This is a genomic window from Nocardia transvalensis (assembly GCF_015477765.1).
GTDB lineage: Bacteria > Actinomycetota > Actinomycetes > Mycobacteriales > Mycobacteriaceae > Nocardia > Nocardia transvalensis_A.
This window is the reverse complement of the sequence record NZ_JADLQQ010000007.1, coordinates 115,344-173,014: the sequence shown is the minus strand read 5'-3', so window position 1 is coordinate 173,014 and position 57,671 is coordinate 115,344. Positions and strand designations below refer to the sequence as shown.

33 protein-coding genes (2 of these 33 cut by a window edge) are annotated in these 57,671 nt (G+C 65.7%); 11 read left to right on the top strand and 22 right to left on the bottom strand.

Annotated features, from left to right (window positions below):
- From IU452_RS21575 to IU452_RS21560, 4 genes are all read left to right on the top strand, one after another.
- On the top strand, nt 1-3,508 hold the final stretch of the coding sequence (locus IU452_RS21575; RefSeq protein WP_195110935.1) for an amino acid adenylation domain-containing protein. 5,381 nt of this gene lie to the left of the window's left edge; the window shows 3,508 of its 8,889 coding nt (coding positions 5,382-8,889); its start codon lies beyond the left edge, outside the window; its stop codon occupies nt 3,506-3,508.
- Complete coding sequence (locus IU452_RS21570) at nt 3,505-6,051, top strand: FAD-dependent monooxygenase (RefSeq protein WP_195110934.1); 2,547 nt, start codon at nt 3,505-3,507, stop codon at nt 6,049-6,051. Before IU452_RS21575 ends, IU452_RS21570 begins: the two co-directional genes overlap by 4 nt.
- Before the next feature lie 31 nt (nt 6,052-6,082).
- Nucleotides 6,083-7,666: an FAD-dependent monooxygenase gene (locus tag IU452_RS21565; RefSeq protein WP_195110933.1), complete on the top strand. Its 1,584-nt coding sequence runs from the start codon at nt 6,083-6,085 to the stop codon at nt 7,664-7,666.
- A gap of 134 nt (nt 7,667-7,800) precedes the next feature.
- The gene (locus IU452_RS21560) at nt 7,801-8,694 is read left to right on the top strand and encodes a hypothetical protein (RefSeq protein ID WP_195110932.1); all 894 of its coding nucleotides are present in this window, start codon (nt 7,801-7,803) and stop codon (nt 8,692-8,694) included.
- On the opposite strand, the gene IU452_RS21555 is transcribed toward IU452_RS21560, so the two are convergent.
- Together IU452_RS21555 and IU452_RS21550 are read right to left on the bottom strand one after the other, a co-directional pair.
- Nucleotides 8,655-9,017 carry a phthiocerol/phthiodiolone dimycocerosyl transferase family protein gene (locus IU452_RS21555; protein ID WP_195110931.1) on the bottom strand — a complete coding sequence of 121 codons (363 nt, stop codon included), beginning with the start codon at nt 9,015-9,017 and terminating at the stop codon, nt 8,655-8,657. The genes IU452_RS21560 and IU452_RS21555 overlap by 40 nt on opposite strands.
- Before the next feature lie 103 nt (nt 9,018-9,120).
- Nucleotides 9,121-10,509, bottom strand: a complete 1,389-nt coding sequence (locus IU452_RS21550; protein ID WP_228818506.1) for a lipase family protein — start codon at nt 10,507-10,509, stop codon at nt 9,121-9,123.
- A 216-nt stretch (nt 10,510-10,725) separates the two neighbouring features.
- On the opposite strand from IU452_RS21550, the gene IU452_RS21545 reads away from it, so the two are divergent.
- Nucleotides 10,726-11,565, top strand: coding sequence for a DUF4344 domain-containing metallopeptidase (locus IU452_RS21545; protein ID WP_195110930.1), 840 nt, complete (start codon nt 10,726-10,728; stop codon nt 11,563-11,565).
- Nucleotides 11,566-11,787: 222 nt separating this feature from the next.
- On the opposite strand, the gene IU452_RS21540 is transcribed toward IU452_RS21545, so the two are convergent.
- Together IU452_RS21540 and IU452_RS21535 are read right to left on the bottom strand one after the other, a co-directional pair.
- On the bottom strand, nt 11,788-13,839 hold the full coding sequence (locus tag IU452_RS21540) for a CocE/NonD family hydrolase (RefSeq protein ID WP_195110929.1): 2,052 nt from the start codon (nt 13,837-13,839) through the stop codon (nt 11,788-11,790).
- Nucleotides 13,840-14,386: 547 nt separating this feature from the next.
- Nucleotides 14,387-14,782, bottom strand: coding sequence for a lipase family protein (locus IU452_RS21535; protein ID WP_228818504.1), 396 nt, complete (start codon nt 14,780-14,782; stop codon nt 14,387-14,389).
- A gap of 554 nt (nt 14,783-15,336) precedes the next feature.
- On the opposite strand from IU452_RS21535, the gene IU452_RS39225 reads away from it, so the two are divergent.
- Together IU452_RS39225 and IU452_RS21525 are read left to right on the top strand one after the other, a co-directional pair.
- Nucleotides 15,337-16,569 (top strand): phthiocerol/phthiodiolone dimycocerosyl transferase family protein, encoded by a 1,233-nt coding sequence (locus IU452_RS39225; RefSeq protein ID WP_195110927.1) that lies wholly within the window; start codon nt 15,337-15,339, stop codon nt 16,567-16,569.
- 1,410 nt (nt 16,570-17,979) lie between these two features.
- A complete protein-coding gene (locus tag IU452_RS21525; RefSeq protein WP_195110926.1) occupies nt 17,980-18,627 on the top strand; it encodes a TetR/AcrR family transcriptional regulator in 648 nt (215 codons plus the stop codon).
- 135 nt (nt 18,628-18,762) lie between these two features.
- Here IU452_RS21525 and IU452_RS39220 read toward each other — a convergent pair whose 3' ends face one another.
- From IU452_RS39220 to IU452_RS21485, 8 genes are all read right to left on the bottom strand, one after another.
- Nucleotides 18,763-20,013, bottom strand: a complete 1,251-nt coding sequence (locus tag IU452_RS39220; protein ID WP_195110925.1) for a phthiocerol/phthiodiolone dimycocerosyl transferase family protein — start codon at nt 20,011-20,013, stop codon at nt 18,763-18,765.
- A 237-nt stretch (nt 20,014-20,250) separates the two neighbouring features.
- A complete protein-coding gene (locus IU452_RS21515) occupies nt 20,251-20,778 on the bottom strand; it encodes a tautomerase family protein (protein WP_195110924.1) in 528 nt (175 codons plus the stop codon).
- Entirely contained in the window at nt 20,751-21,200 is a 450-nt protein-coding gene (locus IU452_RS21510; protein WP_195110923.1) for a tautomerase family protein, read from the bottom strand. Before IU452_RS21510 ends, IU452_RS21515 begins: the two co-directional genes overlap by 28 nt.
- A 10-nt stretch (nt 21,201-21,210) precedes the next feature.
- Complete coding sequence (locus IU452_RS21505) at nt 21,211-22,113, bottom strand: aldo/keto reductase (protein WP_324192781.1); 903 nt, start codon at nt 22,111-22,113, stop codon at nt 21,211-21,213.
- Nucleotides 22,114-22,441: 328 nt separating this feature from the next.
- Nucleotides 22,442-24,517, bottom strand: a complete 2,076-nt coding sequence (locus IU452_RS21500) for a CocE/NonD family hydrolase (protein ID WP_195110921.1) — start codon at nt 24,515-24,517, stop codon at nt 22,442-22,444.
- Nucleotides 24,518-24,636: 119 nt separating this feature from the next.
- Entirely contained in the window at nt 24,637-25,098 is a 462-nt protein-coding gene (locus tag IU452_RS21495) for a tautomerase family protein (RefSeq protein WP_195110920.1), read from the bottom strand.
- Between the two features lie 532 nt (nt 25,099-25,630).
- Nucleotides 25,631-26,524 carry an aldo/keto reductase gene (locus tag IU452_RS21490; RefSeq protein WP_195110919.1) on the bottom strand — a complete coding sequence of 298 codons (894 nt, stop codon included), beginning with the start codon at nt 26,522-26,524 and terminating at the stop codon, nt 25,631-25,633.
- A gap of 832 nt (nt 26,525-27,356) precedes the next feature.
- Entirely contained in the window at nt 27,357-27,704 is a 348-nt protein-coding gene (locus IU452_RS21485) for a dihydrofolate reductase family protein (protein ID WP_324192739.1), read from the bottom strand.
- Between the two features lie 519 nt (nt 27,705-28,223).
- Between IU452_RS21485 and IU452_RS21480 the strand changes: the two genes are divergently transcribed.
- The 4 genes from IU452_RS21480 (at nt 28,224) to IU452_RS21465 (ending at nt 32,516) form a co-directional block, all read left to right on the top strand.
- Nucleotides 28,224-28,976, top strand: coding sequence for an SDR family NAD(P)-dependent oxidoreductase (locus tag IU452_RS21480; RefSeq protein WP_195110918.1), 753 nt, complete (start codon nt 28,224-28,226; stop codon nt 28,974-28,976).
- A 42-nt stretch (nt 28,977-29,018) separates the two neighbouring features.
- Nucleotides 29,019-29,366 carry a nitroreductase/quinone reductase family protein gene (locus IU452_RS39575; protein ID WP_416382347.1) on the top strand — a complete coding sequence of 116 codons (348 nt, stop codon included), beginning with the start codon at nt 29,019-29,021 and terminating at the stop codon, nt 29,364-29,366.
- A gap of 318 nt (nt 29,367-29,684) precedes the next feature.
- On the top strand, nt 29,685-30,890 hold the full coding sequence (locus tag IU452_RS21470; RefSeq protein WP_195110916.1) for a sensor domain-containing diguanylate cyclase: 1,206 nt from the start codon (nt 29,685-29,687) through the stop codon (nt 30,888-30,890).
- A 495-nt stretch (nt 30,891-31,385) separates the two neighbouring features.
- Nucleotides 31,386-32,516 (top strand): phthiocerol/phthiodiolone dimycocerosyl transferase family protein, encoded by a 1,131-nt coding sequence (locus IU452_RS21465; protein WP_195110915.1) that lies wholly within the window; start codon nt 31,386-31,388, stop codon nt 32,514-32,516.
- Nucleotides 32,517-32,638: 122 nt separating this feature from the next.
- On the opposite strand, the gene IU452_RS21460 is transcribed toward IU452_RS21465, so the two are convergent.
- From IU452_RS21460 to IU452_RS21415, 10 genes are all read right to left on the bottom strand, one after another.
- Nucleotides 32,639-34,471, bottom strand: a complete 1,833-nt coding sequence (locus tag IU452_RS21460; protein WP_195110914.1) for an ABC transporter ATP-binding protein — start codon at nt 34,469-34,471, stop codon at nt 32,639-32,641.
- A gap of 21 nt (nt 34,472-34,492) precedes the next feature.
- Nucleotides 34,493-35,398, bottom strand: a complete 906-nt coding sequence (locus tag IU452_RS21455) for a hypothetical protein (RefSeq protein ID WP_195110913.1) — start codon at nt 35,396-35,398, stop codon at nt 34,493-34,495.
- Entirely contained in the window at nt 35,395-35,631 is a 237-nt protein-coding gene (gene adfB, locus IU452_RS39570; RefSeq protein WP_416382355.1) for an actinodefensin-associated protein B, read from the bottom strand. Before adfB ends, IU452_RS21455 begins: the two co-directional genes overlap by 4 nt.
- Before the next feature lie 59 nt (nt 35,632-35,690).
- Nucleotides 35,691-37,121 carry a hypothetical protein gene (locus IU452_RS21445; RefSeq protein ID WP_195110911.1) on the bottom strand — a complete coding sequence of 477 codons (1,431 nt, stop codon included), beginning with the start codon at nt 37,119-37,121 and terminating at the stop codon, nt 35,691-35,693.
- A gap of 759 nt (nt 37,122-37,880) precedes the next feature.
- Nucleotides 37,881-38,318, bottom strand: coding sequence for a hypothetical protein (locus tag IU452_RS21440; RefSeq protein ID WP_195110910.1), 438 nt, complete (start codon nt 38,316-38,318; stop codon nt 37,881-37,883).
- On the bottom strand, nt 38,282-40,564 hold the full coding sequence (locus IU452_RS21435) for an alpha/beta hydrolase family protein (protein WP_195110909.1): 2,283 nt from the start codon (nt 40,562-40,564) through the stop codon (nt 38,282-38,284). Before IU452_RS21435 ends, IU452_RS21440 begins: the two co-directional genes overlap by 37 nt.
- Before the next feature lie 296 nt (nt 40,565-40,860).
- Entirely contained in the window at nt 40,861-41,913 is a 1,053-nt protein-coding gene (locus IU452_RS21430; protein ID WP_195110908.1) for a methyltransferase, read from the bottom strand.
- Nucleotides 41,910-49,688, bottom strand: coding sequence for an amino acid adenylation domain-containing protein (locus IU452_RS21425; protein WP_195110907.1), 7,779 nt, complete (start codon nt 49,686-49,688; stop codon nt 41,910-41,912). Before IU452_RS21425 ends, IU452_RS21430 begins: the two co-directional genes overlap by 4 nt.
- Before the next feature lie 2 nt (nt 49,689-49,690).
- Complete coding sequence (locus tag IU452_RS21420; RefSeq protein WP_195110906.1) at nt 49,691-54,226, bottom strand: non-ribosomal peptide synthetase; 4,536 nt, start codon at nt 54,224-54,226, stop codon at nt 49,691-49,693.
- Nucleotides 54,223-57,671, bottom strand: the end of a protein-coding gene (locus IU452_RS21415; protein WP_195110905.1) for a non-ribosomal peptide synthase/polyketide synthase. 13,891 nt of this gene lie beyond the right edge of the window; 3,449 of the gene's 17,340 nt are visible here — the last part of the coding sequence; its start codon lies beyond the right edge, outside the window; its stop codon occupies nt 54,223-54,225. The genes IU452_RS21420 and IU452_RS21415 overlap by 4 nt, the downstream gene beginning before the upstream one ends.

The window sequence follows — 57,671 nt, the reverse complement described above, 5'->3', positions numbered from 1 at the left end:
CGGCGACCCGCCCACATACGCCGAGTTCGTCCGCGCGGAGCGGCAGGCGCTGGCCGCACCGCAGATGCGCAGGTTCTGGCAGGACACACTGCGCGGCACGGAGCCGACCGCGATCGGCGCAAGCGGGTCGGCGGGCAGCGGATCCGCCGACCGCATCACTCGCAGCATGAGGATTCCGTCCGCCGTTGCCGATGCCGCCCGGGTGTTGGCCACACAGCAACGAGTGCCCGCCAAGACGATTCTGTTTGCCGCGTATACGCTGACATTGCGGTTGTTCTCCGGATCGCCACATGTGACCACCGGCATGGTTACACACAACCGGCCGGCCCGATTCGGCGCCGAAAACGTCGCAGGACTGTTCCTCAACACCATTCCGGTCCCCGTCGACCTGTCCGTCCCGGGCCGGACCTGGCGCGAGGTCATCGACGCGGTCCGCGCGACTGAACTCGAACTCGACCCCTACCGCGCGTATCCGCTGAGCGCCATCCAACACGATCAGGGCGGCGCCGATGTCATCGTGACCGCGTTCAACTACGCGAACTTCCATATCACGGCATCATTGTCGGCCAACCCCCACGTCGAGGTCCTTGCTTTTGAAGTCGAGGAGCAGACCAACTTCGCCCTGTTGCTCAACGCGATCGACAATCCCCTGGACAACTCGCTGGATGTACGGATCGACGCCGACGGAGTCCACGTCGACGACGCACTCGCCCAGGCGTTCGGCGACGCCTACCTCGCCATTCTCGGCACTCTCACTACCAACCCGGACCGGGCCGTCGACTTCACCGCCTCGGCCCCTGCCGAACCGCTCACTCGCCCACAGGAATTGTCGACTCCGCACGTGCTCGACGCCATCGCCACTCACGTCGATCGCGTTCCCGACGCAGTGGCCGTCGTCCACGACGAGCGGACGCTCACCTATCGGGAGCTGTGGCAACAGGCTCAGCGGATCGCCGGCGCCCTGTGGGGCCGTGGCGTCCGTCCCGGTGGTCGAGTCGGCGTGGCGTTGGCTCAGGGGCCGGGACGCATTGCCGCGGTCGTCGGTGTCGCGGCCATCGGCGCGGCGGTTGTCCCGCTCGATACGGGGCAACCGGCCGCACGATTGCGCGGCATGATCTCCGATGCCGCACCGCGATTGGTGTTGATCGATGGGGATATCGTCGACGGAATCGCGAGTTCGCTCGCCGTCGATGTCGCCGACCTGCTCGACGCACCGACCTCGCTTCCGGCACCAGTGTTACCGCATCACCTCGAGCAGACCGCATACGTGTTGTTCACCTCCGGCTCGACCGGTCGACCGAAAGCGGTCACGATGCCCCATCGCGCGCTGGCCAATCTCGTTGCCTGGCAGTTGTCGGTGCACTCCGGACGCATCGGAGATCGCGCACCACACACCCTGCAACTGGCGCCGTTGACGTTCGATGTGGCGTTCCAAGAGATTTTCTCGACCCTGTGCGGCGGCGGTACCCTGCACCTGGCCGATGAGGAACTGCGAACCGACGCCAAGGCGCTCGTGCGGATTCTCGACTTCGCGTCGATCGAGCGGGTGTTCCTGCCCTACGTCGCATTACAACAACTGGCGCAGGTCGCGACCGCGACGAACAATTATCCGAATCACCTGTCCCGGGTGGTTTCCTCGGGCGAACAGCTACGGATCACCCCACAGATCAAGGCATTTCTCGCCGCGCTTCCCGGTCGGCCGGTGGTGGAGAACCAGTACGGGCCTACGGAAACGCACGTGGCAGCCGCGCACACCCTCACCGGCGATCCCCGAGATTTCCCACTCCTCCCACCGATCGGCGCACCGATCGCGGGAGCCGAAATCCACATACTGGACCCGCACCTGCGCCCGGTTCCGGTCGGCGCGCTCGGCGAGATCTACCTCGGCGGAGCAGTTCTGGCCGACGGATACGAACGCCGCCCGGATCTAACCGCGCAACGCTACGTCGCGCATCCGGGCGGCGAGCCCGCCGCCCGGCTCTACCGCACCGGGGATCTGGGCCGTCGCCATCCCGGCGGATACATCACATACGAAGGCAGGCTCGACACTCAGGTCAAGATTCGCGGGTTCCGTGTCGATACCGCCGAGGTGGAGGTCGCGATCATGGCAGCCGCCCCAGCGGTGCGGGAAGTCGCCGTCGTCGCCCGTACCCTCGACGGCGCTCCATCCGAATCCAGCGCGGACACCATCCTCGCCGCCTATCTCGTCGGTGACCGTACCACGGCCGATATCGACGACATCCGCCGACGAGTTGCCGCGGCACTGCCCAGCTACGAGGTTCCCGCCCATTTCGAGTGGGTGGATGCCATCGCGCGTACGCCCTCGGGCAAACGAGCCGATGCCATGCTGCGCCGACTGCCGCTGACCCCCTCCACGCCGCCCCGCACCACGGCCGGGCCACGCGACGGGCTCGAACGCGAACTCGTCGATCTGGTCGCCGATGTCACCGCCACCGATACCGTCGGCATCGACGACGGGTTCTTCGACATCGGAGGAACGTCGATCACCGCGACCCGGCTGATTCTGGCTCTGGAACGTCGGTATGGCATCGAGGTTCCGATGTCGTCGTTCGTAGCGGCACCGACCGTCGCCGCCCTGGCAGAGCTGGTGCGAGGGCGATCGGCGGCGCCGGCGCCGGACCCGCTGGTGGCCATCAAACCCTCCGGCGACAACCCCCCGCTGTTCCTCGTCCATCCCGTCGGCGGAACGGTTTCCAGCTATACCGCGCTGGCCCGGCACCTTCCGGCGGATCAACCGCTATACGCTCTGCAGGCGTTGGGAATCGATGCGGGGACGACCCCGCTGGAGACGATTCCAGACATGGCCGCCGCCTACGTGCGCGCCATCCGGCGGGTGCAACCAGAAGGCCCCTACCACATCGGTGGGTGGTCACTGGGAGGACTCATCGCCTTCGAAATGCTGCACCAGCTCGAGGCGGCGGGTCACGAGGTTGCCACCTTCGCCCTACTCGACTCGATGATGGGGCGCGCGAACGTTCCCGCCGACGCGATGGCGATGGCGACCCATCAGCTGTTCATGTGGGAGTTGTTGCGAGGAGACCGAGCATCGCAGGCACCGGTACCCGAGATCCCCGTCGAACTGCGCACCGAGGACGACAAGCTGGAATTCATACTGGACCGGGCGGTCGCCGAAGGTGTTGTCCCCGAGGGTTCCTCACGTCGGTTGATCCGGAGGTTGTTCGCCGTCTTCGCGACCACCTGGAAGGCCGCGGTCCACTATCGGCCGCAGCCCACCGACCACGATCTGACGCTCTTCCACGCCGGCGAACCGCTGCCCGAGATCTTGAAACCGGCGCACGAGGCGGTCGGCAGCCTGTATCGCAATGCCACCAACGGCTGGGACACGATGACGACCGGCAAGGTCGCCGTGATCGATGTGCCCGGCAATCACTTGACGATGATGGACGAGCCGTTCGTCGCAATCCTCGCCGAAACGTTGGCGAAGGTGATCCATCACAACAACTGCGAGGAAAGGATCCTGCGATGAGGCCACTCAAAGCTGTCGTCGTCGGCGCCGGAATCGGCGGACTCGCCACAGCCGCGGCCCTACGGGCGGCGGGAGCAGAGGTCGAAGTCTACGAGCACGGTACGGAGTTGCGCTCCGACGGCGCTGGATTGGCCATCTACAGCAACGGGATGACCGCGTTGCGGACCCTCGGATTAGGTATCGACGAGGACATCGAACGCCGAGCAGGCCGCTTTCACGGGTTCGTGTACCGGCAGCCGGATGGCCGCGTGATGCGACGGCTTCCTATGGCAGATCTGCATCAACGCCTCGGTGCGAATAGCTTCTTCACCCATCGCGGTGATCTCATGCAGGCACTGCACACCGGCACCGGTAACATCCCGATCCGCTTCGGAGCCACCGCAGTCGGATTCGTCGACGACGGCACCGGAGTCACGGTGAGCTTCGATGACGGTTCTGAGGCGCGCGGAGACGTCCTCATCGGCGCCGACGGCATCAATTCGGCCGTGCGGGCCCATCTGCATCCGCCGAGCCCGCCGCGACCCGGGGGATACGTCTGCTGGCTCGCGTGCGTTCCCTACGATCCCTCCACCCACACCCATGTACCCCACGACGGTTACGGCCACTTGTATTGGGGCAGGGGAATGCGGTTCGGGATCCACGACATCGGGCATGACCGAGTGTACTGGTGGGGCACGCGGACCGTCCCGGCCGCGGAAGCCGCCAGCTGGCGGGGCACCACCGACGATCTCATCGAGATCTTCCGAGATTGGGCTCCCGAGACCCATGAACTGATCGCCTCGACCGTCCTGTCGGACATCGTCACCGTCCCCGCTCAGGATCGTGTACCGCTTGCCTCATGGGGAACGGGACGAGTGACCCTGCTCGGCGACGCGGCACATCCGATGCTGACCGCCTTGGGCCAGGGAGCAAATTCCGCGATCGAAGACGCCGTGCTGCTCGCTCATGCGCTTGCCACCGTGCCCGACGCCGCCGCGGCCCTGCGAACCTACGAAAAACGTCGATTCGCCCGCACCAAATCGATGGTCGAGGACTCTCGAATGCTCGGAACCGTCGAACAGACGACGAACCGGTTGCTGATCGCCGGGCGCGATAACTACATTCGCGTCGCACCGCACTCGACACTCATCCGGACGCTCGCGAAGCCGATGACCTTCCCCGGCGTGTCCACCCGCTCCACCCATCTTCCTCGACCGTTGACCAATACCGAACGCTGGCATTGGATAGCCGATCAACTGTCGCCGTTGAACATCGTGTCCCGGGTCCGCATCGACGGCCCGCTGTCCGAAGGCGACGTCGCTGCCGCGCTGTCCGCACTGCAGCGACGTCACCCGCTGTTGTGCGCAGCCGTCGAAGCCGACGATGCCGGGCGTGATCCTCGCTGGGTTCCGGTCGCCGACCGGCCGATCGCGCTGCGACGGGTCAGCTCCGACGACCCCGACGCCTGGTTGTCGGAGATCAATTCCCGCGAGCTGATCGAGCCTCTCGATCCCCGCGGTCCGATGGTTCGAGCCGTGCTGATCACCGCCGGTCCGCAACGGCACAACTTGATCATGACGTCCACGTACGCCATAGCAGACCCCCCGGCGATGCTGTCGCTGCTGCAGCAGACCGTCGCTTTGGCCGACCGTCATCGCCGCAGCGGATCCATCGAGGACGGACCGACCATGGGACATCCGGCGATCGCGGGACCTGAGGACCTGCTTCCGCGTTCGCATCGAGGCCTTCGCGGTCTGGGACACGGCGCGGCCTCGATCCTGCGAGACCAGCGCAACGGATTGCTGCGCCGCCCGGCCCGGGTGACGGCGACTACAGCTGTCGAGCCCCGTCAGCGAACAACCCAGGTGATCCATCGGACGTTGAGCCGAGCCCACACTCGCGCGTTGACCATGGAATCTCGGCGACGTGGTCTGAGCCTCCGCGCGGTCCTGGCTGCGGCGCTGCTCACCGCGGCAGGCCGCGAAGCCGAAATCGCCGACGGCACCGCGCACGCCATCGGGCTCGGCGTCGACTACCGTGACCTGCTCGACGGCACGCCGTCGACCTGGGACCTCGGCGCCTTTCAGGCGATGACCGAGACCGTGGGAACCTACTCCCGCACGGGCTCTCGCTGGGAATTGGCCGGCGAGATAGATCGCGATCTGGCTCGTCGGATCGCGCGCGGCGACCATCTGGCGACAGTGAACATTATGTCCGTGCTGGCGCCGACCTCGGTCGCCACCAGCACGGCAGCGGTGCGGGCCATGCAGAACAACGGATCCGGCCAGCTATGCCTGATGCCCATCGTTGATACGTCGTTTCCCCGGCAGCTGGGCGAATGGCGACTCGGTGATGTGCAGGTCGTCTCGGGAATCTCGGTGAGTGGGCTGGTCATGGTCACCACGACGGTTGACGCCGACGAGTTGTCACTCAACCTCTCGTATGTGCCGGAGATGATCCCGATGCGCCGGGCAGAATTCCTGGCCGACAACACGATTCGCGTCCTGGCCGAAACCGTCGAAACGGCGCCGAACCCGCGACACGTGCGCGAAATGGTTGGCTGACCCCGGAAAACCGGACGGAGATGTGTTCACAATGGTCGAAACTCGCACCGATGTCGTCATTTCCGGCGCTGGTCCGACCGGGCTCATGCTCGCTTGTGAGCTCGCACTCGGCGGGGTCGCACCGATCGTCCTCGAGGCGTTGTCCGAACCGAGCGCCGAGCCGAAGGCCAACGGCCTCGGCGGTCAGGTTGTTCGGCTGATGGATATGCGCTCGCTTTACCCGGGCGAGCAGCCGCAGCCTATCCCGTTCTGGGTGTTCAGCGGGATGTTCGTCGAATTCTCCACCGTGCCGGAAAACCCGATGTACGCCTGGCCAATTCCACAGCACGACCTCACCTGCCTGCTGGCCGAGCGGGCCCGCGAGCTCGGTGTCGAGATTCGCTGGAGCCATGCCCTGACCGATTTCACACAGGACGACGATGGCGTCGCCGCCACCGTGACGGCGCCCACGGGGCTGTACCGGCTCAACAGCCGGTTCCTCGTCGGCGCCGACGGTGGAAAGAGCCTGGTACGCAAACGATCCGGCATCGCCTTTCCGGGTGTCACGAGCGCTGAGCCCATCATCCGCATGGGCTCCGTCGTCATTCCCGATAACCTGCGGACCCCCGACGGTCGACTGCAGCCGCCCGGCTTCGACCCGGTCGAGGTCGAGTGGAACCGCCTCGAGAGCGGCACGATCATGGTCGCCGAGTTGCAGCCGGGCCGAACCCGGGTCGCCACCATCGAATACGGCGCCGACCCGGTCGCAGAGGATGCACCGATGGCGTTCGACGAGTTGCGGGATAGCATCAGCCGGGTAGTGGGTGCCGAGTTGCCGGTGCGGCCGCCGACCGGGCCCGGCCCGCACGGGATGCGGCGCATCATCGGCCAGAGTACCCGAATCGCCGAGTGCTACCGCACCGGCGGCGTCCTGCTGGTCGGCGATGCCGCGCACGTGCATTCATCGATGGCGGGCCCAGGGCTGAATCTCGGCCTGCAGGACGCCGCGAATCTGGGCTGGAAGCTGGCCGCCCATGTGCAGGGGTGGGCGCCACACGACCTGCTCGACACCTATGACAGCGAGCGGCGTCCGGTCGCTGAGCGGGTCATGATGCACACACTGGCCCAGAGCGGATTGCTGGCCCCCGGTCCGGAGGTGACCGCGCTCCGGCAGCTTTTCGGCGAGTTGCTCCGGATTCCCGCCGCCGCCGACCACCTCGCACACCTGCTGGCCGGTGCGGATGTCCGGTACGACACCTGCTCTGATCACCCACTCGCCGGTCGGTTCGTCCCGGACTTCACGGTCGAAACCGGCGGTGGCACCGCACGGATCGCCGAGCTCCTCCGTTCGGCCCGTCCGCTACTGCTGGACCTCACCGGCTCGGTGGGCGATGCCGCCCTCGAATGGTCCGACCGCCTCGACACCGTCATCGCCACCGCCACCGATGCTCCGGCGGATACCCTGCTGATCCGCCCCGACGGTTATGTCGCCTGGGCCGCAGCCGGATCCGACAGGCATGGTCTCCGCCGGGCACTGACCGGTTGGTTCGGACGGGAGCGCGCAGCATCCCGGCGATCACGGGTACGCCGTGAAGATTCGACACCGGCGCTCCTCGACGACGGTGGGCAATCATGAAGCCGACCCGCATATTGCGCCTGCTCGCTTGGGTGGCTGCGGTGGTACTGGCTGCGGGCTCCCCTACCTCGGTGGTCCATGCCGTAACGACCGATGGGGGCGTCCGCTATGTCGCATTCGGAGACAGTACCGCGATGGCGGTGATGCTACACGGATTCCCGCCGACCGACCCGCAGCTCAGAGCGATAACCGATGTGAACGACACCGACATGTGCGGCCGCACCCCGTTCGGGTGGCCGCAGCGGTTGGCCGATGCGTGGGAGCTGGGGGATCCGCGGAACGCACCGTACCTGAATATCCCGCCGGAGAGCGGCGGTCAGTCAACCTACGTTCCCGGGGATTGGGCCTACTACGCCTGCTCAGCAGCGGATATGGCCGATCCCACCCCGAACAATATCGGCACTCAAGTCGACCAGGCCATCGCCGACGGGGCGTTGGGATCTGCCACCACGCTGGTCACCATCCAGGCCGGTGCGAACGACCACTGGGGCCCGGGCATCAATTATTTGGACACTATTCCGATCTGTCTGGCCGATATCGTTCGTGGCTGCGACAGCCGGGTCGACCCGAACTATGTCGATGTCACCCAGGTCAGCGCCGGAAATCTGGTGGCCAAGCTGACCAATGGCCCGAACGGGGACGTTCTGCGGCGACTACGGGCGGCGGCGCCGAACGCCACAATCGCCCTCGTCGGCTCTATGAACCCGCTGCCGCCGCCCACGGCGAACCATGTGTGCACCAGTTTCCTCGGCGTCCGGTTCCACTGGCCACAAAGCGATTTCGCTTACGCACAGCAATTGCAAGCCGCGTTGGAGCGAGCCTACCGGGGTGCGGCCGACCGATTGCATATCGCTTTCTGGTCGCTGGCCGAGCTCGGTGAAGGGCACGACGTCTGCGCCCCGGTGACCTACTGGACCGGCGTGCTCGATCCGGGCCAGTCGTGGTATCCGCTCCTACCCAATATGCTCGGCCACCTGGTAGAAGCCGATTACATCAACCGACTGCGGACTGCTGCCGGAATCGAGTAATCAATCGGCCGCCGCTCGGTTGTGACTGGTAGGTCGGCGATCAGCACGTCGAGATTCCTCCTGACGATCCTGCAGATTTCGCTGATCTGAGTCGGCTGGTTGTATCGGGCGGCAATCTCCACCTCGATGTTCAGCCGACCCTGAAAGGTGTATACGAAGAAGTCCACGGCTAGTGCCGGATTGTCCTGGTCGGTGGTGAACGCGCGGAAATCTACGAAGTCGACTCCGCTCGGGATATCCAGTGCCGGAACAATGCCCGTGTTAGTGATGAAACTTCGAACGAATTCCACCGGCTCGCCGCGGGCAACCTCCAACTTGGCCAACTCACACGTGTGGGATGGACAGCAACAACGCCGCGAGCAAGCCACGCGGAGATCGGACCGTCGACGAATTCCAGCGCAGCTCGACGGCAGAAGCCGCTGAAAGTTATCGAACCTGACTCCCGATCGCTTGCCCGAGCAATCCCGCCAGCACAGCTCCGAGAGAATCGCGAAGTGTGTCCATCGCGCCGGGATCCTGCAGCATCGTGGTCTTGGTGTCGGTAGTGCAGCCGGATTGGGCGGGTACGCCATCGAGTCGATCGCGCAGCCAGATCAGCGCACTCGCGGCTCCCGTGGCGGTGAGAGTGACGTGCTCGCTGGCTATGTCGCGTTCGTAGTGCACCGACGCCTGCGGATCGCGGCAGTAGCCGGCGACGAGGCTGTCCACCTTCCACGGTGCGGTGGCCTCGTCGTTGACCGATTCGTACAGGAACTGCGGCATCTTGGGCACCGCCTTGCCCAGGCTCGTGTCTTCGAATACTTGGTTCAGGACAGGGTCGAGGAAGGGATCCTGTTTGAATGTTCCGAGGTAGTCCATGAAAGGCAGCACGGCCGATGTCCAGTTCGTGCACAGCGGCTTCTTGAGGGCCATCGTGGCCTGGCCGACGGGGTCGAGGTCCCGGTTCAGTGCGGCGGCAAGCTCGGGGTATTCGCGGCTGACGCCGATGATGGCCGCGTAGATCAGACCGGCGAACAGGCCCTTATTGTTCACCTTCACCAGTTCGCGGGTGTCGCTGGGGATACCCCCGGAGGCGACACCCTTGATCTGCAGTTCAGGGGCGTAGCTTTCGTGCAGTTCCGCCGCCCAGGAGGTGGCGATGGCACCGCCCGAATAGCCCCAGAGCGCCACGGGTGTATCCGTACCGGACACCTGGGCAGGCTCGAAACTTTCCACCGCGCGAATGCCGTCCAACGTTGTCTGTCCGGCGAGCCGACCGGCAGCGTAGGCGGAATTGGGACCCTCGTGATCGGGAACGGATACGGTCCAGCCCTGACCGACTCCGATCATCGCCATCAACTGCTCGAGCTGGGTGACCAGGGTTAGATTCGGCGGCAGCGAGCCTGCCTGCCACGCGTAGGACGGCGCGCAATAGTGCGCCAAACTGTCTTCGGCCGCCTGATAGGACAGGAGCTTGCGTCCACCTGCCGGTGCCGGCCCGCGCGGCTTCAATACCGTGGTGACACCCGAGATCGCCCTGCCGTGCGAATCGTTGGTGCGATAGAGCAGCTGCCACGCGTCCACATTGGTCGGCAGCACGCTGAAATTGGCCAGGTTCACCTGCCGGGCGCGCACGATCTGGCCCGGCTCCGCCTGCGCCACCAGTTCGGGTGACGGGTTGTAGAAATCGTCGAACTCCGGCGGTATCGGCCAGAAAACAGGCGGCTCCACCGGCGGCTGCGGTGCCGCCTGCACGGGCGCGGCGCTCGAGAAAGGCGCGCCCACAACGGCCACCGTCGCCACCATCGAGACCCACATACACCGTTGTCTGCGCATCGCACCCTCCTCGGGTTACGAATCTGGTAATTTATCTGACCATACTTCTGCCACAGCACCGAACGGAATGTGACATAGACCACTATGCGGCTCGGGCTAAATCTGGTCAGAAATCTTTTCAATTGCCCGTGGCACGTGTACCGTCCCCCTGGCCAAGTTGATTGCTGGAAGATAGCTAGCGCGTCGTTCCGGCCGACGAGAACACCGAGGAGCGTTATGAAGTACCGCATTTCGGCCGCGGTGGCTACCGTTGCTGCCATCGTTGCCACAACCGTACTCACGGCCTGTGACAGCGATTCGTCATCGACGACGACAACCTCCCACGAAGGCCGCTTCCTTCCCCGGTACGAGACCGCCGGACCCGGCATGGAACAGACCCAACAGTTCCTGCAGGACAACAAGTTCCTGGAGCTGATGGCCCAGGATGTCAACGACTCCCTGAAAGTGCCCGACGACGTGCCCGTAATCGCCACATCGTGCGGTACGGCAAATGCGCACTGGGACCCCGAAGACAAGCAGATCGTGGTCTGTTACGAGCTGACCGACCTTGTCCGAGGAGTATTCGCCGACAGCCCCGACCCGGACATGCCGATCGACCAGCGCGTGCTGGGCGGATTGACCGCGATCTTCTATCACGAACTCGGCCACGCCCTCATCTCGCTGTTGCACCTGCCCGTGACCGGGAAAGAGGAGGACGCCGCCGATCAGCTGGCTACCGTCGCCCTCGTCGCCGGCGACACCGGACAGCAGCTCATGGCGTTGAGCTTCGCCGACTTCTGGGGTCTGCTGGCGCAGAAACAGACGGAGTTCACCAGAGAAGCCTTCGCCGACGAACACTCCCTGAGCGCCCAGCGAGAGATCAACATCGTGTGCTGGGTGTTCGGTTCCGACCCGACCAAATTCATCACCCTCGCCACACGGGGCTACCTCCCCGAAGACCGCGCCCGCCGCTGCGGCAAGGAATACGAAACGATCCTGCACGCCTGGACATCTCTCCTGGCCCCGTACGCCAAAACACCCACGTCCGCACCGCCGGCTCCGACGACCACCCGCTGACACCGCGAGTACAGGGCGATCCGGGAGCTGCGCTGACCGGTGAGCGAATTCCTGCGCCAGCGAGTCGACCGCGCCGACCAAGCCGAGCCCCGCGAGGAGAGTGCATCGAGCCTGCGAATGGAAGCATTTGCGGTAGAAGACAATTGCTCAATCAATGCCGCCACGTAACGGCGGTTGCCGAACAATGCTAGTGCTACCTCGGGGCGGCGGCATTGCGAGCAATTATCGGGAGGGCAGGTTGATCCAGCTGGGTGCCTGGGGATCGAGTAGCAGGTGTTGCGGTTTGAATTGGCTTTCCCACATCAAGGTGGGGGCGAGCATGCCCTTGGGGAAGTTGTTGGCGTAGATGTCCACGCGCAGCCGGTGACCGGGCTGCAGGACGGCGTCGGTGGCGGTGAGCCCGAGGTCGAGGACGGTGGGCTGTCCCGGGACAACGGGTTGGCGGGTGGGCAGGGTGAGAGGGTAGTGGGGATCGGTGTAGTCGCCGTTGGGGGATTTTCCACTGGTGGCGTCGTCGATGGCGCGCAGCGAGGCGGTGAGTTGGCCGGTGGTGAGGACGGTGGAGGTGCCGTCGGGCGCGACGTCGTTGAGCGTAGCGTTCCAGTATCCGTCGGTGGCGTCCAGAACGGTGTTCAGATGAATGTTCACCGGTCCGGAGATGAGGGTCGGACGGTCGACGACCGGGCCGGTGAAGGTCAACGCCGCGACCTCGGCAATACGCGAGTCCTTGGCGCAGGCGTCCAGCGGCGAGGTGATTGCGATGGTGATCTGAGCCGTGTCACGGGAGCACATCGTGGCCAGGCCGGGCGCGACAGTGAGGGTGGCCGGTGCTGCAGGTGGCGTATCGGTGAGAGTGCCGTCGTGGGCGACGATGCCGGTGGTTGTTCCGCTGTGGTCGGCGGATAGGTAGTGACGGCGGTATTCCATTCCTGCTCGCGGGAATTGGTCGGTGGTCGTCCACTGGCCGCCCTGCTGCCACAAGGTGACGGGTCCATAGGAGTCGATGCCGTTATCTATTCCTTTGAGCCACTTGTCGAACCAGGCGCGCTGGAGGGCGTCCAACCGGGGTGGTGCGCCGGGGGTTCCGAGTCCGGACCCGATGATCAGGTGATACCAGTCACCCATCAGCAGTTGTTTGTGGCCGGGCGGGAGCGGGATGGCGTTGTAGATGCGGGTTTGAGAATCAGCGAACAGGTCGTGCCAGCCACCGACGACGAAAGTGGGGATGGTGATGTTTTCGGGGTGTCCGAGGAGGGAGGTGCGGAAGTAGCCTTGCGGGTCGAGGTATTTCTTCAAATGCTCGGGGATCGAGTCCACTGAGGTCACGAACAGAGCCTGGACCAACAGGTCGATGAACGTGATGGGGCTTTGAACTCGGTCGAGTAGCCACTTCCAATCGAATTGGCCGGTCAGGATCGAGGCGGCGTCGGGGACGAGTTTGAGGCCATTGACCAGGGCGAGCCACAACGGTATGAAGCCGACACCGACACCGCCTCCCGGGGCGACAGTGTCGCGGATCAGGTCGCTGGAGGGTATGACGGGGAAGATCGCTCGCAGCGCAGGGGGATTGGCTTGGGCGGCCATGATCTGATTGATCCCAGAATAGGAGACCCCGGCCATGCCGATCTTGCCGTCGGACCAGGGCTGGTGAGAGGCCCAGTCGATAACTTCGAGGGTGTCTTGTTGTTCGCGGTGGCCGAAAGCTTCCCAGACGCCTTCGGAGAAACCGGTGCCGCGCACGTCGACCATGACCATCGTGTAGCCACTTCGGATCAGGCGGCGGTCCGCGGTGAACGATCGGAAGAACCCACCCGAGGCCGTCCTGATGATGTCGCCGATGCCGGAGGCGGGCGTGCCCTGCAGATCGAAAAGGTCGAACCGGTTGACCATGGCCTCGAACACGTCGGTCAGAATCGGCACGGATAGCGCCGAATCCAGCACCATCGACGCCAGTTTCGTATAGGGGGTGAGGTTGACGATCGTGGGCAGCGGAGTGTCGACGATGCGTCCGGAGGCGTCCATGGGCCGGTACACATTGGATTTCAGAATTGTCCCGTCGCTCATCCGGATCGGCACATCCCAGTCGATGTGCACCCCGGGATACTGCGGCGGCGCGTCCTGAGCGGCCGTCCACGCGGGCCCGGCGGGAAAGCCATCCGGACCGTTGGCGGGTGCCACGGGCGCGAGTAGTCCCGTCACCACGATCGCAGCGACCGCCGTCGCCAGAACTGTGGTCAGCGAACCGGTCCAGCTCCGGCGCCATCGACGGACCATGGTGTCCTCCGTATCGTCAGGTATTCGAGGAATCGGTCGTAGCGTTCGTGCCTGGCCCGTCATTGGCGGCTTACGCCAGGCATGAACCGGACTGGCCCCCGCGATTACGAAGGGATCGCCGGCCCGGCCGCCGGGCGACGTTCCACCTGGAACGACCAACCTTCCGGGCCTTATTGTGTTGGGCTACCGATAATTTGGGGGTTGGGCCAGCTCTGCGGATCGGCCGCAGCAGTGACGAGTAGGGGTACTGCCATCCCGAAGCCGAGCGCCACGGCAGCCGGTTCGAACCGGCGCAGAACACAATGACGCATCGCGGGCCTCCTCTCCCGCACTATCCGGTAATCGAAATTACCGTATAGCGCACTAGTGTTCCACGTCACTGTGTGATCGGTCACATATCGGGGCCCGTGGCGGGCAAGGCTCTCCAGGGGCAACGACCCGAAAACGCAGCTCGATCAAGGGTTGCGGACGACGGTTGCGCAACCGGTCACGGGCCCAAGGCTGCTCGGCGCACTAGGCGCGCCAAACTCATTGCGCCGCAACGAAATCATGCAGCGGATCGTGGTCGAACGCCCTGAGATAATCCATGCCAGGGAGGATCGCCGAGGTCCAGTTCGTGCGCAGCGGCTTCTTGACCGCAATCAGAACCCGCCCCGACAGGATTGATGTTCTGCTCCAGTCTGTGCCTGTTCAGATAACTCACGACCGTCCCGAAGATGGCGGCAAAGATCAACCCTGCGAACAGGTCCTCGATTATTGGCCATGACAAACACCCGGTGGCCGCCGAAATGCCCCTGGAGGCAAGACCTTTCGCATTGAGTTCGGGCGCATGACAGGGCTGGAGTTCTGCCGCCCACGAGGTGGCGATCACGCCACCGGAGTACCCCCACAGCGCCACGGGCCGTCCTCGCCGGAAGCTCCCGCTGGCTTGCTTATCGATCATCACCTGCAGCGTTCCACCTAAGCCACCAACGTGAGGTTCGGCGTAACGACCCAGCCTGCCATGCATACGACGGCACAATGGTGGCCAGACTGTCCTCAGCCGCTTGATAGGACAACAACTTCCGTCCGCCAACAGGTGACGGACCGCGCGGTTTCAGAACATTCGCCACACCTGAAACCGGCTGGACGCGTGAGTCATTGGCGCGATGCCTGTAGCACGAGCCTAGGAGCCGCGACCACCGCAGCAAGCGCGAAGGCAATCACCTGAACCAGCGCAGACGGCAACGGCGCATCATCCGAGCCTCCTCACTACTTCACCCTCGCGCATTCCTCGAGTCCAGGAGTCGCAAGTCACCCTCCATGGTGGCGCAAGATATCCTTCCAACTTAGGTGAGCACACTCATAATAGAGTATGGTCATATTTTGAGATGATGGGAAGAGCACATCGACGTCGACCACGAGGAGGGAACCGTGCCATCCGCGCCCATTCGAATCCTGGACCCCAGCGAGCGAGCGTTCGTCGCATCTGGTCTATATGTCGGAGGTTCGGTGTCGGTGACCGGCAAACTCGACAGCGCCGCTCTGGCGGGCGCCCTGACAGGCATACGGCAGGCGCACCCACTCCTCGGGGCTCGCCTCGAACGAGACGATCTCGGCAACTACTGGTTCGTCGAATCCACAACATCATGGCCAGCACCGACCTGGCGTTATGGCGATCCGGACACCCCTCTGCTGGGTGCCGAGATGGATCAGCACCAGATCCTCAGCGGGTTACACATCGTTCACCGCGGTGACAACGCCAGCGTGACGATTCTGCTCCACCACAGCGTGGCCGACGCCCGTTACATACTCACCGCGCTTGATCATTTTTGGTCCGCCTACACCGACATCGTGGAGAGGGGAGCGTCAGGAAGCGCTACTGTCGCAGCGGTGCGACGCAAGGTTCCGGAATCCGTCGAGCACATTCTGCTGTCACGCGGATACCGCAAACCCTCCCAAGATGCGCCCGGCACGTCTGCGACCGCCGGCACGGACGCACCCGTCGACGGCAGCCTTCACCCGCTGCATGCGGCGACCATCACCGACAAGGGGGCGGCGATCATGCCGCCCGGCGCCAGAATCAGGCTGACAGCGCGAGAAACCGCAGAGTTGGTCACTGTGGGACGAACCCGAGATCTGCGGCTCAATGCTCTGGTGTCCGCGGCGATACTGCTGGCCGAAGCCCAACACCAGGGGAGCTCCTCGCGCCCGATTCCCTATCGGTACGCCGTGGACATCCGATCACGCATCGCACCACCGGTGGCGCCCACGGGCGGAACCAACGTGTTGGGATCTGCAATCTATCGCGCCGTAGTACAACCCGGCACGACCGCCATCGAGCTCGCCCGCGACCTCACCGCCCACCTAGACCACGACCTTGCCGAGGACATCGTCCAAACCCGCTCGCTGGGTCTGTCCGCCGACGGACGTAACCCCTTCCCGTTGGGCCCCGACACTGTCTTCTCCACCAACTGGGGAAAGATACCCGAGCTGAGGGCACCAAACGGGCTGGCACTGCACGATTTCCGCACCGCCATGGTCCTCAGCGGCGCCGATGCGGTGACGCTACCTCCAACCGAATACCCGATCGGAGCCGGTCACATCTACACCATCACCACTTTCCGCGATCGTCTCGGCGTCGAGCTCTCCCCCACCGTGATATCGAGATCCCGAGCCGAGCAATTGGTCGACTCGATCGGCTCCGAACTGCGTTCGGTCACCCGACTCGCCGCTCATCACCCTCGATGACTTGCGTGACGCGGGCCATGCGGTGACCTTCCGGCCATAGCGGAGCGAATCCTTGAACATCTCATTGCCACCGATTCTGCGTTCAACACACCCAGCGGCCTGCCGGCTGCAGCCAGCGGGCACCAGCGTGACAGAAAATCAGAAGCGGTTGCGACGTGCCCACCTCGTCGCGCCACGGCTCTCGCCCAGGCCAGATCAGAAGTCAGGATTCGAGTCTGAGCCGACGCAGCGGGATTCGAGTCGAACGGCACAGGTTCGAGATCGAGCGTGATCTCGTCGAGCGTATCCGGTCGCGGTCAATGTCGCTGTATTCCCGCTTCCCGGCAAGCACCGCGATCTGTCTCCGGTCGGATCCGCGAGACTTCCCGTTCCTGCTGCTATCGGCACGTCGATCGGGGGCGTCGAAGTCCCCGTCCTGGGTTCGTGCATGCGCCCCGTGGCCGTTGGGCGCCCTCGGCGAGATCTACGTGGGAGGGTCTGCCCGGGCGACGGCCTGGCAGCGAGGACGGTTCGCCGATGGAAGTCGCCGGTCGCCCTTCGCTCGAAGTTCCGAGCGGGGCACGCATGCGGGCCTGATCTTTCGGCCTATGTGGTTGGCCTGGCTCAGTTCACGACAGGAACGTCGCGTTGGTGATTGTGGCGCTTACCGTGGTTGCCCCGGAGCCCAGACATGCCCCCGCATTCGCCGGCGCTCGATTACCGGATTGTCAACACGGTCGGGCATGGTGGTCCTGCCCGCAGCCGTCGATGACCGCCTGGTTGCGTCGTGCTGAAGATCTCGCCAGCGCGCGTGCGAAAAGTGGGGCCATCAAAGGTGGAAAGTGGTAGCGATGGTCAAGTTCGTTGCACGGCAAATGCTTTCGGGTTGTCGCTGATGAGTTCTGTCACGGCCAATTGCCGGATAGCTCGGCGAGTTCCAATCGTGTCCTGTAGGCGACGAGTGCCCGATTCGACGTCTTCGGTACAGACTCTAATAAGCCGTCGACCAGGAATTACACCTTCCAACTTCGAGGTTCCGACAGCGCACCGTCGTGCTGGTCTCGATAGGCCAATGCCGAGTCCGATGGAGTGCAGGCCGCCGTCGGCAAGACGGCATGCCGCGGTAAGCCCGGCCGCGGACAGTACGGCACGCAGGCTGAGGTCGCGTCGCCGATATCAACCGGTGCCGTCGGTGACGCCGCTGGTTCAGCATGCCGTCGCCGATGCCCGCCGTTTACTCTCCTTGGTTCGAGAATGTGGTGGTCTATCTACAGGGCATTCGAATGGGCGTCATACCTGCGTGCACCGAACTTATCCCGGCGGATCCACGGCGCGCGGCGCATGCCGCGAGACTCGCGCACCTCTTGCCTGCGCCGACGCAGTCATCAAGTACACTCTCCTTTGAGCACACTCTACAAAAGGTAGGTCGAGATGGCTGGCGTCACCACCCCGGGCAGAAGGGAACGAAACAAGCAGGAGAAGCTGTCGCGCATCACCGCCGCTGCCCGCCACCTCTTCCGAGAAAAAGGTTTCCCTGCAGTGACAACTCGGGAAATCGCGGACGTCGCCGATATCGGCGAGGGGACTTTGTTCAACTATGTCCAGGACAAGGCCGATCTGCTGGTCCTGGTCTACGGCGACATGATCGAAAGCGCCGTGGAACGCGCGTTCAAGGAATGCGCCGCCATGGGCACCCTGTTCGAGCAGATGGAGCATGCTTATCGAGAACTGCTCCGATTATACGCCGCTGATCTGGATAATTATCGTCATCTGGTGAAATACACGATGTTCGACGCGAGCCCCACACCCTACGGTGAGCGGGCGATAGCAATCTGGGACAGGGCACAGTTGTTGACGCGTGAACTGATAGAGGCGGCGCAGCGCCGAGGTGAAATCGTTCAAAATGTCGATGCCACCACCCTGGCCCGTAATCTCTACGCCTCCTTCCTTCTGTCGTTACTCCAAATGCTGACCCCGGCGCCGGGCTGCGGTCCGCAATCCAGTTCTGCCGAGACTGATCTAGCGGCGGCATTCACACTTCAGCTCGAACCGCTGACAGAATCGAGTTCTGACCTCTGATCCCGGCGCAGCCGACATCGTGCCATTGCTCGTGAGCAGGTCGGCCTTGGACGAGTGCGATCGCCGGGCAGCGGCCAGCCTCTTCGCACGACAACGCGGCGGAGTGCGAGTGTAATAGGTTCCGCGCAAGGAGGATCAATTCGGCGCACCGACCATTGTGAGCAGACGGGACCGGAGGATGTCGATTCTGTTCTGGGCGGACTCGACATCGAGGGGGTGAGCGACCGTGAGCTGGACGCTCAGCCGTCCGGAGAAGGTGGTGATCCAGTAGAGCGGCGGTTGTGGTTTCGCGGCGTCAGGCGATCGCAGCTCGTTGTAAATGACGGCATAGAGGTCGTCGATCTCGAGATTGGCTGGCAGACGCAACGGAGGAATACGGCCCCAGTTCGTCACGGTCACGTTTCGGGGCGGGATACGGACATCCTCGGCATCCGACATGTTCCCGGGACCGGTCTGGATGGCGGCACGTAGGAGCATGCCGTCGGCGATGCTGGCTCGCAGCGAGGTGCTGATTGCGCGGGCCAGTTCAAGCAGTCCCGCATCTGGGTTCGATGATGAGGTAAACGACGCCCATCCCAAAACATCGGTGCCCAGCGTCGCTTCGACGGGTGGAGTCAGTCTGTCGCGCAGATCTACCAGGTAGCCCAGAGCGATCTCGGTAATCGGTACGGCCAGAACGTCGGCCTCCCCCTGCAGTAACGCGGCGCTCACCAGGCCGTTGACAGTCACGTGATGTTGATGTCCGAACTCGATCAGTGATTCTGTGACCGCCACGTCCGCACGCCACCGCACCGTCGGAGTCACCGTGGTCTCCAGCTGGGTGCCGTACCCCGGAGCCACGTCATCGACAGGCAGCCATGACGGTGGCTCCTGATCGGGGCCGTAGCTGTAGATGTCGCGGTCGGCGAGCAGCTTCTCCATGGATTCCGGGTATCGCTGCCGCACCGTATCGAAGGCGATCCCCTGCACGATGTCGGTATACGTGGACCACAACCGGTACAACAACGCCAGCAGGTGACGGGCGTCAGCGATCGCGTGATGGACCAGCAGTTCCACGCGGGTCCGTTGACCGTCACGCATGACATGCACTCGCGACAAGGATCGACTCGAGTCCAATGACGCACCCGACAACGATGATCCGGAATTATCGTCGTATATATTGATAGCCGCGGGGGCAGCGGTTTCTACGAGCAGATGACCGCCGTCGCCCGGCTCCAGCCGGGCGGCAAGCACGGGGTGCGTCTGTCGCAATACCTCGAACGCTGCGGTCAGCGCCGGCAGGTTCAGATCTCCCCGAACAGTGACGGCTACCGCGGCGTAGACACCCGAACGGACGAACCACTCTTCACTGGGAGCCAACCTTCGAACAACGCCAACATCGAACACTGCGCGCGCTCCTTCGAATCCGCGAAACGACCAATTGCCCCGAGAAACGATGCCCACGACGGACGGATACAGCGCGGGCCGCCCACACCCCGGCCCAATCCTGCTGAACAGACAGAGAATGCACCACTGCATCGCCGGTTCACCCGACACGGGACCGGTCCCTCGAACCCATCCCCTAGGCACCCCCGTTAGTGGTGGGGCGCGGGCCTACGTGCGTGCCGACAGCTGCGGTACGGGTCAGGCCGAGAGTCCGCGCAGGTGGTCAGCCGCGGACTGGCGCACCCCAGCATGCTCGACAGGGTGACCCGATACGCCCCAGTGTCCCTCCGGCACGCAATGCAGCAGCACCCAAACCGCTTCGGCGGCATGGTCGTCCAGGCCCGCAGCCTCGGGTACGGCGTCGGTGGCGTCCTTCACCAATTCCCGCCGGTGGCGCTCAGAGATGATTATGTTGTGCACGGTGATGTCGACGCGAAAAGTTGACCGATCGGTGAATCGGCCTGTGGTGTAGAGCTGGTTCCTGGGTATTTCGACCGCTTGGACGCTGCTGAAGTCGCGGAAGGGCCCGACGTTCGGGATTCCTTCCGCTTGCAGCGAGGCCGCGATCAACCGGTCGGCGAGATGTTCGAAATTCTGGGTAGGTAACGCGCCTTCGGGGTAGGCGACAGTGATAACCGGCATGACGGCTCCTTGTTGAGTGGAGAATTTGTTCGTGTCGGATCCGAGCTGGATGCAGTTCAACGGCTGTCGCCGGTGGTTGACCATGCGTCGGTGATTACTCTGCGGATGTCTTCGTCGGTGCCCGTTTGCCCGCCCACACCCCAATGGTGTGGAGGCACATCGTGGATCAGCACCCACACCGAGTCCGCCGCCTCGTCCCCGTGGCCGGCTGCGGTCAGGACAGCCCGGGTGGTCTTCTTGATGAGATCCTTCTCGCGTTGTGTGGTGAGAAGAAAAGCGTGACAGGTGATATCGACGCGAAAGACCGGACGCCGGGCAAACACGCCGGTGGTGTAGAGGGAATCCGCAGTGGGCTCGTGCGCATACACGGCGCTGATGGAGCGAAAGTCCACGGTATTGGGTGCGCCTTCTGCCTCCACCGCGACTGTCAGCAGTTCATCGGCAAGCGTTTCGAATACCGACGCCGACAACGCTTCTCGGGGATAAGTGATATCGATCAGAGGCACGGCCGAATCCTCACCTGATGACGAAGTTCGCTTGGCTTGTTTCCGGGACAACGGAGGTTCGGGCGGCACGGTCCAATTGTTCGTACTGCTCAGCGGAAAGCTCGATCGCCCCGGCGGCGACGTTTTCCTCCAGATGCCGGATCGATTTGGTTCCTGGGATCGGAAGCATCACCGGCGAGCGGTGCAGCAGCCATGACAGAGCGAGCTGGGCAGGGGTCGCGTCGATCGATCGCCCCAGCTGCTCGAGGACGCCACCGGGACGCGCCAGTTGGCCGGTGGTTATCGGAGCCCACGGAAGAAAGGCAATTCCCTGCTGCTCGCAATAGTCGAGCACAGCCTCGTGGCGGCGGTCGACGAGGTTGTACAGATTCTGCACGCTGACGATGTCGGCTACCCGGCGAGCTCTTTCGATTTCCGCCACAGTGACTTCCGACAGCCCGATGGCGCCGATCTTTCCTTCGTTCTGCAGTTCGACCAGCGCACCGAGGGACTCTTCCAGTGGCACTACCGGGTCGATCCGGTGCAGCTGGTAGAGCTCGATTCGCTCCAAGCTCAACCTGCGCAGGCTGAGCTCCACTTGTTGGCGGAGGTAGTCCGGACGGCCGATTACCCCCGCTTCCATGCGACTTGGGCGAATGAGGCCGCCCTTGGTCGCGATGACCACCCCGTCGCTGTAAGGATGCAACGCCGTCCTGATCAGTTCCTCACTGATATGCGGGCCATATGAGTCGGCGGTGTCTATGAAGTTGACACCGAGCTCCACCGCCCGGCGCAGCACCCGCACCGCATCCTCACGACTGGGTGGCTCACCGAAGCCGTAGGCACCGACGATCTGCAGGGCACCGAAACCGAGTCGGTTAACCGTTACGCCGCCCAGGGTGATCACACCGCTGACGGTAGCAGTAGCAGACACAGTGGATCCTTTCACTCGAAAACATTGACATGCAGCGCAAATTCAGCCCGTCTCGGCAGAACCCAACGAGATGTAGTGAGTGCGCTCAAACTTGAGCGTACTCCATTACGTATCGCCGGGGGAGTGTGATGCCAACCACGACCGATGGGTGCTACCCCGAGTTGATTGTTCTGACTTTCCCGTCGAGTGACCGTCGACCGATCGGGAAGGTCATGCCGAGCAGATCATGGGCATACGGGGCGCCCGGGAGGCCATCACTTCAGACATCAGCTGCTACTCCTTGTTTGGAGTTACACCATTGTTCTTACGGTCCCGTTATTGACGGCAGCTAGCGAGCGAACGACGTGGTGCTGGCCAACGGAAGGACGATCTTCGATTTGTAGGTGCTGTTGTGCAGGATCTGCTGGGTGCTGCCGATCAGGGCTGGGTAGTCCTCGGGCGGGAGGATATAGATCGGAAAGTCCCCGGTGCCGATGGTCAGGCGCAGCCGGTGCCCAGCGGGGAAGATATGTTGCGCGGGGCGTACCTTGATGTCGTATTCGGTCGGGACACCGATCGGCACCGCTCGTAGGGATTCTCGGGTGTTGGTATGTGCGGGCACTTGCAATGATCCATCTCCGGTACGCCAGCAACGATCCTCGTCGAGGGTGCGGTGGGTACCCAGCAACTGACCTTCGGTGACGGCTTGAACGGAACCGTCCGGTGCCACGTCAGTCACCTCGACACTGAACGCGGCGTTGGGGCGGTCCGACGTCGCCATCAGGCTCAGGCCGATCGGACCACTCAGCACCGAATCGCTGTCGAACGGCTGGGTCTCGTATGTGGGATGGTCACCAGGGAAGGTAGGCCCGGTCGTGCAGGGTGATGGCAGGTTGAGCAGCCTGGCTGTGATGGCGGTGAACCCGATGAATTCCTGTTCCATGCTCCGGCTGCACAACGCGGCCTCGGCGGGATGGAACTGGAGACGGTCGGCGCCGTCGGGGTCGGTCGGCGCGGTGGTGCTGAGACGGCCTTGGGAGTTGAGGTAGTAGGTGGCCGCCGGCGCCTCTTGGACCGGATAGGTTGCGCTGTGCAGCAGTTTGCCGTCATCGGTGATGGCATGCAGCGGAGTGGAGGTGTTGTCGATTCCGTTGGGGATGTCCTTGAGCCACCGGTCGAACCAGGCGAGCTCGATTTGGTGCAGGTCGATGTCGGGAAGGCCGCCGCCCAACCCCAAACCGGGCACCAGGTGTGGCCACGGTCCGATCAGAGTCTGGTATTTTCCGCTGGCCGTCTGACCGGGCGCCATCGCCTCATGCTGTGGGCGGCCGGCCAACAGGTTCTGCATCCCGCTGTAGTTCAGCGGCGTCCCGTTCTGCAACAGGTCGTAGCTGCCGCTGACCTGGTACACCGCGATCCCGTTCTCCACGACCTTCGCCAGGGCGCCATCGATTGCCCGTTCCTGGTTCGCCTGTTCGTTGTAGCGTTTGTCGCCGTTGAGGATCAGGTTGATCGCCATCTGCAGATAACTGTTCGGATCCAGCTGCGTGAGCACATGGTCCCATACCACTTTGAGCAACTTCTCCGGCTGGTCATGGAGGCCGAGTAGCGGATCTATCACCAAAGGCAACCAGCCCTGCGGTACCGGGCCGACGGACAAGCCGAACAGAAGAACGTAGTAACCGTCGTGGCTGATGAGGTCCTCGTACAAGGAATTCCCCGGCATCATCGGGAACATTGCCTTGACCGGAGAATCCTTGTCCAGAGCCTTGGCGGCCAGCAGCTGGGTCATGCCGAGATACGACAGACCGGACATGCCGACCTTGCCGTTCGAGCCGGATAGGTGAGCGGCCCAGTCGATTACCGCGCGGGTGTCGTCCTGTTCCTGTGGCTGCAGCACACCCCATTGCCCCTCGGAGGTACCGGTGCCGCGAACATCGGCGATTACCTGGATGTAGCCGCGTTTCACCAGGTAGTCATTCCAGCCCGCCGCATCTGCCAAGTACTTCAGGACATCCATGCCGCCGGGTAGCAGTTTGCTGAGCGGACTGTTCTCCACGATCGGGCCGATTCCGTTGTAGGACAACGCATCCATCAACGACTCGGAGTCCTTGCCGTACGGAGTCATGGTCACGATCACCGGAAACCGTCCGGCAGCTTGCTGACCCGTCGCGTCAGTAGGGAACCGGACGTCGGCCCGCAGGACTGTCCCATCCGATGCCTTGATCTCCATGTTCTTGCGGAGTCCCACCCCGTAGAGCTCAGGGCCAGGGATCCAACCGGCAGGGAGCAATCCCGCGGTGCTCGCCGACGGGAGTTCTGCGGCCGACTCGGCGACTGCGTTCTCGGCTCGCACGATCACAGCGGTTGCGCCGAGGGTCAGAGCCAAAGCGATGACGGCGGCGCGAGCGCTGAACCGTTTCATGTGTGTCCTCACTCCAGCTGACGAGTGAGTACACTATAGAATCTGGTAAGCCGAATTACCAGTGTTTGCTAGCGGATTCGTATCTCAGTCGAACTCGATGTACAACGCGATTGGCCGCACTAAGCGTCTTCGCCGGCCGCGGCGGACAGTTCCCGATGCTTGTCCGCTGCGGCCTGTCGGGCAGCGTCGTGCCCGACAGCCTGCCCAGCCACGCCCCAGTGTCCTTCCGGCACGCAGTGCAACAAGACCCACACCGAGTCGGCTTCTTGTTCTCCCAGACCAGCTGCGTTGAGCACGGCGTGGGTGACTTCCTTGATCAGAGCTTGCTCGTGTCCGGGTGACGCCAAGATGTCATGGCAGGTGATATCGATGCGGAAGGTGGGGCGCTGCGCGAATCGGCCCGTGGTGAACAGTTTGGCCTTGGGCAGCTCGACGGCTGTGACGCTGCCGAAGTCGCGGAAAGGCTCGGCGTCGGGTGCCCCCTCCGCGCGCAGGGCGGCCCCGATCAGGTGATCGGCCAGCTGTGGGAAGTCGGCTGCCGGCAGCGCGCCCTCGGGGTAGGTAACGGTGATCAGAGGCATGTCGTTTCCTCTCTCGTCGGTGTCGTTGGATCGGTGGCGTTTCGAGCAATGGTCCGCAATGGGCTCGTTGTCTATGGTCGAGATCGTCCGGGCAAGGCCTTCCAAGGCTCGGAGATCGCTTGGCGCACAACTTCGTCAGTTCCGGTCAGTACCGCGACGCCGCAGTCGTGCGTGGGTACGCCATGGACCAAGACCCACACCGAATCCGCGGCCTCGACACCGAGGTTGGCCGCGTCGAGTACGGCGCGGGTCGCCCAATGGATCAGTATCTCCTTGTACTCGGGTGTGACGAGAAAGTCATGGCGAACTATGTCGAGCCGGAACGCGCGAAACACCCTGTGGTATGGAGCTTGTCGTCAGCTATCTCGTGGGCGTATATCCGCGCCGACCGAGCGGAAGCCGTCCGCGTCGGGCGAGTCTTCCGCCTCCAGGGCGCCGGTCAGTAGTTGGGCTGCGAGCGCCTCCAGCTCCGAGTCTGGTACTGCGCCACGTGGGTAGGTCAAATCGGTCAGAGGAATGGCAGGTTATGTCCTTAGTCTCTTCCTTGGCCTGTTCCGGCATCCACGGCACGGTCCAGTCGCTCGAATTGCTCTCCGGATAGCTCGATGGCTGCGGCAGCGACGTTCTCTTCCAGATGTTCGATCGAGCGGGTCCCCGGGATGGGCAGTATCGTCGGGGAGCGATGCAGCAGCCAGGACAATGCGAGCTGCGCTGGCGTTGCTTCGTAAGCTCGTGCGAGCTGGTCGAGGATGCCGCCGGGACGTGCGAGTTCGCCGGTGGCGATCGGAGTCCACGGCAGAAAGGCGATCCCTTCCCGCTCGCAATATTCGAGGACGGCCTCGTGTCGGCGATCAACGAGGTTGTACACGTTCTGCACACTGGCGATGTCGGCCACTGTGCGCGCCACCTCAATATCATCGACGGATACTTCCGACAGGCCGATACTGCCGATCTTGCCTTCGCTCTGCATCTCTGCCAGTGCCTGAACGGATTCCTCCACAGGCACCGTAGGGTCGATTCGGTGCAGTTGGTAGAGCTCGATACGTTCCAATCCAAGCCTGCGCAAACTGAGCTCCACCTGCTGGCGCAAGTAGTCCGGCCGGCCGATGACTCCGGCAGCCAGAGGGCCGGGGCGAATCATGCCGCCCTTCGTTGCGATGACCAGTCCGTCGGGGTAGGGGTGCAAGGCGATCCGGATCAACTCCTCACTGATGTGCGGACCGTAGGAGTCGGCCGTGTCGATGAGGTTGACGCCGAGCTCGACGGCCCGGCGAAGGACACGGACGGCCTCCTCGCGACTCGGCGGCTCGCCCCACGCATAGGGGCCAACGAGCTGCATTGCACCGAAACCCAGTCGGTGCACAGTGGAATCTCCCAGAGAGATCACACCGCTCGCGGCTGCGGAAGCAGCGACTGGAGTCACCATTGCTCCTTTCGTTCGAAGTTGGTGCGTCGAACCGGATATTGCACAGACGGTCGTGCCTGGCTTTGTTACCCGGCCCCTGGGTACCGATGGCTAGGGTGCGGCTCTGCACCAGCATCAGAAATTCGTGAGCGTGCTCAATCTTGAGTATACTCGCGATCTCTTGCCGGGCAAGTGTGGCGGTTGGCACAACACTGGAACGGGCGGGTTGCGCCTTCTGGAACCTCTCCTGATAGAGCACCCACTGGCCGCGACGAGGACAGCTTCTCCGGCACACGTTCGACATCGGTCTGCCCGGAAAGTGCTGGTACAGAGTGTGTTTGGAGACAGGCGCGGCGTCGCCAGTTGTTCAGCGTTCTTCCAGGATTGCTTGCCAGTGAAGATCTTCTGACATCCCGCCTCGGTCAGCGCGTGGACCGGGCGGTCGAGCAGCTGCCCTTGGTGGACACCCGCGCGTAGCCGATGAGCGCTCCCCCACCGCCGACGGGTCGAGCGCATCACCGTCAGAAATGAGCGGATCGGCGAAGTCGAGGTCGCGGGACAAGGCAGGCATGCGGCGAGTGTGAGAGAAAGGGCCGACACTTAACCGGAGTACGTTCCCCGCCCCGGTACGTTCGGCCGAACGCAGGACCCGCCGGTGCGAACAGTGCCGTTCAGCAGCAAATGCGCATGCTCACTAGGCAGGCCAGATCGGTCGCAGGGGCCCAGCGGCATTACGGGGCGTCGGGTGCTTGGGTTCAGCTTCGCTTCGGTCCAGCCACCGCCGATGCCCGGTGTGCAAAGCCGAGCCGGATGCCAGGGCCTGGCGGCGGTCCAGACCGGCGGACGGGCGACCTCATGCAGGGGCGCCGAGCGGCGGGTGCTCGAGCACGCGGGGCTTGTACTCGACCAGCAGGATGCGGCCGTCTAAGGTGCGGTGCTCGATCATCTCGAGGGCAACGTCGGGATAGCCGTCGTAGATGCGTTCTGCGCCCGTGGCACCGGTGATCACCGGGAACATCACGACCCGAAATCGGTCGACGAGTCCGGCTCGTAGCAGGGACCGGCACAGGCTCAGGCTGCCGATCGTGGTGAGCAGCCCCGAGCCGCTCGACTTCATGGCGCGGACCACCTCGACGGCGTCGTCGCGGACGAGCGTGGAGTTGGCCCACGTCAGTGGCTCCTCGAGGGAGGAGGAGAACACCACCTTGGCCGCTCGCGTGAGCCCGTCGACCGACGCCTCTTCTTCGGGCCTGAACTCGTCTTGACCGTCCGGGGCCTCGCCGGCGGCGAAGCAGGTGGGTGGTCTCGGGTTGCTCGCCGAGCCATGCGAGGTACGCCGGGCCTTCGAGGCTCCAGAACCCAGGCCACCCCTGTCCTTTCCTAGGGTGTCACGAGCTTTGACCGGCCGGGAGCCACAAACTCATCGGCCGCGCGGTGGGGTAACGAGGAAACCCGTGATGCTGCAGCCGACCGTCTCGTCCGAGGAGTGGGAGCCAGCGTGGCCAGCGCACACGCCCTGGCCCTGTGGCGTATGACACTCTCGCGCCTGAGGCGAGCAAATTCAAGTTCGAGTATGCTCAGTTTTGAACCGAAGAAACAAGGCCATGGGCGTCGACCATAAGGAAATGAACCGTGACATCAGTCGACCTTCGCTCGATCAATCCACTAGCCACTCGCAGTCGATCCGCGACGACTCGGGCGACACGGAAGAAGTGAGACGATGACAGACCAACAGGTTGTGGCGGTCGTGGGCGCAGGACCTGGCGTCGGCTTCGAGGTGGCGAGGGCTTTTGGCCGCCGCGGTTACAAGGTCGGCTTAGTGGCACGCACCGCGAACAAGTTGGCAGACATGGTCGACTCGCTGAGAGCCGCGGGAATAGACGCCGACGGCTTCCGGGGAGACGCCGACGACGAGACGTCCCTGACGACCGCGTTGGAGTTGCTGTCCGAGACGCTCGGGCCGGTCGACGTTTTGCAGTACGGGGTGCCCGGGCCGCTGGCGCGAGGGTTCCTACCAGCCGCGGACATTTCCCCGGCTCTCATGAGGGAATTCATCGACGTTCGCCTTCTCGGCGCCGTCGCGGCGACGCGGGCCGTGCTCGGGTCGATGCGGGCCCGCGGCAGTGGGGCCCTCTTGTTTACCAGCGGAACCTCAGGCGAGACCCCGCATCCGAACACGGCTGCCATGGGCGCCCCAAACGCGGCACTGCGGATGTACGCACAGCACCTGCATACCGAGTTGAAACAAGACGGGATATTCGTGGCCTACGTGCCTATTGCGTTGCCGCCCATCATTTCCGATCCGGCTATCGAAGCTGCCCGAGGCGACATACCCGACCAGGTCAAAGCTACGGTGGCAGAGAATCCGATCAAGATCACCGCCATTCAGGTCGGCGAAATCCTCTATCGACTCGCCACCACCGGAAAAAAGTTCGAAACTACCATACCGGACCCAGTGCTTCCGATGGCATAGCACCTCGAGTTCACCTGATCAGTGGTTCGAGCTGAACTTTGAATGCTGCCTCTAGATCGTTCTCGGCAGATCTGGATTGCGGACTGCAATTGGTGCAGCCGTCAGCATTTGGAGCAATATCAGGAGGAAGGAGGCGTAGAGATTGCGGGTCAGCATGACGGCATCGCCATATTGGGCGAATCTCACCTCGGAGCTGCACTGGTCCTGCTGCACACCGTTGGACGCAGGAGCGGTAAGCTACGCAAGGTGGCGTTGCCGTTCTGGCGCGATGCCGACGGACACAGGATCGTGGGCGCCTCGTTCGCGGGAGCGTCGAAGCATCCGGCCTGGTCCGTCACCTCACCGATCGCGGCGCCAATCCGCTCCTGTTGGTGCGCTCGCGTGAGGTGACCTACTGGTCCGCACCGGCAGTGCTCGACAGCGCCGAATACGAGCACATGGCCCACCTTGGCCATGGATCGACCATTCTATTGAGACTACCAAGCCCTGGCGGAACGTCGAATTCCGGTGCGCGGCTTCCGGAAAGCAAAGTCGTGCCGCGTCACAGGCGGTCTCACTCACGATGATTGCTGACAGTAGCTCGAGCTCCGGTCCGGACCGCAGGCGTCGAAGCGGTTCCTCACCGCCTATGCGAACAGTTGGAGGGTGACACCTGATCTGATAATCTCCCTTACAGGATAGAGGTCGGATTCGATACGGCAGGGTCGAATGGAAGGCCAGAGCTATGCGCAAAATGATTCGCGATTTCGCAACAACCCGCATGGCGACAGGGCGTACGCCAAAATGTCTGCGCCGATCGATGTAGGCGCCTCCGGCCTGGGTGTCGACCTGCGGCTTCTTCGATCGTGGTGGCAAGGCAGGGTCAATTATCGCTGGCTGGTAACCACGCTCGCGTTGAACTCGGCCCTGGGGTGGGTGAGAGCCGTTATGGCATGCGGCGGTGCCACGGTGTCCGCCGTGGCGCTCGCTACCGTGCAGTCACCCGAATTGCACGGGACTGTCGAGCGGGTAGTAGCGGGTGGTGTCGCGGTCGCGGCAGCGCTGTGGGGACTCCGGTGGCTATTGCTTCCGTGGCCGCGAGCGACAGAATCGATCGGACTCATTGCGGCTGCTGATGTGGCGATCACCAGTGCCTGGTGTGCGGACGAGGATGCAATCAGCCGCTCGATCGGCATCGTGGTATTGATGACCCTGGGGCTGTACGTCGCGTTCTTCCATAGCCCGAAAGTCCTTGCTGCGCACGGAGTTTGGTCATCGTCGTCAATCGCCGCGTTCGCAGTCCCACTTTTTGCGCACGGCTATATCTACGGGGCGGTCGCACTGATCCTGGTGGCGAACACAGTCGTTCTCGTCGTGCTTCCTGGGCTGCAGTTCTGCTATTGGGTGCTGCGAACCGAAATGCTGTCGGACCCCTTGACCAAGCTGTTGAGTCGCCGTGGGCTCGAATACCACTCGTCCACGTCGTTCCGCGGCGCCGAGAGGGAGTCGATCTGCGCCATGGTCATCGACTTGGATCACTTCAAATCAGTCAATGACACGTTCGGCCACCCTGCTGGCGACAGGGTCCTGGTGACCACCGCCGCCCGACTTCGCGCCGCTGCCTCACCCCGTGCCGTCGTTGCCCGCATCGGAGGGGAGGAGTTTGCCATCCTGGACAGGCTGTCGACGGCTACTGCGGGCACGGTTGCCGAGCGGCTACGCTGCGCAATTGCCGAACCCGCCGAGCCGGTTGCGATCACGGCCAGCATCGGTGTCGTGATCGCCGACGACAGCGGCGCAGAAGAGCGCGAGGCGTATCGGACGGTGGGCGATCTCATCGAACGCGCTGACGTCGCCATGTACCGGGCGAAACGACTGGGCGGCAACACCATCGTGATGGCGAAAGCTTCAACGCAAAAGATAAGCGCAGGGTGAGGTGCCGCCGCGCGGTCCGCGCCAGCCACTCGGCGATTGTGAGGGAAGTTATATTCAAGGTCAACGTTTACGAGTATGCTCAAATTCGCGCACATTCACGCTTAGTTGGGGTGGAAAGGAAGGTCTGTGATCGAAGCAACGGAGATGAACGATGCACTCCTTCCGACCAGCGTTTCAGTAGCCTTCTTCGCAACCCCGTGACCACCGCATCCTCCCAGATTAAAGCGATTCCCACACTCGTCCTGGTTGCCGGAGGCGAGCCGGTGAAACGAATAAACGGCGCAAAGAGTAAGGCTGCACTATTGCGCAAGCTGGACGCCCCCGCGAAGCCACCTGACACGCCAAGGAGGGTTATTGATGCTATTCCGGTTAGGTGCCATCGATCGCAGTTTCGTGATGGCCAAAATTTCGGCGTGTTGCACAACAATCTGCACCGGAGAGGTCGATGTCTCGTTGTTGCAGCGAGCATTCGAAATGCTGTGTAAGAAGTATCCGATGCTCAGCGGACGCGCCGAGTATGACGCCGATGAATGGTATGTGCGCATTCCCGACTCGGGCAGTCGCGTGGCGGCAGTTGAACTCGTCGACAGCCCCATTTCGGCATGGCTGGCTCGAGGCTCCGCGGCTCTCGATCCCACCCGTGCGCTGGCCAAGCTCGAGGTCGTACGCGACGGTGAGGTCACAGCCGTCGCATTACACATCTGTCATGCGTTGGGCGACGGCGCGATGATCTTCGCGGTGTTGCGGGACTTCTGGCAGATTGCCGCAGCACTCGACGGGAAGACGCCGCTGCCGGACCTCACGCCATGCTACCCACGCGGCATCGAGGACCTGTATGCCGAGCGCGGAGTGGTCCTCCCCCGCCTGGATGTGCGGGATCCCGGTCCTGTTTCCGGTCTCCCCACGAGCGTGTCGCCTGAAGGAACGGGTTTTCGGCTCGCTCCTGGGGAGCGGATCACCTTGTCCGACCGCGAGACCGACGCGCTGCTCCGATATGCCCACGCGGAGGAGACGACAGTGCATGCGCTGCTGAGTGCGGCGATCATTCGGGCCGAACGCGCGATGACCCCCGAGCCCGCCAACGTCGGTGCCACCGGGACGCCGCAACTGCCGATGCTCATGTTCCATCCGGTCGACCTGCGCCCGCATTTGCGCCCGCCTGCCCGGCCCACCGATGCCGCCAACGCACTCGGATACGCTCCCACCATCACCGCGTGCGACCCCGAGTCGGACCTGCTCGCCCTCAGCAAAGAGGTGAGACACCAGATCCGCTCCAGTGTGGACAGCGGAGCTGCACTGGCTGTTCTGCTGAATTTCGTCTCGGCACCTGTCGCGTCCGACGAGCCGGTGGAATTCGTTCGAAGTTTCATCACCAACACGGGCGTTGTTCCGGCACTGGACATCCCGAGCGGAGTCGACTTCGTCGATTTCCGCTTGTTCACCACCACCGACCAGAACAGCCCGGTGCCGACCGTGGGCTTCTTCGTGTACACCTTCCAGGGCCGACTGAACATCGAAGTGGAATTTTCCGCGCAATACAATCAGCCCACCCAGATCAACGAACTACGCAGGATCGTGAGCGAAAATCTCGAACTACTGATCGCCGTCCCGCCCAGCCGGAGCTGAACGGGTTGGTTTGGCTATTCGATCCCAGCGGTGATCCGCAATTCGATGATGTAGTCGGCTTCCACTCGATGGCCGAGCATATTGGGTAGGAGTGGATACCACGACTGGCCCGGATCGAGCCCTCATGGGTCGAGGTAGGCGGCGGCTTGGGTGAGGAACAAGTCCGTGTAGGTGCCGTCTCGTGCCATCAGTTCGGCGTGGGTGCCGTGCTCGATGATTCGGCCGTGGTCCATGACGTAGATGTGATCGGCGTCGCGGATACTGGCGAATCGGTGGGTGATCAGCAGCATCGTGCGGCCGCGGTAGAGCCGGCGAATGTGCGCGAACAGATCGGCCTCGGCCTTGGGGTCGAGTGCGGCGGTGGGTTCGTCGAGCACGATGAAGGGGGCGTCTCGAAAATACGCGCGGGCCAAGGCCAGTCGCTGCCATTGGCCCGTCGACAGGTCGACGCCGTCGCTGAATTCGGTGGATAGAACCGTGTCGTAGCCGCGCGGCAGTGCGGCCAGGAAGCCGTGTGCGCCCGCTGTTTTCGCGGCTCGTTCGATGCCGCTGTGGTCGCAGAGATGGTCGGGGCGGCCGAGGCCGATGTTGTCGGCAGCGGTGAGCTTGTAACGGGCGAAGTCCTGGAACAACACGGTGGCCACTGCCCGGAGGCGCGCCGGGTCCGCGAGCAATTCACCGTTCCACCGCAGTGTTCCGGCGTCGGGCCGGTACAGCCCGGTCAGGATCTTGGCCAGCGTAGTTTTGCCGGAGCCGTTGGCGCCCACGAGGGCCACCACCTGCCCGGCCCGCAACTCGACGGTGACGTCATTCAGGGCCGGAGCAGTTGAGGCAGGGTAGCTGAAGTCGACGTGTTCAGCGGCGAGTGTCGTGAACGGCTCGACCTGATCCGGTACAGCGGGACGGGTCGGAGTATCGCCGAGAAAGCGTTGCATCGTCTCGACGAACAGTATCGGGCTGCCGAGCATTCCGCTCAGACCTGCCAGCGCGGTGAGCTGACCGGACAGCAGGTACGCGCCGCCGAGCGCGGCGATCGCGGTGGCCACGGTGATCTGACCGGCCTGTACGAGAACCAGCACTGCCGCGACCACGCCCGCCACGATGAGCGCTCCCACCGCTCGGGCGCGGATCTCCCGCCACAGAAACGCATAGGAGAATCGACGCTCGGCCTCGATCGCGGTGGCGTACTCCATCGCCAGCCGGCTTCGGAGCGTGCCGGACAGGTCGAACGCACGAATCTCTTTGGCAGTGTCTCGACCGGTGAGCAAGTGCAGGAGATAGTCCCGCAGCCGCCGGTTCTCCAGCAGGCTCGTGCGCAATGCGAAGTCGCCCCGCTGCCGCTGCAGCGCCACCCGGATCATCGGCACCGTGGCGACCACCAAAACCGGCAACAACCACCACGTCATGATCACCACTGCACCGATCACGCCGAGCAACCGCAATGCGGTGGTCACCATCATCATCGTCATTGCGACCAGGTGACTGGTGAAATCCCTTGCAGCCCACACCGCTTGTTCCACCCGGTCGTGGAAGGATGTCACCTCGAAGGTGCGCAATTCGACCTCGGCAACCGCCTCTGTGACCCGATCGCAGGCCAGCGCGTTGGTTTTCAATGCGAGCACCTGTTGCTGCATGGTCGAGACCAGTTCGGCGCCAGCGGACACCAAACCGACCACCGCCATCACCAGCAATCCACCAGCCATTGCGGACAGTCGGACGCCGCTGATGTTGCCGGACAGGCCGCCACCGAGCGCAGCACGCAGGGCCAACAACCCCGCACCGAGACCGAAGGACTGCGTCATCCCCAGCACCGCGACGATCGTCAGTCGGCGTCGATCGGCCTGCCAGGCCAGGCCCCAGGCGAACGCGACCACGGCGACCACGGTGCGTGGCCGCAGCCGATGCGCGGCGCCCTGGTGCAGCGCCTTTGTCAGTTTGACCTGCTCGCTGGGCATGGGCCGGACTGCGGTTCCCTGCTAGGGTGCGTATCCGGCGGTGCGGCCTGCCGTCATCAGGTCCGGTGATGACTCCGCGAGCCGATGGCGTGTCTGCAGGAACAGTTCCACCAGCCGGTGGATCTGCAGACCGGCACCGTAGGCTCCGGTGACGGGGCGGCCGGCGGAGTCGACGGGGACGGCGGTCGGCACCAGACCTTGGGTCATGTCTTGATAAGTGGACAGCTGCCGGGCCCATCCCTCCTGTTCATCCTCGAGGCGGGTGGGACTTCCCGCCTCGTGCGAGCCGGGAAGTTCCACCCAGCGCATCAGGTGCTCGTCGATCATTCCGTGCAGCAGGACTCGCAGAGCGGCGCAGTGTGGACATTCGGGCTTGGTGACGACCACGACGCCGACCGCCCGTGCGATCGACTCCGGTTCCCACAGCCTGGCATCCTCGGCCCGTCGCCGAGCGTCGGCTCGTGCGTCGAGGATTCGCATCGTGGTCACGACCGCTGCGGTGAGCGCTACCAGGACCGCGGTGCGCGCCCCGACGGACAGTCCCCAGCCGGTGGCCGCGACCGTGCAGCCCACAGCGATCCCACATCCGAGCACGGTTCCGGCGATGTGGCCGGGGCCGACCACGGACGAGCGGGATCCGAAACATCCACACGTGCGGCCGCGCAGCCGCATCGCGGCAATGGAGAGCAGTCCGTAGGCAACCGCCAACACCACGGCCGTCGGCAGCGCGGCCAGTAGGAGCACCGAGGCGGCGGCCACGGCCTCGATTGCGATGACGGCGCCCGCGGGAATCCGGATGCCCGCGAGCGTGGGGTCCGGCCACACCAGTCTGTGCCGACCGGCGTCGATGGCCTTGGCCGCCGCGGCGGCGAGCAGGACAGCTGCCAGGACCACCAGCAGCAGCGACACGATGATGCTCAGGTTCATTCTCGCTCCGGGGTATGGGGGGCGTCGGTGATACTCGGCTCGAGTCGGATCCAGTTCGCGGCGATGCAGTGCGCCACGAATTGTCGTTCCTCGTCTGTCGCGTCGGTCGGCAGCCTGCCGACCGTCAGGAGATCTGCGGCGGCATCGACGATTTCATGACAGGACGCATCGGAGAGATCCACCAGAACGCACCCGCCGAACGGAAGCCGGTGCAGGCGGACGTGATCGGCCATTCGCCATCGAGCCGACCGATCCGTGGCTGCTGACCAGTGCGCGGCAGGGGGCTGATTCATCATCGTCCTCCCAACCACGAGTCCACGACGGTCAACCGGTGCAAAGTCAGGGCGTGATTGGTCCTGATGAACGAGTTCTCGATCGCATTACGAATCATCGTGCCGTCCACCATCTTCGCGTCGACCAGGTACCCCTTGGTGAGCCGGTCCAGGGCCACGGCACCGGCCGGACTCGCCGCCCAGGCGGCCGCCGTGGTCCGGCACCGTTGCTCGCCACCGACCGCGCGTTCCCGGCTCTCGGGCGAGCCCAGCAACGGACCGTTGCGGATCAGACCGTGCTCTACCGTGGCCCGCAGCGACAAAGGCAGGTCCCATACGGCCGCCAGAATGTCTGGCCGCCACGCAGGGATCGTCACCTGGACTCCGAGTCTTCGTGCGGTTTCCATCGTCCAGGCCAGACCGGGGTCGGCCCACACCGCGAGTAGGTCTCTGCATGCCTGACCGGCGTGGGCCGCCCAGCGAAACCATGCGATATCGCTGGCTTCACGGAGCGCACCGACCTGATCGGCACCTTCGGGTGTCAACCACCCCCACGGCCCCGGCTCGGTGAGCGGTGGCCCGGCCCCATCGCCGACGGCATGGCGGTACGCCGGGTGTCGGCGGCGGCCGGAGAAGGTGGGTTCTCCGGACCACCGGCCGGGTTTCATCATGGCCAACTCGGCGGGCGACGCCGACAGCAATCGGCGCAGGTCATGTCCGGTGATGACGACACCGACGCCTGCGTGCGCTGCGGCCACCACCGACAGTGCGGCGGGTAAATGGCGGCGCCACAGCAGAGGCCACAGCTTCGGTAACTCTGCGGCGAGCTCCTCGACCGGCCAGCGACCTCGTCCAGGCACGACGACCTCACCCGACCATCCGGTCACAGTGATCGGTCCGCCTTCCGCGGCGGGCGGTCGATGCTTCAGCAGCAGAGCCGAACCCGCACCGCCACCGTGGGCCACCATCGCCCCGCCTGGGGCATGCCAGTCGGGCAGTCCACGGATGAGGTCGGCCAAATGTGCCGCCACCGCCGCGGTTTCCGTTAAACGGTCTGTCGATACATGCATCGGTCGGCTCGCCAGGTTATCCACATGGCTCGTATCGGCACGGATCACCACCCCCTCGGAGGAGAACCAGCCGGTGGCCGCGGGCGGTATCCGACCGACATCGCGCACATGGGTTCGCCACGGCGGGCATCGAACACCCAATGCCATGGCCACCAAGAGCGCCACATCGGCTGCGCCGGCGTACCAAGCCCGATCCGGCTCGGCGGGGTCGAACGCAGCCAAATCGTCGGCGACGTCCAGAAGGCCCTCGGTGCGACGCCAATACGCGACGGCGCTCCTGTCCGTCCGGCCGGTCTGCGCGTCGTCGTGGACGGGCCGGCCGGGCGGACCGACAGCGACCGTTATCGAGTTGTCGAGACCAACACTGTCGAATGATGTCATGGACAGGCTGCCATTCGTCTTCCTCCATCCAAAATGTCACAATGCGATCAGCCGATTCTCGTTCCGGCGAGCATTCGATCGCAGCCGTCGCGATCGGCAGTGGGAGGTGATTGATACTGTCGAATCCGAATTGTGATCGACTGGGCGCCCAGGAACTACTGAACGCCCAGTTTTATCGAATATTACTTTCGTGCCGGGCAGCTCGCTCAAACACTCCTACCGAGCGGTCACCCTGGAACCGGGCAGCACGTGCACTCGACGGGGCACGAGGCCGCAACCGGGACGCAGCCGACACGGCCCGGCAGGTCTGTGCATACGCCGTTCTGAATGTTGATCGCCACACAGTGCCCCCGGCATACCTGCTCACGAGGCGGTGGGACGTAACCCAGGACGGTCGCGGTGGCCGTCCTGGCGTGCGCGCCGGTCAGAGCGACCGAACGCCGCAACAATGAAGACATGAGCGCGTCCCCTCTCCGCTCCAGCGGCCGGAGGAGCGCCGGAGCGGATTGATCTTCGCTGACCTCCGGCATTTATACCGTAACCCCGATTGCATCGAGTGGATAGGCCCCTTCGGACGACTCGCGCAACTTCGCAAGAAAATAGAACGAAATCGTCGGAATGTTCTGGGAGTTGCCGATATTGTGCCGTCCGAATAATCTCTCGCCCAATTTCCATAATCGAGAATCGCCGGTTGTGCAACCTGCCCGGCGGTTCGATCGGCACGAACCACGCCGTCCGCCATCACACCATCGGGTGTCGTTACGGCAAGGTCGCCAGCGAGGTGCACAACTCGGCGACCGGTAGCCCGGTCGATACCACCGCACCGTCCACGGTCACCCACATCGGGTGTTGCGCATCCCGGTCCGGCGGCGCGGTCTCCCGGCCGATGACCAGCACGGCGTCTCGACCGTGTGCGCGCAGTGCGGCGGCCAGGAAGATCGGTTCTTCGTCGGGGTGCCGATCGGCGGTGCCCAGGCGCCACAGCGCGCGCAGCACCTGCACGTCCGTGTGCACCGGATGAGTGCAGACTCTCCCGGTGCGGGCACGGGTGAGTCGGGCGAATTCGGTGTGATAGCCGGTCTTTCGGGCCCGGCGGACCGTGCGGCGGCCCTGACGGGCAGCCGAGACGAGGTCCAGGAGGTGCACGGTGACTCCTTCGATCAGCGGGGCGGTGGTCGTGTCCAGCGGTCCAGCCACGTCAGCTCTTCCCGGGCGGCGGTGAGCAGACCTTCGCGAGTGGTGAAGGCGTGGCCTTCGTTGTAGAGCAGCACCATTCGGGCATGCCCGCCTGCGGCGAGCACGGTGTCGTAGAAGGACCACGCCTGCAGGGCATCGGTGACGCCGTTGATGTCCGCACTGCCCTGCAGGATGAGCACCGGGCAGCGGATCGAAGGGGCGTGGTAGGCCAGGGTGAACCCATCGTAGACGTCGCGGACCTGCCATAGATCCCGATGCTCGTCCTGGAAGCCGCGCGGGGTCAGCGTGCGGTTGTAGGCGCCGGCGCGCAGGATCGCGCAGCGGAACCAGTCTGGGGCCGACGCCAGCACCACCGCCGCACAGGCCGCGCCGAAACTGTGCCCGCACAACGCCGATCGCTCCAGGTCCACTCGCCTCTCGCCGACCAGCTCGGTGCGGAGGGCGGCGACGCCGTCGACGAGGCGATCCCCAATATCGGCGAAACGGTTCGTACGGCCCAGTGGCAGGCGAAGATGGAGAGTGGCCACGGCGTGCCCGGCGGCCAGCGCCGACCGCCTCAGCAGGGGCAACCGCATCGTGGACGGTGTCGGCTCCGGCAGCGGCGCATCCTCGGGCAAGGGACACAGATCCACCAGAAGGGATGCTCCGGCCGGGTCGAGCGATTCCGGCGATGGCAGGCACAGGCGATAGCCGACCCACGGTGACAGCCGTCCATCCGCTCGGCAATCCGACCTCGGAACCGCGCGGGGAGCCGGTACCGCGAGCCGATGCACCACTACCCGATCATCGACGACCGAAACGTTGTGCGCGCAGCGCACCAGTGACCACGTCTCCGCGCCGTAGCGCACCACAAGCATCATGCGTTCCCCGACGAAAGCCACCCGGCCGGCGTCTTCGGTCGGTCCGGGCAGGTATTGCACCGCCGTGGACTGCTCACTGTGGTCTACCGCGAGCAGCCGTTCGCCATTCGACCCGACGCCTGTGACTGCCACCATCATCCGGCCTGGTAGCGATTCCACTGACGGTACGACGCGCAGTCGGCAGCTATTGGGAATCAAGGCTGACGGTAGCTCGAGCGTCCTGGGGGGCGATGCGGGGACGGCGAGTACCAGACGTCCGTGGCAGCCCGTCGCGGTCTCACTCCCTGTGGTAGCTGCGAACACCCCGGCGTGTGTCGGCAGCCAGGAGGAGACCGGCCCCGGCAGGGTGATCCGTTCGGCCACTTCTAATCCGGTGACGGCCGACAGGAAGCCGAAGGCTATGTCGGTTCCGATTCGTTCGGCCGCGAGCACGGTCTCACCCGCGCCCGGTGGCCAGCACATGGCCCCCACCGGCCGACGGCCCAGTTCACGCCGACGGGTCACACCGCCGACCTCGATACCGCCGCGCCCGTCCTGCCGACCGCCGGTTGCGAAGGAATAGACTTCGTAGCCAACCGTTTTCCCCGCCAACAACTCCCGCACGTCGTCGGGGCCATTGGCGACGCCGGCCAACAACCTCGTTCCCGCCGGGTTCGGTTGGCAGTCGGCCACGACACAACCTGCACGCAGCACCTGTGTCTCGCTGCCGGTCTTCCGATCCATCGCCACGAGGTCGACGCGCGCCGCCGCGGCGATGGCCATCAGGTCATGGTGGTATTCGAGTTCGCTTCCGTCGTGTGTTCGGTCTGTGGGTCGTCCCGGTTCGGCGACGATGTCGTCTCGAGGATCGATGGCTGTTCGATCGATCGCGTCCCGGGCGACCACCAGATCGCCATCACCGGTCCACCACAACGGAATCCGGGTCTGCCCGTCCCATGCCCGGCCGATCCCGTCAGCAACCGCCCTGAGCAGCGAAAAGCCGACGCGCGGCCCGACCATCCACCGTTCGCCGGATGCTGCGTCCAGCACCCATACCCGGTAGCCCTCGTCAGCGGCGGGCGTCAGACCGGCCAGCCATCTGCCGTCCGCACTCCACACCGGTTCCCCCGCGACCGAGTCGAACTGCTCGATCGACCGTGTGCCATCGATGGTGTCGCACACGACGAGCCGACCCGTGCGAGGGACCGACGCAGGCACCGCCCGGCGAGTGACGTCATAGCTGATCGGTCCGTAGTAGAGCACGAGGATGGGTGCTTTCGGCCGGACCGAGGCTACCGGCCGCTCGGTGATCGCCACCCGGCGCCCGTCCGGGCTGATCGAGTAGTCGACTCCGACCGGCGCGTCCAGATCGGCGGCCAGTTCCCGGAGCACCGCGCCGATCTCCATAGTCGACTCAGTCTACCCGCCCTCGATCCGGCCGGATACCCCTGTGCCACAACATCGTTCGCTCATGGCTGATCTCGACGGATCTTCCGGGATGTCGGTGGGTACGCGCCGCGACGCCCGCAGCGAATAGCTGTCGCCGGAGTTCCTCACCACCCGCGTCGACGAGTTGGAACACCATGCCGGAACTTCCAGCGAGGCGGCGGCGATCTCCGGTACAGCGACCGAGTCAGGGGCAGGCAGAATATTCCACACGGCCCCGTCGGGAGCCAGGACAACCGGCAAGGTCGAACTGGTCGTCAGGTCGAACTCGCGACCAGGACGACGGTGTCCCCCGCTATCGGTGTCACCGAATCCATCACTAGCCCGGCGCGATTCAGCAGGGTCGTGAATTCCTCGCGGGTGCGTTCGCGGCCCTGGACGACCGTGAGCATGTACAGGGTCATGAGGGCGGTGATCTGCGCTTCCTCACCGCCACTGGCGGTACGTGCCGCCATTCGGTCGACGATCATCACCCGGCCGCCCGGGATCATCGCCGCACGGCACCGGCGCAGGATCGCCACGCACCGATCATCCGACCAGTCGTGCATGATGTGCCGCAGGAGATACAAATCGGCATCCGGCGGCACTCCCGCGTCGAAATCTCCGGCGACACAGCGAATTCTGGCCGCAGACGGACGGCCTGCCAGCCGCTTGCGCGCCGCGGCTACGACCGACGGAAGATCGAACAGCACCGCGCGCGGACCGGCATACGCATCGAGGATCGCCTCTACCAGCGCGCCGTCACCGCCACCCACATCAACGATTGTGTGATAGGCATCAAAATCCATGGCGCGCAGTAGGTTTCCCAGCTCCAGATGCATCCCCGCCACTTGGGAGGCATCGAAGATCTCCCGAAACCGCCGGTGCGCACTGGCATACGAGAAGAAGTCGGTGCCGTGGACGTGATCGAAGGCGGGCTGGCCGGTGCGCACGGTGGTCGCCAGCTCGTTCCATGCCGCGCCGATCTCACCGGCGGCCAGCAGGGCGGTGGGCAGTGCGCTGCCGGGGCTGCCGGGCAACAGGGTCGCACCGAGCGAGGTGAGTGCGAACCGACCGGGGGCGGGTTCGCTGAATACCTCGAAGGCGGTGAGGCTGCGCAACACGGTGCCGAGCACCGACGCGTCGGAGCCGGTGCGGGCGGCCAACTCCGCGACCGTCGCCTCCCCCGCCGCCAGCAGGGTGGGAATTCCGAGTTCGGCGACCGCACACAGCGCTCGCGACAGCAGCGGGCCGTACAGCATGCGCCGCATCCGAATCGGGTCGCTCGCCCGCCGATCGGACGCGGGGTCGTAGCTCAGCTCGATCGTCATCGGTCGTCTCCCTGTCCGTATCGGCCGACCGCCCGCTCGTACAGCGCCAGCATCAGCTCGTCGCGGACCTTTCCGGACCGGAAATGCGATGCGAACCGCTTGTGGTATTTGTCGAACCAATGCCTGCTGTCGGTGAGGAACAGAATGTCGTGCGGCGCCATCAGCCGGACCGCGACCAGCGGCAGCGGCGAGCGGGAGATCGGGAAGATCGGGTTCCGCACGGCCGGTTCGTCGCAGACCGGATGGAACTGACCGACCATCAGCCCGTTGTCGACGGCGTACTCCTTCAACTGCGGGTATATCTCGTCGAGCACGCGATATCGATCCGGGACGAGATCGGGCAGCACAATGAGCGCACTTTCCAGGGACACACCGGATTTGGTGGCCTCGGCCGATCTCCTGCGGAACCGGTTCAGCTCGCGCCGCAGCAGCTCCGCGAGCGCCCGCGGGTCCGTCCCGTCGATGCCGTGGTGGTAGACGAACGACAGATTGCGGCTGTTGAGTGCGGGACGCACGAAGGGGCAGACCGGTCCACTGCGCCCGAGGTGCTCGGATGGTTCGCAAATATACCGATCGAGCCAGTCGGACACGATGCCGTGGGCCCGCACCAGACCCTCCGCTTCGACTGTGCCGCAGCCTGATTCGACGAGTTCCGCATATCGGTGACCCGCCGGCGCAGACGGAAGCCCTCGCCCGGTGAGGACGGAGTTGAGCCTCGGGCCGATCTCGGCCAGCGCCGCGGCCGAGGTCATCTCCGCATGCGTGTGCGCTACGAGGTGCTCACTGATGCGTCCGGCGACATATGGGTGCCAGCGCCGCACACCGGGCACCTCGGGACTCTCGCCGCGTCCGGCCGTGAAGTACACCAGGTCGGTGTCGGCCGCGACCGGTCTGTGCTTGGCCAGCACGGCCGCGGTGTTCTGGCACACCCGCACGATCGCCGCGATGGCCGTCTCGTCGACGGCGGCGGCCACCGTGATCGACGCCGAGGTGCGCAGCAGCTCCGCGACCCGGGCGATGGTCGGTTCCGCGTCCAGCAGCTCCGAGTCCTCGACGCCGGCCTGCTCGAGCAGCAGTCGAAGCACATTCGCCTCGGTCACCTCGGCGACGCCGATCTCGTCGGCGGGATGAGTGTCGAGCATCGCCACCACATCGACCTCGGCACCCGATTCGGTGAGCATCGCGGCCACGTGCTGGGCGATGACGCCACCGGTGGACCACCCCAGCAGGCGGTACGGCCCTTCGGGCTGGACGGATTTCATCTGCTCGATGTAGTCGGCGGCCATCTCCGACAGGCTCGCTGGCAGCGGGCTCGCCCCATCCAGACCACGAGCCTGCAGCAGATACAGCGGGACCTCCGGGTCGATCTCCCGCGCCAGGCCGACGTAGCACCAGGCGATTCCGGCGAACGGGTGGATGCAGAACAGCGGCGCACGCGTCCCTCTCGGGCGTAGGGGCAGCAGCGGTCGCAGCATGCGCGCGGAGCCGGGACTGCCGGTGTGGCGCCGCATGATGGCGGCCGGAGTAGGGCGATCGAACAGATCGCGGATGGTGAGTTCCGGATCCACCACCTCACGTAGGCGATTCACCAGGCCCGCGGCGAGCAGCGAATGCCCGCCGTATTCGAAGAAGTTGTCGTCCATTCCCATCTCGGGCACGCCGAGCACGTCAGCGAAGATGCTGCATACCACCTGCTCGGCCGGGGTCTGCGGTCTGCGCGACACTGACTCGGCCGTCTCGGCCGGTGACGGCAGCTGGTCGGCCGCCACCTTCCCGTTGGGAGTCAGGGGCCAGCGGTCGATCTCGACGATCGCGGACGGGATCATGAAGGCGGGCAGGGTGCGGGCGAGCCGACCACGGATTTCGACGCTCGACGCCGGAGCGGACCGTGCGCTGACATAGGCGACGATGCGCTTGTCCCCCGGCCGGTCTTCGCGGACGAGAACGTGTGCACGGTCGACGGTTTCATCGCGCAGCAGTGCTCGCTCGATCTCGGCGAGTTCGATGCGGAAACCGCGGACCTTGACCTGATTGTCGGTGCGCCCGCCATAATCGATCGTCCCGGTGGGTGTCCAGCGGCCCAGGTCACCGGTGCGATACAGCCGTGCACCGGGCGCGCCGAAGGGGTCGGCCACGAAACGTTCGGCGGTGAAGCCGCTGCGCCGCAGATATCCCAGCGCGACACCGGTTCCGCCGATGTAGATTTCACCGGTCACGCCCATCGGCACCGGACGCAGCCAGCGGTCGAGGATGTAGATCCGCTTGCCGGTGATGGGCGCGCCGATCGGGACGCCGCGTTCGAGATCGTGCGCGCCGACGGGCTGGAATGTCGCGAATACGCTTGTCTCGCTGGGCCCATAGCCGTTCACCAGGCGGTGGCGTGCGCGCCACGCCTCGGCAGCGGCCGCAGGCAGCGGCTCGCCTCCGGCGGTGATGGTGAGGCCGTCCGGCACCTCGTCGGGCCGCATCGTCTGTAGCACGGCAGGCGGACAGAACAGGTGCGTGATCTGCTGTGCGGCAAGGAATTCGGCGAGTTCGCCGCCGAGCAGCCGACCGGGCGGAGCGAGTACGAGATGTCCGCCACAGGCCAGCGCTTGCACGAGGTCACCGACCGCTCCGTCGAAGCTCGGCGAAACCGCTTGCAGCACTCGGCTGTCCGATCCGACGCTGAGCACGTCGGCGCATGCCTGCGCCAGACCCGGCAGGCCGCGGTGGCTGGTGAGAATGCCTTTCGGTTCCCCGGTGGAGCCGGAGGTGAACACGACGTAGGCGGGATGGTCCACAGTTATCGGCGGCACGGCCGGTGGGTGATCCGGCATGGCGTCGAGCGCCGCAACGGTCGCCCGGTCGTCGATAGCCAGGTGGCGCGGGCCGGGTACCCGCTCGAGCAGCGCGCAGGTGGTGAGGACCAGCGTCGGCTCGGACACCACAATCATGCGCACCAGGCGTTCGGCCGGGTAGTCGGGATCCAGGACCGCGAAGGCGGCCCCGGCCTTCAGCACCGCCACCAAGGCAACCACCCAGTCGACCGACCGCGGCACCGCGACCCCGACCACCTCGCCCGGGCGGACGTGCCGCGCCAGGTGGTTGGCCAGCCGGTTGGCCCGCCGGTCGAGTTCGGCGTAGGTGAGCAGCGCACTCGCATCCGATACCGCCGGTCGGTCCGGATGTGCACGAACCTGTTGTGCCACAAGGTCGACCAGGGTCCGCGGGCCCGGACGCGGGTCTGTGGCGTTCCACCGCTCGAGCATCGTCGATCGCTGGGCCGCGTCGTCCACGGGCAGATCCCGCAACCGTGCGTCCGGATCGCGCACGACGGCCGCGAGCATCCGCACCAGTGCCGCGCCGAGCGCGTCGGCGGTGGAGCGGTCGAACAGATCGGTGTTGTAGTTCAGCACCAGTCGCAGTCGCGGGCGACCGTCGGCGTCGCGCTGTTCGGCAAACGCGAAGCTGAGATCGAAACGGGCCGTCGGCGGTCGGACCGGTTCGACTGTGACCCGCAAGCCGGTGTCATCGACGATCCGGGCAGCGACATCGTGCCCGGTCGCGGCGTCGAGGCTCAGCATCACCTGGAACAGCGGATGCCGGTTGGTCGCCCGCACCGGATCGAGCGCGTCGACCAGATTCTCGAACGGCAGATCCTGGTGTGCGTAGGCCGCCAGGTCCGCATCGCGAATACCGGAGATCGCCTCGGCCACAGTCCGATCGCCGGGCACGGCGGCGCGCAGCACGACCGTGTTCACGAAGAATCCGACCAGCCCCTCCAGGGCCTCGTCGGTGCGCCCGGCCACCGGTGTACCGACCACGATGTCGTCACCGGCCCCGAATTTCGACAGCACGACCGCGACGGCGAGGTGCAGCAGCATGAAGACGCTGGCCTGATGACGGGAAGCGGTCGCGCGCAACGCATCCGGGAGATCGTCGGCGAACTCGACATCGAGGCTGGCGCCGCGATGGGATGGCGCGATCGGGCGCGGGCGATCGGCCGGCAGGATCGTCTCGTCCGGCGCCCCGTCCAGGAACCGCCGCCAGAACCGCAGGTGCGCACCGAATGTCGAGGAGGGATCGTCGGGCGCGCCGAGCACGTTGCGCTGCCAGAGCGCATAGTCGGTGTAGCGCACCTCGAGGTCGGGCAGTACCGGGGCCGTCCCGGAGCGGCGGGCGGTGTAGCTGCGGGCCAGATCGTTCATCAGCGGACCCAACGACCATCCGTCGCAGGCGATGTGGTGCACGACCAGCAACAGCAGCCGAGCGCCGTCGACATCGAACAGTCGGGCACGCAGCGGCGCTTCGCGCTCGAGATCGAACGGTGTGGCCACGACGCGATGCAGGTCGTCGGTGAGCGATTCGGGTGAGCTGGTGAGCACCGGGATGTCGGTGGCCGCGGTCACCCGCGCATGGGTCGCGTCGAGCACCCGCTGCCAGGTCAGCGTGTCGTCCTGGCCGTAGACGGTGCGCAGTGTCTCGTGGCGGGCCACCACGTCGCGCAGGGCTGCGGCGAGTGCGGCGAGGTCGAGATCGCCGTCCAGCCTCAGCAGCAGCGGGATGTTGTAGGCGCTGCCTGCCCCGTCGACGCGGCTGATCAGCCACAGTCGTTGCTGCGCAGAGGACATCGGGACCACCGCCGGTCGGTCCGGATGGCGCCGCACACGTCGGTGCGCGCGTCCGCTCGCGGCGACGGCGGCGGCGATGCGGGCCGGGGTGCGCCCGCCGAAGACCTCCCGCACGGGCAGTTCAACACCGAAGACTCGGCGCACCCGGCTCACCAGCCGAGCCGCCAGCAGCGAATGCCCGCCCAGATCGAAGAAGTCGTCATCGATACGGACGTGGTCGAGACCGAGCAGCTCGGCGACAATGCCGCAGAGGATCTCCTCGGTATGGTTGCGGGCCGCGCGCCCCTGCCCGAGCACTCGACGATCCGGCACCGGCAGGGCCGCCCGGTCGATCTTGCCGTTGGCGGTCAACGGGAAGCGGTCGAGCACCGTGACGGCGGCCGGTGTCATATAGCTGGGCAGGCGGGCTGCGACCAGATCGCGCAGCGCGGCGGGGTCGGGGGCGGCACCGGCGGCGGCCACCACATAGGCCAGCAGGCGCTGATCCCCGCCGTCACGATCGGCCGCCACCATGAGGGCGCGTTCGACGTCGGGGCGCGTGACGAGCACGGCCTCGATCTCGCGCGGATCGACGCGGAAGCCACGGATCTTGATCTGGCCGTCGGCGCGGGCCACGAACTCCAGCTGGCCGTCGGGCCGCCAGCGCGCAAGATCGCCCGTGCGGTACAGCCTTTCGCCGGGATCGCCGTACGGGTCGGCCACGAAGCGCGCGGCCGTCCGGCCGGGCTGGCGGTGATAGCCGCGGGCAATTCCCGGCCCGCCCGCGTACACCTCGCCGATCTCGCCACGAGCGACCGGTTGCAGCCACCGGTCGAGGAGATAGACGCGCACGTCGTCGAGCGGCCGACCGATCGGCGGTGTCTGCGCATCCGCACACAGTGGGGCGCTCTGCGTCACCGATACCGTCATCTCGGTGGGGCCGTAGCCGTTGACGAGAGTCAGCCGAGAAGCCAACTCATCCACCAGTTCCCGGGGGCAGGCGTCACCGACCAGAGCGAGCGTGCGCAACGGCCACCGCTGCTCCTCGGCCTCGGCGACCACGGCCGGCGGCAGTACGGCATGGGTGATCCCCTGTCGCGCGATCCACTGCCGCAACTCCTCGCCTGCGCCCAGATCCGCGGGCGCGATGACCAGGGTGGCCCCGGTGGCCAGGGTCGGCACGATCTCACCGATGATGCCGTCGAAGCTGGGTGAGGCGAATTGCAGGACCCGGCTGCCCGGGTCGAGAAACAACCGGTCGCGGGTAGCGGCGGCGAAGGTGGCGGCCCCTCGGTGAGTGACGACGACGCCCTTGGGGGTGCCGGTCGAGCCCGATGTGTAGATCAGGTAGGCAGCACGGTCGGGATGCACACCCGGGTCGGCGAAAGCCGTTGGCGTACGCCCTATCTCGTCATCGTCGATGAGCACGGTCGGGAGCCGGACGGGAACCGACGCGGCGGTCCGCGCGCAGGCCAGCGCGAGCGCGGGCGCGGCATCGCGGAGCATGAACTCGATCCGCTCGGCCGGGTACTGCCAATCGATCGGCAGGAAGGCGCCACCGGCCTTATGCACGGCCAGCATGGCGATCGGCACCTCGAGACAGCGCGGCAGCATGAGGGCGACCAGCGTCTCCGACCCCACCCCACGCGCGGCGAGGACACCGGCCAGTGCGGTCGCTCGCGAATCGAGTTCCGCGTAGGTCAGTTCGGTTCGATGACCGTGCAGGTCGTCACCGACCAGCGCGACGGCATGGGGGGTGCGCCGCGCCCGGTCCTCGAACAGCCGGTGAAATGCACTGGGCGGATAGGCTTTTCGGGCGTCGTTGAGGGTGTAGAGTACCTCGCGGCGTTGCCGGTCCGGCAGGCTGGGCAGCGAACCGACGGGCACCCCCGGATCGGTCACGAATCCCTGCAGGATGCGCTCCAGACGATCCAGGAGCAGCGCCGCCTCGGACTCGGTGACGACGGCCGGATCGTGACTGACCCGAAGGCGCAAACGCTCGCCGGGAACTGCGATCAGGCCGAGTGGATAGTGCGATTCATCGTATCCCGCACTGCCTTCGGCGGAGATGCGCAGACCGCCGATCTCGGTGGCGGGTGCGCCCATATCGGAGGGCAGGTTCTCGAACACCATGCCGGTGTCGAACAGCGCGTCGAATCCGGTGGCCCGCTGAATATCGGTCAGGCTCACGTGCTGGCTGTTCTGTAGGCGGGTCTGCTCGGTGTGGAGCCGGGTCAGCAGAGCGGTGACCGGTTCGCCGGGATCGAGGCGGATCCGGGCGGGGACGGTGTTGATGAACAGACCGATCATCGTGTCCACACCCGGTAGGTCGGCCGGACGACCCATGACGGTTGTCCCGGTGACCACGTCGCTGCGATCGAGCCGATGGGCCAGGGCGATTCCCCACGCCGCCTGCACTACGGTGTTGAGGGTGACCGCGCACGTGGACGCCAGCCGCGCCAGCGCGGCCGACAGCACCGGGGTGAGCACGCGGTCCATCGAGACCGGAGTCGCCGGTGCGGGGCGGGTGTGCGGGTCCACCAGCAGCGTGGGCTCCTCGAACCCGTCCAGGGCGGTGCGCCAGGCGTCCAGGGCCGCATCCGGATCCTGCCGGTTCAACCAGGCCAGGTAGTCGCGGTACCGGGGCGGCGTCCCGAGCGACGCGTCATCGCCGTCGGCGGCGTAGAGGGCGAGCAGTTCTCGGGTGAGCAGGGGAACCGACCAGCCGTCGAGGATCGCGTGATGGTTGGTCATCACCAGCCGATGCCGGTCGGGGGCGCAGCAAATCAGGGTGAACCGCAGCAGCGGTGGGCGCCCGAGATCGAATCCGCGCATGCGCTCCTCGCGCAGGGCCCGGTCGATCTCGGAATCCGAGTGGCCGGTCATGTCCCGAACCGTCCACGCGCCGTGTACTTCTCGGTGTACGACCTGAACGGTCCGGCCGTTGTTTCCGGTGTGGAAGCCGACGCGCAGATTCGGATGGCGGCGCAGCAACGCGGCGGCGCTGCGGGCCAGCACGTCGACGCGCAACGGTCCGTCGATGACGAAGGACTGCTGCATCACATACATGCCGGGCCGGTCACGATCGTGACCGGCGTGGTAGACGAAACCTTCCTGCAGCGGTGACAGCGGCAGCACGTCCTCGACGGCGCCGTGGCCGAAGGACGTCTTGGCGGCGGTCATGGTCAGCCCTCCTCGGTCGTGCGGGCGATCGCCAGCTCCAGATCGGCGAGTTCGTCGGGATCCAGCGCCAGCAGTGGCTCGTCGGCGGCCGGGGTGACACGTCCCGTCCGGTTCAAGGTTTCCAGGGCGGTGAACCAGTGCGTGCTGAGTTCTTCGATGTCGGCGCCGGTGAGCAGGGAGTCCGGCCACGTCCAGAACGCTCGCAGCCGCGGTCCGGCCGGGCCGTCGATGGCGATCGCGTTCAGGTCGATCGCATGCTCGAAATGCAGCGGGGAATCGTTGGCCGCCAGCGCGTCTGCCGGGTCGGCGACCATGGTCCAGCCGTTGGTCGGCTGCTGGGCGAACCGGCCCAGATAGTTGAATCCGAGCTGCGGGCGGCTCAGCGCCGCCAACTGGGCACCCGCCGGGTCAAGGTAGCGCAGGACCTGAAAGCCGTTGCCGCCGTCGGGGATATCCCGCCGGATGGTGCGTACCCGCGCGAGCACCGTTCGGGCCTGTCCGGTGTCGTCGAGAACGAGATCCTCGCGCAGCGAGCCGATGTCGAGCCGGATCGGATAGCGGGCGGTGAACCAGCCCGTGGTGCGGGTCAGGTCGGCGTCGGCGACGGCCTCGCGGCCGTGTCCCTCCACATCGACCAGCAGCGTGTCCGCGTCGGCGTGCCCGCGCGCTCGCTGCCAGGCCAGCACGGCCATCGTCAGCGCCGTCAGCAGGATGTCGTCGATATCGGCGCCCAGTGCGACCGGTGTCGTTGTGAGCAGCTGTTCGGTCGACTCCGTGGACAGAATCCGGCTCAGCGTCCTCCCCCGATCTCCGGTGTCGATGGCCGGATCCACTCGGCGGGCGCCGACCGGAGGCTGCTGGGTGTCGAGAACCTTTGCCCAGTAGGGCAATTCGGATAGCCGCATCGAGTCCGTGCCCTGCCGGAGCAACCGCTGCGACCAGGTTCGGTACGACGTCGCCTCAGGCGTCAGAACCTGCTTCGGCTCGGCACCCGCCGCGGCCGCGGCCAGCGCGATGGCCAGGTCGTCGAGCAGCGTCGGCCACGACACACCGTCGACGCCGATGTGATGCACCATCAGCAGCAGGCGGGTCTGCGGGCCGTCGAACAGGACCGCGTGGACCAGCTCGCCCGTGGACGGGCTGAGCTGCCACCGCGCCATAGTCGTGTATTCGGCTGTCGCGCTGGCCAATTCGGTGGCCGTCGCGACGTCGACCACGGTCAGCGTGGGCCGGACGGCGTCGCGGGGCAGAGTTTCCATCGTGACGGCGCTACTGTCGGGATCGATGCCGACCCGGGTGCGCAGGCTCGGATGATGATCGACGAGCGCGGCGAGCGCGCTCCGCAGGTGGACCGGCTCGATCCGGTCGTGGGTCTCCAACAGGATCGACTGGCTGACCTGATCGTGGTCGCCGGGCCGCTCGTAGAGCCAGCGGACCATCGGCGGCGCGGCGAAGGCGCCCACCGAGTCGGCATCACCGTCGTGTGGAGCGGCCGCGCGTGCGCCCGCCCCCGCGAGCAACCGTGCGACGGTGCGGTGTTCGAAAACGTCCTTGGGCAGCAAATGAATTCCGGCCTGCCTGGCCTGCGCGGCGACCCGCATCGCACCGATGCTGTCGCCTCCGAGGGCGAAGAAGTCGGCGTCGACGGTGACCCGGTCGCGATGCAGAACCTCGGCCACGATGCCGCACAACCGGACCTCTCGCTCGGTGACCGGGTCGCGGCCCTCCCCCGCCGAGACGTCCGGCGTGGGCAGTGCCCGCCGATCGAGTTTCCCGCTGGCGGTCTTGGGCAGTTCGGCGAGCCGGATCAGCGTGGCGGGGGCCATGTATCCGGGCAGCCGCGCGGCGACCGAGTCGAGCACGGCCGCGGTGTCGACCGCAGGATCTGCGACCAGGTAGCCGACGACCCGGCCGTCGCGCACGTCCGCGGCGGCGGCCTCCACCCCGGGCGCCTCGGCCAGCGCGGACTCGATCTCGCCCAGTTCGATGCGGTATCCGCGGATCTTGACCTGGGTGTCGGCACGCCCGTGATAGTGCAGCGTCCCGGCTCGGTCCCAGGCCGCGAGATCACCGGTACGGTACATGCGCGCGGACTCGGCGAACGGGCAGGCGACGAAGCGCTCTGCGGTGAGGTCGGACCGATTCAGGTACCCGCGGGCCAATCCTGCTCCGGCGATGTACAACTCGCCGACCTCGCCCGGCGCGACCGGCCGCAGGAACCGGTCCAGGACATAGCAGCGCACGTTGAGCAGCGGTCCGCCGATGGGCGGAGCGGGGAACGACCCGCTGAACTCACCGGTGCTGTAGATGGCCGCCTCCGACGGACCGTACAGGTTCACCACCCGTCGTCCACGCGTGCGCATCGTCTCGGCGGTGTCGGCGGGCAGTGCCTCACCCGCGGTGAGCAGTGTCGCCGCACCGAGATCCGACGAGCACGCCGCCAGGATCTCCCGCCACAGTGTGGGTGTGGCCTCGACGAGTGTGGGCCGGTGGTTCTCGATCATCGAAACCAGCGGCATGAGCTCGCGCGCCGCGCCCGGCGGGCTGACCACGGTGGTGGCACCGCTGATCAGCGGCAGCAGCAGTTCCGCGGTCGCGATGTCGAAGGTGACGGCGCTCAGCGCCAGCAGCCGGTCTTCTCGGCCCACCTTCAGCAGCCGCCGTAGCCCGGTCAAGACATTGGTGAGCCCGCCGTGCGGCACGACGACGCCCTTCGGAGTTCCGGTGGAGCCGGAGGTGTAGATGATGTAGGCGGCGTTGCCGGGCCGCACCCGCGGCAACGGAACATCGGGCGCCGAGCCGGGTGCGTCGATATCGATCCGGGCGATCTGCGGATGTGCGGCAAGCAGTTCCGCGGTGTCGGCGGTGACCACCGCGGCGGTCGGCGCGGCTTCTCGAAGGATGTGGGCCAGCCGCTCGGGCGGGGTATCGGGGTCGAGCGGGAGATAGGCGGCCCCGGCCCGCAGGATGCCCAGCATGGCGGCGACCAGTCCCGCCGAACGGGGCACCAGCATCGCCACCACATCGTCCACGCCCACCCCTGCGGCGGCCAGGCGGCGAGCGAATGCACCGCAGCGGCAATCGAGTTCGGCATAGGTCAGCCGCTCGTCGGCCGACAGTACCGCGGTGGCGTCGGGTGTGCTCGCCACCGACTGCCCGATCAGCTCCGGCACGGTGCGTTCGGGCAGGTCCACGGTCGTGTCGTTCCAGTCGCGCAGCACCCGGACACGGTCGGCCTCCGGCAGCGTATTCACCTGTGCGACAGGCGCATCGGGGGTCTCGGCCAGCGCTGTAAGAATGCGGCACAGCCGCTCCAGCAATACCTCGGCGTCGCTCACCGGATAGAGGTCGGGGCGAAACACCAGGCGCAGGCTCAGTTCCGGGCCGAAGGTGGCCATCAGGCTGAGCGGGTAGTGCGTTGCGTCCCAGCCCGTGACGTCGGTGATCCGCAACCCGCCGACAGTCGCGTCGAGGCTGTCCGGGTCGACCGGGTAGTTCTCGGTGATCACGGTCGTGTCGAACAGGGCGTCGAATCCGGTCAGCCGCTGAATCTGTGACAGCCCGAGATGTTCGTGCTCGCGCACCGTCCGCTGGGTCGTCCACAGCCGACGAGCGGTGTCCAGCATGCTGTCAGCGGAGGCGATCGTGACGCGGACCGGGACGGTGTTGATGAACAGCCCGATCATCGATTCGACGCCGGTCAGGTCGGCCGGTCGGCCGGAGACCGTCGACCCGAAGAGCACATCACCGGTGCCGAGCGCGGTGCCGAGCAGCAGCGCCCACGCCGTCTGCACCAGCGTGTGCGCGGTGAGCCGGTTCGTCCGGGCCACCTCGAGCAGATCGGCGGTCGTACGGGCGGGCAGCCGCACGGTGTGCGATCGCGGCGGCTGCCGCACGTCGGCGACGGCGCCCGGCGCGACCAGCGTCGGGGTCTCCACATCCGCGAGATACCGCCGCCATGCCGAGCGCGCGGCCTCGCGGTCGCGCCCGGCCAACCAGCCCAGATAGTCGCGGAAGGCCGTGGGCCGCGTCAGCGCCGAGGGGCCGTCCGCATACAGCGTCAGCAGTTCGCGCAGCAGGATCGGCATGGACCAGCCGTCGACGAGGATGTGGTGGCAGGTCAGAATCAGCCGAAACGTCTTGTCGCCCAAGCGCACCAGCGTGAACCGCAGCAGCGGCGGCTCGGACAGGGTGAAGGCGTGGTGCCGCTCGGCGTCCACGATCCGGTCCAGTTCGTCGCAGCGACGGCCCTCGGGCACCGGCCGCAGATCGACCTCCTCCCAGGGCATCTCGACCTCGCGCGGGATCAGCTGGACCGGGCGATCGAGCTCCTCGTAGACGAACCCGGCCGTCAGATTGGGATGCCGCGACAGCACCTCGGTGGCGGCGCGGCGCAGTGCCGCGGTGTCGAGCTCGCCCTCGAGCGCCACCACCACCTGCGTCGTGTAGACGTCCATGCCATCGCCGAATTCGGCGTGGAACAGCACGCCTTCCTGCAGCGGCGTCAGGGGAAGGATGTCGTGAATATTGCTGGTCATCGCGGTGTGCTCCTCCACTTGCGTTCGAGCAGATCGACCTGCGACTGGTTCAGCGCCAGCAGCGGGAAGTCCGAGGGGGTGTGGCCGCCGGAGCCGTCGTGTTCGATGTGGCGGGCCAGGGCTTCGATCGCGCGGCACCACGCCTGCGCCAGGTCCTCGGCGGCGCGGTGGGTCAGCAGCCGCGACGGCCATCGGAAGGTGGCCTGGAGTCGGTCGCCGTCGGGGGTGGCGTGCACGGCGGTATTCACCTCCAGCACGTGCGCGCTGGGTGTGTCGTCGTCGAAGGCGCTGAGGCCCAACGGTTCCGGCGCCGGCGTCCAGTCCTGGGAACGGGCGTGCGCGATCTTGCCGAGATAGTTGAACAGGATCTGCGGACGCGGCAGCGCGGCAAGGGCGTCGCGGGTATCGGGATTGAGGTAGCGCAACAGTCCGAAGCCGATGCCGGAGCGTGGAATCTCATGGAGCTGTTCCTTGACCGATTTGACGATCAGAGACCAGCTGGCGCCGCCGGTCCAGACGTCACCCCAGTCCGGTATGCCGATCCAGAGCAGTGCCGGGTGCAGCGCGGTGAACCAGCCGACCGTCCCGGACACCCCGGAGACCGCTTCGCGCCCGTGCCTTTCCACATCGACCAGCAGTGTCCCGTCGGACCCGGTGGTATGGGCGATCGCGACGGTGAGTGCGGACAGCAGCAACACGTCCGCGCCGGTGTGGAATGCGGCCGCTGCCTCGTCCACCACTCGCCGCGTCACCTCGGCCGGCAGCGAGATCTGCAGCTGCGCCTGGGTGCCCACGGTGTCCAAGGCGGCGTCGAGCCGGTCGGTGGTCAGGGACGGACCCTGTTCGGCGAGTATCGAAGTCCACCGGTCCAGCTCGGCGACCGTTTCGGTCGCCGTCGCCTGCTCGGCCAGCAGCTGGGCCCACCGGCGCACCGACGTCCCTCCGGATGTCAGCGGCTGCGTATCGGGTTCGGACTCGGCGCGAACCAGCAGCGCCAAGTCGGTCAGCAGGGTCGGCCAGGACACCGCGTCGACCGCGAGGTGATGGGCGATCACGAGAAGTCGGCCCTGGACCGGTCCCGTGTCGAACCACCAGAACTGAATCATCGGCCCGTCGAAGGGATTCAGCAGCGCCTTCGCATGCCGCGCCTGCTCTGCGACGAGCGACGCGAGTTCCCGCTCGGCGAGGGCACTGGCGTCGATGCGACCGACCAGCGGCCGGAGCTGCTCGGTGTCGGGCGGCAGAATCTCCGCGGCCCAGCCGACGCCTGTGCCGTTCTCGCGCAGCGCCATTCGCAGCGCGTCGTGATGGGTGACGAGTCGGCGTGCGGCCTCCTCCAGCCGTCCGAGGTCCAGTCCGGGCGGCACCCGCAGCAACACGGCCTGGTTGAAACCGTGGATCGAGCCACCGCGTTCGGCCAGCCAGTGCATCATCGGCGTCATCGGCAGCGGACCCACCGGCATATCGTCGGCACGGTCGGCGGCATCGACCGGCGTTGCCATGGCGGCCAACTCGGCCAGCGTCTCCGCCGCGAGCACATCGCGCACCGTCAGGCTCAGGCCGTGGCCGCGGGCGCGGCTGACCAGTTGCAGCGCGGTGATACTGTCGCCACCCGCGGCCAGGAACCCGGCCTCGGTGCCGATGTCGTCGCGGCCGAGGATCTCACCGCACAGCGATGTCAGCACCCGCTCCTGCGGTGTGCTCGGCGCGCGCGTGCCTTGGCCGCCGCTGACCGGTTTCGGGAGTGCGGCACGGTCGAGCTTGCCGTTGGCAGTGGTGGGAATGCGGTCGATCTCCACGATGGCGGCGGGAATCATGTAGTGCGGCAGTCGCTGTCGCAGGTGCTCGCGCACCGGCACCATATCGATCGGTGCGTCATCGCGTGCGACGACGTAGGCCACGAGTCGCTGATCGTCGATCACGACGACGGCATCGCCGACCGCCTCGTGCTCGGCCAGCACCGCCGCGATCTCCCCCGGCTCGATCCGCAGACCCCGCAACTTCACCTGATCATCGCCGCGACCGACATATTCCAACTCACCCTCACGGGTCCACCGCACCAGATCACCGGTGCGATACATGCGTTCACCGGGCACGCCGAACATGTCGGGCACGAACCGTGACGCGGTCAGGCCCGCCCGCCCGTGGTAGCCGCGGGCCACGCCGTCACCGGCGACATACAGCTCTCCCACGATGCCCGGCGGCACCGGATGCAAGCGGCCGTCGAGCACGTGGACTCGCGTCGCCGACACCGGTGAGCCGATCGGGATCTTCCCCGAGGCGTCCAGTGCGTCACTCATGGTGGCGCACACGGTGGTTTCGGTCGGACCGTAAGCATTGATCATGCGCCGACCGCCGGACCACCGTCGCACCAACGCCGGGCCTACCGCCTCACCGGCGACCACGAGCAGATCGAGCGACGGCATCGTGCCTTCGGGAACCGACGCCAGCACGCTCGGCGACACGGTGGCCGCCGTACAGCCGGTGGCTGTGACGAATTCGGCGAGTTCCGCGCCCACCAGGGGGCGTTCGGGGGCGACCACCACCGTGGCCCCGGTCAGCAGGCTCATCGACAGCTCCCAGTAGGAGGCGTCGAAACTCGGCGAGGCCAACGCCAGCACCCGATCGCCCGGGCCCACCTCGCACTCGCGCGCATGGGTGTCCGCGAGTCCGGCGACACCGCGATGGGTCACCAGTACACCCTTGGGTCGTCCCGTGGATCCGGAGGTGTAGATCATGTACGCGCCGGAGTCGACCGAGACCGCGGGCAATGTCGCCGCCGAGGCCGCCCGGTGGCCGATGATGGACCCGATCTCCCGACCGGACATGTGCAGCGCCGCCACTCGCTGTCGGGAAATCGATGGCGGCAGTGCCGTGTTCGACCCTTCCGCCACGAGAATCAGGGCAGGATCGCTGTCGGTGAGCACGAATTCGATACGCTCGGCCGGATACCCGGGATCCACCGGCACGTACACCGCTCCGGCCTTCAGGACACCCAGAACCGCAACGACATTCGCCACCGACCGCGGCAGCACCAGCGCCACCCGATCCTCGGGCCGCACCCCGCGCGTCAGCAGTTGTTGCGCCAAGGCGTCCGAGGCGGTATCCAACTCCCGATACGACAGCCTGCGCTCACCATCGGTGACCGCCGGAGCACCAGGATGCCGTCGGATCTGCGCGGCGAAGATCTCCGGCATCGGACGGCGCGGTCCGGCGAACCCGCCGACTGCGCCTCGGCCGTAGCTCCCCTCCCACTCGCGGGGCTGCAGTACCTCCACATCGCCGACACCGCGATCAGGGTGGGCGAGCATCTGTTCCAGCACGATCCGCAGTCGCGAGGCCAGCGCCTCGGCCGTCGCCGGGTCGAACAGGCCGGTGGAGTATTCGAGCATGCCGTCCATGCCCGCCGACTCGCCGTGCTCGTTGCGATGTTCGACGAAGCTGA

What these genes read in the sequence shown, in the direction of transcription:
- IU452_RS21435 (WP_195110909.1), bottom strand. Translation starts at nt 40,564, where the DNA reads ATGGAGATCGGCGCGGTGCTCCGGGAACTGGCCGCCGATCTGGACGCG.
- IU452_RS21480 (WP_195110918.1), top strand. Translation starts at nt 28,224, where the DNA reads ATGACAGACCAACAGGTTGTGGCGGTCGTGGGCGCAGGACCTGGCGTC.
- IU452_RS21490 (WP_195110919.1), bottom strand. Translation starts at nt 26,524, where the DNA reads ATGGTGACTCCAGTCGCTGCTTCCGCAGCCGCGAGCGGTGTGATCTCT.
- IU452_RS21525 (WP_195110926.1), top strand. Translation starts at nt 17,980, where the DNA reads ATGGCTGGCGTCACCACCCCGGGCAGAAGGGAACGAAACAAGCAGGAG.
- IU452_RS21460 (WP_195110914.1), bottom strand. Translation starts at nt 34,471, where the DNA reads ATGCCCAGCGAGCAGGTCAAACTGACAAAGGCGCTGCACCAGGGCGCC.
- IU452_RS21545 (WP_195110930.1), top strand. Translation starts at nt 10,726, where the DNA reads ATGAAGTACCGCATTTCGGCCGCGGTGGCTACCGTTGCTGCCATCGTT.
- IU452_RS21425 (WP_195110907.1), bottom strand. Translation starts at nt 49,688, where the DNA reads ATGACCGCCGCCAAGACGTCCTTCGGCCACGGCGCCGTCGAGGACGTG.
- IU452_RS21570 (WP_195110934.1), top strand. Translation starts at nt 3,505, where the DNA reads ATGAGGCCACTCAAAGCTGTCGTCGTCGGCGCCGGAATCGGCGGACTC.
- IU452_RS21430 (WP_195110908.1), bottom strand. Translation starts at nt 41,913, where the DNA reads ATGACGATCGAGCTGAGCTACGACCCCGCGTCCGATCGGCGGGCGAGC.
- IU452_RS21500 (WP_195110921.1), bottom strand. Translation starts at nt 24,517, where the DNA reads ATGAAACGGTTCAGCGCTCGCGCCGCCGTCATCGCTTTGGCTCTGACC.
- IU452_RS21420 (WP_195110906.1), bottom strand. Translation starts at nt 54,226, where the DNA reads ATGACCAGCAATATTCACGACATCCTTCCCCTGACGCCGCTGCAGGAA.
- IU452_RS21565 (WP_195110933.1), top strand. Translation starts at nt 6,083, where the DNA reads ATGGTCGAAACTCGCACCGATGTCGTCATTTCCGGCGCTGGTCCGACC.
- IU452_RS21550 (WP_228818506.1), bottom strand. Translation starts at nt 10,509, where the DNA reads ATGCGCAGACAACGGTGTATGTGGGTCTCGATGGTGGCGACGGTGGCC.
- IU452_RS21470 (WP_195110916.1), top strand. Translation starts at nt 29,685, where the DNA reads ATGGAAGGCCAGAGCTATGCGCAAAATGATTCGCGATTTCGCAACAAC.
- IU452_RS21515 (WP_195110924.1), bottom strand. Translation starts at nt 20,778, where the DNA reads ATGGTCAACCACCGGCGACAGCCGTTGAACTGCATCCAGCTCGGATCC.
- IU452_RS21540 (WP_195110929.1), bottom strand. Translation starts at nt 13,839, where the DNA reads ATGGTCCGTCGATGGCGCCGGAGCTGGACCGGTTCGCTGACCACAGTT.
- IU452_RS21495 (WP_195110920.1), bottom strand. Translation starts at nt 25,098, where the DNA reads ATGCCTCTGATCACCGTTACCTACCCCGAGGGCGCGCTGCCGGCAGCC.
- IU452_RS39575 (WP_416382347.1), top strand. Translation starts at nt 29,019, where the DNA reads ATGCTGCCTCTAGATCGTTCTCGGCAGATCTGGATTGCGGACTGCAAT.
- IU452_RS21560 (WP_195110932.1), top strand. Translation starts at nt 7,801, where the DNA reads ATGGCGGTGATGCTACACGGATTCCCGCCGACCGACCCGCAGCTCAGA.
- IU452_RS21465 (WP_195110915.1), top strand. Translation starts at nt 31,386, where the DNA reads ATGCTCAGCGGACGCGCCGAGTATGACGCCGATGAATGGTATGTGCGC.
- adfB (WP_416382355.1), bottom strand. Translation starts at nt 35,631, where the DNA reads ATGGCCGATCACGTCCGCCTGCACCGGCTTCCGTTCGGCGGGTGCGTT.
- IU452_RS21535 (WP_228818504.1), bottom strand. Translation starts at nt 14,782, where the DNA reads ATGATCGATAAGCAAGCCAGCGGGAGCTTCCGGCGAGGACGGCCCGTG.
- IU452_RS21455 (WP_195110913.1), bottom strand. Translation starts at nt 35,398, where the DNA reads ATGAACCTGAGCATCATCGTGTCGCTGCTGCTGGTGGTCCTGGCAGCT.
- IU452_RS21445 (WP_195110911.1), bottom strand. Translation starts at nt 37,121, where the DNA reads ATGACATCATTCGACAGTGTTGGTCTCGACAACTCGATAACGGTCGCT.